The organism is Streptomyces sp. NPDC026062, assembly GCF_055568375.1.
The window spans coordinates 163,367-221,037 of the sequence record NZ_JBVHOQ010000004.1; the positions used below are offsets into that span (position 1 = coordinate 163,367).

Genomic DNA, 57,671 nt, shown 5'->3' on the forward strand with positions numbered 1-57,671 from the left:
GCCTGGGGTGGACACGCAGCCCTTCGGCCAGGGTGGCCGCTTCGTCGGCGGCTCCCCCAACGGCTCGCAGCGCCTCGCGCAGGGGCTGCCACTCGGCGTGCCACGCGCCGGGCGGGCGTTCGTCCTCGGCGGCGAGCGCACCGTAGAGGATCCCCGCAAGGGCGGGTACCTGGCGGGCGGCGGCTGCGATGAGGACGGCGCGGACCGGATTGGCCTTGTGCGGCATCGCGGACGACGGGCCGCCGGTGCCCTCGGAGACCTCGCCGATCTCGGTCCGGGAGAGGACGAGGACATCCGCGGCGAATTTACCGAGTGCCCCGGCGGTGAAGGCCAGCGCTCCGCCGAGGTCGGCGACCGGGGTGCGCAAGGTGTGCCAGGGCAGCGTGGGGGCGGCGAGTCCGGTAGCGGTGGCGTACGCCTCGACGAGACGCGCACCGGCATCCTGCGCGTCGCCCCCGGCGTGTCCCTCCCCGTCGCCGGCTCCGTCCGCGGCATGGCACGGAGCGCCGGGCTCAGCGAAGGCCGCGAACGCCGCCAACGTGCCCGCCGCACCTCCCAGTTGGACCGGGAGAGCCTGCCGGACCGTGGCGAGCCGGTCGCGGGCGTCGAGGACGAGGGCGCGCCAGCCCGCCACCTTGAGACCGAAGGTGGTCGGCACGGCGTGCTGGGTGAGGGTGCGGCCCGCCATCGGTGTGTCACGGTGTTCGGCGGCGGTGCGCGCCAGGGCGGTGGCGGCTCGGTCCAGGTCGGCGAGGGTCAGGCGCAGGGCCTCGGACGCCACCAGCATGGCGGCGGTGTCGAGGATGTCCTGACTCGTCGCGCCCCGGTGGACGTGAGCGGCGGCCTCCGGGGACTGTTCGGCGACGACGGCCGTCAGGTCGGCGACCAGCGGGATGACCGGGTTGCCGCCCGACCGGGCGCGCAGCGCCAGGCCGCGCGCGTCGAACCTGGCGGTGTCGGCCGCTGCCGACTCGACGGCCTCCGCCGCGCCGGCCGGAGCGTGGCCGAGCGATTCCTGGACCCGGACGAGCGCCGTCTCGGCGGCGAGCAGCGCACGTACGTATGCCGCGTCACCCGTCACGTTCTCGACCCCGGTTCCGGCGCGGACCGGTGCCAGCAGGCCGACGTCCGCCGCCGGGCAGGCGGAAGCCGCCGCGCGGCCCGAGTGGGCGGCCACGTCGGCCGAAGTGACCGCGTCAGCCGAAGTCAAGGAAGACCGTCTCCTCATGTACGCCGTCGTACTGCAGACGGATGTCGAATCGGTGGACGCCGGTGTGCTCCGGCGTGGTGAGGAGTGTGGCCCTCCGCTCCTCGGGAAGCCCGGCGAGCAGCCGGTCCCCGGCGAGACCTGCGGCGTCGTGCAGATAGGCGCGGGTGTGCAGGTGGTGGGTCAGCCCCCGGGCGAAGACGATGAGCGCGAGGTACGGGGCTCCGCCTGGTGGCAGCGTCGTGACGGTGTAATGACCGTCGGCGTCCGTCGCCACCCGGCCGAAACCGGTGAAGCCGACTCCGTGGCGGCCGATGACCGTACCGGTGACGGGGTCACGGCGCAGGGAACCGGGGGCCCCGTGCCGGGAGCCGTCGGGTGCGGGCTGCCACACCTCGATGAGGGCGTCGGGCACCGGTTCACCGGCTCCGTCGAAAACGTAGCCGTGCAGGACGACGGTGCCGGGGCGGCCGGCGGGTGCGATGTCGCCGCCGCCGGCGAAGGGCAGCGCGTAGCCGTAGAAGGGTCCGACGGTCTGGGACGGGGTGGGCAGCAGCCCCCCGGCCGCGGAGGCGGCGCCCGGAACGGGAGCGGGGTCGGCTGCCGAAGCGGGTCCGGTGGCGTGCGTGGCGGCGGACATCAGCGGCCCTCCTCGATCCAGGTGGCGGACGGTCCGTCCAGGACGATGTCCCAGCGGTAGCCGAGTGACCATTCGGGGGTGGACAGGTCGTGGTCGTACGCCGCGACGAGCCGGCCCCGCGCGCTGTCGTCGGTGACGGACTGGAGGATCGGGTCGTAGGCGAAGAGCGGGTCGCCCGGGAAGTACATCTGGGTGATCAGACGCTGGGTGAACGCGTCCCCGAACAACGAGAAGTGGATGTGTGCGGGACGCCAGGCGTTGGTGTGATTGCGCCAGGGGTAGGCGCCCGGCCTGACGGTGGTGAAGGAGTACCCGCCCTGATCGTCGGTCAGGCAGCGGCCGACGCCGGTGAAGTTCGGGTCGATGGGCGCGGGGTGCTGGTCGCGCAGGTGGGCGTAACGGCCCGACGCGTTGGCCTGCCAGATCTCGACGAGCTGGCCGCGCACGGGACGGCCCGACCGGTCGAGGACCCGGCCGGTGACCGTGATCCGCTCGCCCAGGGGTTCGCCGTGGTGCTGCCGGGTGAGGTCGTGGTCGAGTTCGGTGATGTCGGTGACGCCGAAGACGGGGCCCGACAGCTCGACGGCCTCCGGGTCGCCGCCCACCGGTATCAACGGCTGCTTGGGGTGCCGCAGGACGCTGCTGCGGTAGGGGGCGTAGTCCCGGGCGGGGTGCGGGCGCACGGGTGCACCACCGGCGAGTGACGTGGCGTAGTCCTCGCGCGCCGCGGTGATCTCGGCGCTGATGTCGGCCTGGCCGAGTGCGCGGGGGGCGGCCGGGGCGGGTGGAGTGGTCATGGTGTCGGTCCTTCCTGTGCGGTACGGGGGCGGCTGCTGCCGGCCGGACGCCGGTGCACGGTGCGGCCGTGCGCGGGACCTCTCACGGCGTGGTCCCGGCGGCGGGTCGTCTCACCGCACGGCTGCGGGCGCGGGGCGACCGGGGCTCACGGCCTGTGCGGCGCGCCGACGCGAACGGGGGCGGCGGTACGGGCGAGTACCTCGGCGGCGTCGACGCCCGGTGCGGTCTCCGCCAGGACGAGTCCGTCGGGCGTCACATCGAGCACGGCCAGATCGGTGATGATCCGGTGGACGCAGCCCCGGCCGGTGAGCGGCAGGGTGCACTCCTCGACGATCTTCGGGCTGCCGTCCTTGGCGGTATGGGTCATAGTCACGATGACCCGGCGGGCACCGTGCACGAGATCCATGGCGCCCCCGATCCCGGTCACGAGCTTGCCGGGGACGGCCCAGTTGGCGAGGTCGCCCCGGGCGGACACCTGCATGGCGCCGAGCACGGCCGTGTCGATGTGTCCGCCGCGGATCATGCCGAAGGAGAGCGCCGAGTCGAAGAACGAGGCCCCCGGCAGGACGGTGACCGTCTCCTTGCCCGCGTTGATCAGGTCGGGGTCGACGTCCTCGTCGTAGGGGAACGGGCCGGTGCCCAGGATGCCGTTCTCGGATTCGAGCACGACGTGCACGCCCTCGGGCAGGTGGTTGGGGATGAGCGTCGGCAGGCCGATGCCCAGGTTGACGTACTCGCCGTCGCGCAGCTCGGCGGCCGCGCGGGCCGCCATCTCCTGGCGGTTCCAGCTCATCGGTGACCGTCCTCGTCCGGGGTGATCCGTGGTGTCACGGTGCGCTGCTCGATCCTCTTGTCGGCGGCCTGCTCCGGGGTCAGCGCGACCACGCGCCGGACGAAGATGCCGGGCAGGTGGACGTGGTCGGGGTCGATCTCGCCGGGCTCGACCAGTTCCTCGACCTCGGCGATCGTGATGCGGCCGGCCATGGCGGCGAGCGGGTTGAAGTTGCGGGACGCCTTGTTGAAGACGAGGTTTCCGTGCCGGTCTCCCCGGGCCGCCCTGACGAGGGCGAAGTCCGTGCGGATGCCGTGCTCCAGGACGTGGGGGGTGCCGTCGAAGTCGCGTACCTCCTTGGCCGGGGAGCTGACGGCGACGCCACCGTTCCCGTCGTAGCGCCAGGGCATCCCGCCGTCGGCGACCAGGGTGCCGACCCCGGCGGGGGTGTAGAACGCGGGGATGCCCGAGCCGCCGGCGCGCAGGCGCTCGGCGAGGGTGCCCTGCGGGATGAGTTCGAGCTCCAGCTCGCCTGCCAGGTACTGGCGGCCGAACTCCTTGTTGCCGCCGATGTACGAGCCGGTGACCCGGCTGATCCGGCCCGCGGCCAACAGGACCGCGAGCCCGGAGTCCTGCGCGCCGCAGTTGTTGGAGACGACGCGCAGGCCGCCGGTCCCCCGTTCGTGGAGGGCGGCGATCAGCGCGTCGGGGACACCGCTGAGTCCGAATCCGCCCACCGCGACCGAGGCGCCGTCCGGCACGTCGGCCACCGCTTGCGCGGCGGAGGCGACCACCTTGTCCATGGGAACGTCCCTCTTTTGTTCGCAGAGTGAAGTTTCGTTCACTATTCTTGCCACGGAGTCTGCCGCCCGCCCGGATACCTGTCAACGGTCGGCGGCCGGCCTCTGCCGGTCGGACCGCCCCTCACCTGCCGCTATTCATTACTGTGTCCCCACGACGCACGACGGAGAGCCCATGCCACCGACCCACACGCTCCAGCAGACCGCGACGCCGGCGCCGGCCGAAGCCGTCGCCCCGCTCATGCGCGGCATCGCGGTCCTGCGCCGGCTCACCGACGAGGGCGGGACGATGAGCTTGAGCGCCATCGAGCGCGCCACCGGCCTGGCCCGGTCCACTGTCGACCGGATCACCGCGACCCTGGCCCGCATGGAGTACGTACGCGTGGACGGCCGTGATGTCATCCTCGCCCCCCGCCTGATGGAGCTGGGCAACGCCTGTCTCTCCGCGATCCGGCTCCCTTCGCTGCTCGGCGGGCGCGCCGACGCGCTGGCCGACGAGCTCGACGAGTCGGTGTCCCTCGCGGTCGGCGACGGAGACGGCATCCGCTTCATCCATCAGGCCACCCGTCGCCGCGCGATGTCGCTGAGTTTCCGGATCGGTGACCTGCTGCCCGCCGAACGCACGGCTCCCGGACCGCTGTTGGCCGCCGGCTGGGACGAGCGGGAATGGCAGCGCTGGCGTGAACACCGGGCCGCGGACCCGGAGGGCCTGGCCTTCCCCGCCGTTCCCCCGCGCTCGCCCTCGGACGAGGCGGAGTTCGCCGTACGTGCGCAGCGGGCGCACCACGACGGCTGGGCCCTGGACGACCAGTTGATCGAGCCGGGTCTCGTCGCCCTGGCCGTGCCGGTCCGCGCGCCCGGAGGTGAAGTGGCGTGCCTCGTCAGCGTCGTGAGCCACACCAGCCGGCACACCGCGGCCTCTCTGCGCGACACTCTGCTGCCCAGGGTGCTGACGGCCGCCGAGGCCATGGAGCGGGACCTCCGGCAGGCACCGCCCGCCGTCACCCCTGACTCCCCCATCGCGCTGGCCTCCTGGACCGGGGCGTCGAAACAGGAGCTGGGACGCGAGTTCATCGAGTCGCTGGCCCGGGGCCTGACGGTGCTCGCCGCCTTCGGCGCGGGCCAGGACGCACTGACACTGGCCGATGTCGCCCGCGCCACCGGGCTCGCCAGGGCCACGGCCCGGCGGGCCCTGATCACTCTGGAGTACCTCGGTTACATCACGGCACAGGGCCGGGCTCACCACATCACACCGCGCGTACTGGCCCTCGGCTACCCGCCGTTGTCCCTCACGACGCTGCCGCAGATCGCCCGGCCCCATCTTGCCGCGCTGACCGGGCAGGTCCGGGACTCGTCCTCGCTCGCCGTCCTCACCGGCGACGACATCCAGTACACGGGGCGCGTGGCGACCCGGCGCATCATGAACGTCAACATCACCGTCGGAACGCGGTTTCCCGCGCACGCGACCTCGATGGGCCGCGTCCTGCTGGCCGCACTGGCGCCGGCGGAGCGCGAAGACCGCCTCGCCCGGACGGAAGCGCACGCCCTGACCCCGTACACCGTCATCCGCCGGGACGAGCTCCGCGCCACTCTGGACCGCGTGCGGGCGGACGGCTACGCACTGGTCGACGAGGAACTGGAGGTCGGCCTGCGTTCGGTCGCCGTCCCCGTCCACGACCGTCGCGGCACGGTCGTGGCGGCGGTCAACGTGGCCATGCACAGCAGCAGCCGCACCCTGGCGGAGTGCGTCACGGACGTGCTGCCCCAGCTGCGCGCGGCTGCCGGCCGCATCGAGGCCGACCTGCACATCACCGAACGGTACGTACGGGTCCCGGCGATGTGACACGGCCGGGCGGAGGTCAGCAGCGCGCCGGCGGAGCGGAGGGTGAGTCCCGTACCTCCGCTGCCCGATCCCGCCCGCACAGAGGCGGACCCTCACGTTTGCTAAGATCGACAGGCCGATCAGTGTGTAACGAGGAGACCAGACATGGCAGGCGACGACGACATCTCCGGGTGATACCCGGAGCTGACCGGCCACCGCGGGCGCCCAGGGGCGCCGTCGCGCAGTGGCCATGTCGTTGTTCCCTTTCAGCCACTCCTTCGGGGCGGCAGTCTGTGCCGATCCCGGACTCACACGCGAGGTCTTCCACATGTCCGACGCTTCCATCGTCTGCTCCAGCCTCTCCTTCTCCTGGCCCGACGACACCCCCGTCTTCACCGACCTGTCCTTCACCGTGGGCACCGGCCGTACCGGCCTCGTCGCACCCAACGGATCCGGCAAGAGCACCCTGCTCAAGCTGATCGCCGGGGAACTGCGCCCCGCCGCCGGATCCGTCTCCGTGGGCGGCACACTCGGCTATCTCCCGCAGAGCCTCCCCCTGACCGGCAATCTGTCGGTGGCCGAGGTCCTGGGTGTCGACGCGGTGATCCGCGCGCTGGACGCCGTCGAGTCCGGCGACGTGGACGAGGATCACTTCGCGGTCATCGGCGACGACTGGGACATCGAGGAACGCACCCGCGCCCAACTGGACCGCCTCGGGCTGGCCGACATCCCCCTCGACCGCAGCACCGGCACGCTCAGCGGCGGTCAGGTCGTGTCGCTCGGTCTGGCCGCCCAGCTGCTGAAGCGGCCGGACGTTCTGCTGCTCGACGAACCGACCAACAACCTGGACCTCGACGCGCGCCGCACACTCCACGACACACTGGAGGCGTGGAACGGTACCCTGCTGCTCGTCAGCCACGACCGGGCGCTGCTCGACCGCATGGACCGCATCGCCGAGCTGAACCCGGGCGAACTCCGCCTGTACGGAGGCAATTTCACGGCGTACGAGGAGGCGGTCCGGGCCGAGCAGGAAGTCGCCGAGAAGAACGTCCGCAACGCCGAGCAGGAGCTGAAGCGGGAGAAGCGGGAGCTGCAACAGGCCCGTGAGCGTGCCGACCGCCGTGCGAGCAACGCGGCCCGCAACCTCAAGAACGCGGGCCTGCCGCGCATCTTCGCAGGAAACATGAAGCGCGGCGCCCAGGAGTCGGCGGGCCGGGCCGGTCAGACGCACGCCGCCCGGGTCGGTGAGGCCAAGGCCCGGCTGGACGAGGCGGGACGCGCCGTACGCGACGAACAGCGCATCACCCTGGACCTCCCGGACACCGACGTCCCCGCCGGGCGCACCGTCCTGCTCGGTGAACGGATGCGGGTCCGCCACGGCGACCGGGAGCAGTTCGCCGGCCAGGGCGTCGACCTGACGATCCGGGGCCCCGAGCGCATCGCGCTCACCGGGCCCAACGGCGCGGGCAAGAGCACCCTGCTGCGCCTGATCAACGGCGATCTCCCGCTGGACTGCGGGGAGATCAGGCGAGCGGACGGACGGATCGCCTACCTCTCGCAACGCCTGGATCTGCTCGACCTCGACCGCACCGTGGCCGAGAACTTCGCCGCGTTCGCCCCGCACCGGTCGGAGGCGGAGCGGATGAACCTGCTCGCGCGCTTCCTCTTCCGCGGCGACCGTGCCCACCTGCCCGTCGCGGTACTGTCCGGCGGCGAACGGCTGCGGGCCACCCTTGCCTGCGTCCTGTGCGCGGAGCCTGCCCCGCAACTGCTGCTTCTGGACGAGCCGACCAACAACCTCGACCTGGTCAGCGCCGGTCAGCTGGAGAGCGCGCTGGGCTCCTACCGGGGGGCGTTCGTGGTCGTCAGCCACGACGAGCGGTTCCTCGAACGGATCGGTGTGGACCGGTGGCTGCGGCTGGCGGACGGGAAGCTGGCGGAGACCGGACCCCCGCAGTCGTGACCCTCTGACGTGCCGTCCTGGCCCGCGCCCGAGGCCGAACGCCCGGCGGGCCGACCACCACCCACGTTGGAGGCAACGATGAGCAACCCCATGCCCCCGCCCGCCCTGCTCGCTCACGAACTCGTCCGCACCTTCGGTGCGCGGCGCGTCATCGACGGGGTGTCACTCACCGCGTCACCCGGCCACCGCATCGGCCTGATCGGGGAGAACGGCGTCGGCAAGTCGACCCTGCTGCGGCTCCTCGCCGGAGCGGACGAACCGGACTCCGGTCATGTGACCCGGCCCGCCGACGTGGGCTTCCTGCACCAGGAGATGGAGTTCGCCTCCGGGGCGACCATCGCCGACGTACTGGATGACGCCCTCCGCGAGGCCCGGGCGGATCTGGCGGAACTCGACCGGCTCTCCGGCCTGCTCGCCGCCACCCCGCAGAGCTCCCCGGACCACGCCGCGCTCCTGGAGGCGTACGGCACGCGGCTCGAACAGGCGGAGGAGCGCGAGACCTGGGACGCCGACCGTCGCGCCGCGATCCTGCTCACGGGCCTCGGCCTCGCGACGCTGCCGCACGGGCGGACGCTCGGATCGCTCTCGGGCGGGCAGCGCGGCCGCCTCGCACTCGCCGCGCTGCTGGTGCGGCGGCCCTCGGTCCTGCTGCTGGACGAGCCGACCAACCACCTCGACGACGAGGCCGCCGCCTTCGTGGAGGGGCAACTGCGCGGCATGCCGGGGCCGGTGGTGATCGCCAGCCACGACCGTGCCTTCCTCGACGCGGTCTGCACGGATCTGATCGACCTCGATCCGGCCGTCGACGGGCCCGTACGGTACGGCGGCGGCTACACCGCCTATCTGGACGGGAAACGGGCCGACCGGGCGCGCTGGGAACGGCGTCACGCCGAGGAGCAGCAGGAGTGGGAAGCGCTGCGGCGCTCGGCCGATGTGACCGCGCGCATGGTCGCACCGGACCGCGGGATGCGGGACAACGAGAAGATGGGGTACGGCGTGCGGGCCGGCCGCGTGCAGAGCCAGATCGCGCGACGGGTCCGCAACGCCACCCGACGGCTCGACGAACTGGAGCGCAACCGGATCGGCGAACCGCCGCCACCGTTGCGCTTCCGGTACACCTCACTGGCCGGGCCGTCGGCACAGGGCACCCTGGTGTCCGTGCGCGGGGTATGTGTCCCCGGGCGCCTGAGCCTCGACCGTCTCGATGTCACAGCCACCGAGCGCCTGCTGGTCACGGGAGGCAACGGGGCGGGGAAGTCGACGCTCCTCGCGGTGCTCGCCGGGGCTGTCGCCGCCGGGGGCGAGGTCACCAGACGGCCGGGTCTGACCGTCGGAATGCTCGCCCAGGACACGGAGTTCGCCCGGCCCGACCGTACCGTCCTTGACACGTACGAGCAGGCGCTGGGCTTCGAACGGGCCGAGGCGGTGCCGCTGGCCTCCCTCGGCCTGATGCATGAAAGAGACCTCGGCAAGCCGGTGGGCCAGGTGTCGGCCGGCCAGCGCCGCAGGCTCGCCCTGGCCGTGCTGACGGCGCGACCGCCGCAGCTCCTGCTGCTGGACGAGCCCACGAACCATCTGTCCCCGCGCCTGTGCGACGAACTGGAGGAGGCCCTGGGCACGGGTCCCGGGGCCATCGTCCTGGCCAGCCACGACCGCTGGCTGCGAAGGCGCTGGCAAGGGCGGGAGCTCCGGCTCCACCCGGTTCGGGAGGGCTGAGAGAGGTGTATGGCCGGTGAGGGAGAGGCGACGGGCCGGTTCACCGGTTCCGGTGCGGCAGTTGTGGCGGGTCAGTTCACCGGTTCCGGTGCCGCAGTTGTGGCGGGTCAGTTCACCGGTTCCGGTGCGGCGACCTCGATCAGCAGCGCCTGCCCCGGGTTGAGCGTCGGCATGGGCAGCCCCGCACCGGTCAGTACCGCGCCGGGCATCGGGACCCAGTCCGTGACCGCTGTCCGGTACCAGGCGGGGGCGACGACCTGGTGCATGGAGGGCAGCCCCGCCTCCGTGCGGACGCGGACCCGGTAGGGCCGGCCGGATACGAGGCCGGGGAGGCGGACGCGGCCCGACTGCCCGGGCACCGAGGTCGCCGTCCGCGCCCAGCAGTACAGCGCGGAGGCGGCGTCCGGTGCGACGACTCCGTGCAGATACGTCGTGTCGTCGCCGAGGTCCGCCCTGACGACCCGTCCGCCGTGCAGCAGCCCCCGTACCTCCTTGTACAGCGCCGCCCACCGGGTCAGCGCCTCGCGTTCCCCGGGCGTGCGGGCGGTCAGGTCGTCCTCGATTCCCGCGTGTCCGAACAGCGCGGTGATCAGGCGGAACGAGTCGTCGGCGACCCGCCCCGTCGTATGGCTGCGCGGGCCTCCGACGTGGGCGCCGACGAGTTCGGGCGGCAGCAGCTGCCCCGTCCAGCGCTGAATGGACTGGCGCTCGACCGGATCGTTGCAGTCCGAGGCCCACACCCGGTCGGTGCGGGCGAGGACGCCGAGGTCGACGCGACCGCCCCCGCTGGAACACGACTCGATCTCCAGGCCGGGGCGGCGGGACCTGAGGGTGTCCATCAGCCGGTACAGGGCCCGCGTCTGGGCGTGGACCCCGGGCCGGTCACCGCCGTTCGCACCGCGGTGGACCGCCTCGTGCAGTTCCCGGTTGTGGTCCCACTTCAGATAGTCGATGTGGTACTCGGCGACGAGGGCGTCCAGCGATTCCAGAAGGTACGCGAACGCCTCCTCATGGGCCACGTTCACCACATACTGACTGCGGGAGCTCGGCCCCAGGCCCGCCGACGGGCCGAGAAGCCACTCGGGATGCTCCCGTGCGAGATGCGAGGAGAGGTTCACCATCTCCGGTTCCACCCAGAGTCCGAACTGCATGCCGTGGCCGTGCACCCGGTCCGCGAGCGGGGCCAGCCCCTGCGGCCACATCTGCGGGTCGACCGTCCAGTCGCCGAGGCCGGCCGTGTCGTCGCGGCGGCCGAGGAACCAGCCGTCGTCCAGCACGAGCCGCTCCACCCCGACCTCGGCGGCGGCATCGGCCAGGGCGAGGAGGCGTCCGGGACGGTGGTCGAAGTAGACCGCCTCCCAGGTGTTCAAGGTCAGCGGACGCGGTGACGAGGGGTGTCCGGGCCGGGCACGGAGCATCGTGTGGAAGCGGCCCGCGAGCCCGTCCAGGCCTTCGGCGGACCAGGCGAAATAGCACTCGGGCGAGGTGTAGCTGTCGCCCGGGGCAAGCCGTATCTCGCCCGGCGCGAGCAGTTCACCACCGCCGAGCACGCCGCCGTGCACCCCGGCGCCCTCGGGCAGCCGCTCGGCCAGCCAGCGCTGGTTGCCGCTCCAGCCGACGTGCAGGGCCCAGACCTCCCCCGTACGGAATCCGAATCCGGGCACGCCGACCGTCAGCAGATAGGGCGCGTCCAGTCCGGGGCGTCCCCTGCGGACCTCGCGGACATGGCCGCCGAACGCGAGCGGACCGCGCTGCGGGGAGCGTTCGCGGCACCACTTGCCGGTGAAGTCGAGAACTTCCTGGGCGCGGTTGGGCAGCGGGAGCAGCGCGGTGGTCGCGGCGAGGTCGTACGGGGCGGGGCACGGGGCGTCGGCCGGGGAGGACATCCGGGTGCGCACGGCCAGGACACCGGACGGGTCGAGCCGGTAGGTGAGCGTGAGGTCGAGCCCTGCGTCGGTGTCCCGGAGCTCGATGACGAGTGCGTCCGGGCTCTCTTCGGCGCCGGTCATCGTGACGCGAGGGGTGGTGGCCGTCCCGGCGCGGTGGCCTTCGTGGGCGGGGGTGCCCGACCAGCCTTCGGCCTGGGAGGGCCAGACCGTGAACTGCCTCGGCTCGTCGAGCGCGCAGTGGAGCGAGGCGGCGTCCGCCGACAGCGCGAGGGCCGCGAGACCGTCATCGGTCAGTTCGCCCAGGTCCTCGCCCCAGTGCAGGACCCGGGGCAGCGGAGTCCGGAGCTCGACGACAAAACTCACCCCGGCTGCGCGCAGGTGCGCGATCCGGGTGGTGGAGCGGGTCATTCGGATTCCTCTCGTGTGCCGGCCGGGCGGCGCATCGTCTCACCGGCCCGTGCGTGACCGGTCAGGCGTAGGGGTCGAAGGGGATCCCGGCAGGCTTCGCCCTGTCGAGGTGGCCGGCGAAGCTGCCGTCCTTCAGGCCGAAGACCGCACTGCCGAAATCGGCCTCGACCAGCTTCTCCCGGATGCCGGCGGGGTAGCCGTTCCAGCCGACCAGATCGGGGAACTGCCACTGGTGGTAGTGGTTCTCCGGTGGCTCGTCGCCCGTGGTCGCGCGGCGGAAGCAGTGCGTCCCGATCCCGTCCTTGTGGTAGACGACCTTGGGGTGCGTCCCGTCCCACAGCATCCCGTCCCGGCCGTACACGTTGAAGTCGCCGTGGGCGGAGGTGGAGACGTACTGCGCCACATTGTCCCGCACCCACACCACGACGTGCTCCCAGTCGTGGCGGTGGCCGCCGAGACCGCTGCCGGCCACGGCCTGGTCCTTCTCGAAGTAGAGGCCGTACATGATGGCGCACCAGCCGTTGTTGCACAGGGAGCGTGCGTAGCCGTTGGTGTTGTCCAGGTCCCAGGAGTCATGGCAACTGCCGTTGACGGCACCCGTGGTCTTCAGCCCGGGAGCCAGGGTCCCGTCGGCGCCGATGGCGGGTGTCGGATAGCAGCCGTCGCCGTCGTAGTCGAAGGCGGGCTGGAATGTCTGCTCCAGCCCGTCCGCGGCCGCGGGCAGGGCGCCCGGCACGGCAGCGGATGCGCTGCCCGACGAGGCGATGACCAGCACCGCGGCGGCGGTCAGGGTGAGTGACGCCTTACGGAATCGTCCTGTGTTTCTCACTGCTTCCTCCTGGTTCACGCACACCTGACGGACATGACCATGCCATGGCATGCCCATGTCCGGGCTTGCGGAACCCCGCGATACCCGGCGCCGGTTCCCGCCCGGGTATCCCTCACGCGTAGTCGACGAAACAGTGGGCCCCTATGCGGCTGGGGGGATAGCCAAGCCCCACGTCCGTGAGCAGCCGGACGACCAACTCACCCGCACCACAATCGAATTGCTCCCAGGTGTCGAAGTCCGTGCGGACCAGTACGGGCCAGTCGTCCGGATCGGGTGCACCCGTTCGCCAGACGAAGTCGAGTTCCTGCTCCGACGTTCCCCAGCACAACAGGCCGCCGGGCGCCGGGTAGACGGGATGGGGCCGCCAGAGACCCGCCCTGTGGACCTGACCGGACAGGGCCCAGTCCACCAGGTCCAGGCCGCGAACACCGGGAACGAGCAGTTCGAGGTACATGTCGAAGCTGCCGAATCCGAACAGGTCCACGATCGACTTGTAGTCGCCCGGCAGGCGGGTGCCCAGGGCCTGCTCGACGGCCTGCCAGTCGAGGGGCGGCCGGGGCAGGGGTTCCCACCCGGTGAGCAGGCGCAGCTTCTCGGTCCACGAAGCACCCGCCGGGAATCCCTGGGCGGCCGGATCGTCGCGGTCGGCGACCACGACGACCGGCTGCTCGCGTCCGGCACGGACCACCCGGGCGCACCCGATCCAGTCGTTCCAGTACGGCCACGCGTACAGCTCCAGCGGATCCTCGCCGAAGGGCTCGACGAGCGGCTGCCCGGTGCGTGCGTCGACGGGCCCGGTCCTTCGGCCGCCGGCGATCAGCGTCCTGGGATTCCCGGCCCTGCCGGAGATCTCATCGACCAGTTCCCGGAAGTCCGTCCCGTCCGGCACGTCGAGGAGCACGGCCTGACGGGGCGAGGGTGCCGGCCCGAGCACCGGACGCAGCTGCTCCCAGACGATGTTGACGAATGAGGGTTCGACCATGCCCGGCAGTAAACCGCATCCCTCCGGAATTCACCGCGCCGCCGGCCGGAGCCCGGCCCCGGCATCATGATGAATGGGCGTCCGCGTCCCCGTCAGCGGAGCACCCGTGCCACCCCGCCGCTCCGCCACGATCTCCGCCGCGATGGACAGTGCCGTCTCCTCCGGCGTACGAGCGCCGAGGTCGAGGCCGATCGGAGAACGCAGGCGGGCCAGCTCCTCTTCGTCCAGACCTGCTTCGAGGAGCCGGCGGATACGGTCCTCATGGGTACGGCGCGAGCCCATCGCGCCGATGTAGGCGACCGGCAGCCGCAGGGCCGTCTCCAGCAGCGGGATGTCGAACCTGGCGTCATGGGTGAGGACGCACAGGACCGTGCGCTCGTCGGTCGCGGTGCTCCGGAGATACCGGTGCGGCCAGTCCACCACCACGTCGTCCGCCTCGGGGAAGCGTGCGCGGGTGGCGAAGACGGGCCGGGCGTCGCACACCGTCACATGGTGGCCGAGGAACTTCCCCGCCCGCACCAGCGCCGTGGCGAAGTCCACGGCGCCGAAGACGATCATCCGGGGCGGCTCCACGCTCGACTCCACGAACAGTGTCAGTCCCCCCGGACAGCTCGTCCCGTCCTCCGCCATCTCCACGGTGCCGGTGCGGCCCGCGTCCAGGAGCGCCCGTGCCTCCGCGGCCGCCCGGCGGTCCAGGGGAGGATGTCCGCCGAGGCTGCCCTCGTACGATCCGTCGCCCCGGACCAGCAGCGCCCGGCCGGCCTGCCTGTCCGGCCCGCGCAGCACCCGGGCGAGCGCCACCGGCCCGTCCCGGCCCGCGGCCGACAACGCCGCCCGCAGCACCGGCTCTTCGGCGCGCACCGGCGTGACGAGGACATCGATGGCGCCGCCGCAGGTGAGTCCCACGGCGAACGCGTCCTCCTCGCTGTAACCGAACCGCTCCCGCACCGTCCGGCCGTCCCGGAGGGCCTGGACACACAGCTCGTACACCGCCCCTTCCACGCAGCCGCCGGAGACCGAACCGACGACGGTGCCTTCGCTGTCGACGGCCAGGGCCGCGCCGGGTGCGCGTGGTGCGCTTCCTTCGACCGCCACCACGGTGGCGACGGCGAAGTCCCGGCCCTCTTCGGACCAGCGGTTCAGGGCCGCCGCGATGTCAAGCACCTCGGGTTTCCTTCGCGGCCCGCACTCGCGGCCCTTCCGCCGCCGCGAGTACGCGGTCGGGGCGGATCGGCAGACGGCGGTGGCGTACACCCGTCGCGTGCCACACCGCGTTGGCGACAGCGGCGGCCACGCCCACGATGCCGATCTCGCCGAGGCCCTTGATCCCGACCGGGTCCTCCGGGTCCTGGTCGTCCACCCAGTACGCCTCGATGTCCGGCACATCGGCGTGGGCCGCGACGTGATAGCCGGCCAGATCGGCGTTGACGTAGCCCCCTGATGCCGCGTCACGCACCGCCTCCTCGTGCAGGGCCATGGAGAGCCCCCAGGTCATGCCGCCGACGAGCTGGCTGCGTGCGGTCAGCGGGTTGACGATGGTGCCGGCCGCGAAGACTCCGAGCAGCCTGCGCACACGCACCTCGCCGGTGGCAACGTCGACGGCCGCCTCCGCGAACTGCGCACCATAGGAGTGCCGTTCCTTCCGCGCCAGGGCTCCGATGGCCGCGCCGGTGTCCGATCGAGCGGTGATGCCCTCCGGCGGAATGGTTCCGCCGAGCGCGAGCAGCTCCCGCAGTTCGTCTGCCGCCAGCCGCACCGCCCAGGCCCAGGAGCGTGTACCCATGGAGCCTCCGGCGATCCATGCGGGGCCCAGGTCGCTGTCGCCGACGCGTACCCGGATGCGGTCGGGGCCCACCCGCAGCGCGTCCGCGGCGACCGAGACCATCGCGGTCCTTGCCCCGGTCCCGATGTCCGCCGCGTTGACCCCCACGGTGAAGTGGCCGTCGGGCTCCGCGGTCACGGCGGCCGTGGACGGGCCGGCGCCCGCGGAGAAGGAGGCCGCCGCCATGCCGGTCCCCAGGAGCCAGCGCCCCTCGCGGCGGACTCCGGGACGGGGATCGCGGCCGGCCCAGCCGAACCTGCGGGAGCCCTCCTCGAAGCAGGCGAGCAGATTGCGGCGTGCGAAGGGCAGTCCCGATACGGGGCCTGCCGAGGGCTCGTTGCGCGCCCGGAGCTCGATCGGGTCCAGGCCGCATTTCTCGGCCAGTTCGTCGACCGCCGACTCGACGGCGAAGGATCCCGGCGCCTCGCCCGGTGCCCGCATCCAGGTCGGGGTGGGCACGTCGAGCCGCACCAGCCGGTGCGTGGTGCGGTGCGCGTCGGCGTCGTACATGACGCGTCCCACACCGGCGCTCGGCTCGACGAACTCGTGCACGGTCGAGGTGAGGTTCAGCGTCTCGTGGCTGAACGCGCGCAGACGGCCGTCGGCGTCGGCGCCGAGCGTGACCCGCTGCGCGGTGGGGCTGCGGAACCCGACCAGTGAGAACATCTGGCGGCGGGTCAGTACGACGCGGACAGGACGGTGAAGAAGTGTCGTCGCCATGACGGCTGCCACCTGATGGGGGGCCAGGCCCTTCGAGCCGAAGCCGCCACCGACATGCTCGGACCGCACCCGGACGGAGCCCGGGTCCAGGGAGAAGAGCGACGCGAGTTCGCTCGCCACCCAGGAGGTGCCCTGGTTGGAGTCGAGGACGTCCAGCCGTCCGCCGTCCCATCGGGCCGTCGCCGCGTGCGGCTCCATGGAGTTGTGGTGCTCCTCCGGCGTGGAGTACTCCTCGTCCACGACGAAGGCGGCCTCCCCGAGCCGGGCCCCAAGATCTCCCTTCGCGGTGTCGGCCTGGTCCATCACTCCCGCGTCGGGGGTGTACGCACCGGAGTGCCCGGCGTGGAACCCCACGTCGTGCGGCTCCGCTTCGTAGCTGACCACCAGCGCTTCGGCGGCCTCCCTGGCCTGCTCGGAGGTCTCGGCGACGACCAGCGCCACGGGCCAGCCCATGAACGGCACCCGGTCGTGCTGGAAGATCCCGACGACCGGGTTGGGCCGTCCCAGCATGCCGGTGTAATCGGTGGAGACGCGGGGCGCGTTCTTGTGGTGGAGCACCGCGAGCACTCCGGGCATGGCCCGGACGGGACCGTCCTCCACGGACCGGATCCGGCCCCGGGCCACCGTCGACAGCACCAGCCAGCCATGGGCGAGTCCGGCGAGGGAGAACTCCGCGGCGTAGCGGGCCGTCCCGGTGACCTTGTCCCGCCCCTCCACGCGTGTACGGGCGGAGCCGACGGCCCCGGGCACGGTGGCGTTCTCGGTCGTCGTGGTCATCGGGCGGCCTCCTCGGCGAGTTCGGTGAGCACGGCGACGACGAGGTTGCGGATCAGCGTCACCTTGTAGCCGTTGTCCGGCAGGGCCGCGGCGGCCGACAGCTCGGCGTCCGCCGCCTCGGCGAAGGCCTCCGCGGTCGCGGGGCCACCGGTCAGCGCCAGTTCGGCGGTACGGGCCCGCCACGGCCGGGAGGCCACCGCACCGAAGGCGAGGCGCACCTCACGTACTAAGCCGTCCCGCACGTCGAGGGCGGCAGCGACGGAGCCGATCGCGAACGCGAAGGAGGCACGCTCGCGCACCTTGCGGTAGCGGGAGCGCGCGGCGACGGTGGCCGACGGCACGGTCACACCGGTGATCAGCGCGCCGGGCGGAAGCGCCGTTTCGATGTGCGGGGTCTCCCCCACCGGCAGGTAGAAGTCGGCGATCGGCAACTGGCCGGGGCCGTCGGCCGTTTCGTACGTGATGACGGCGTCGAAGGCCGCGAGTGCGACCGCCATGTCGGAAGGATGCGTCGCCACACAGTGCTCGGAAGCCCCGAGGATCGCGTGGTTGCGGTGCTCGCCCGCAAGGGCGGGGCAGCCACTGCCGGGGGTGCGCTTGTTGCACGGCTTGGTGAGGTCGCCGAAGTAGCCGCAGCGGGTGCGCTGGAGCAGGTTCCCGCCGACCGTGGCCATGTTGCGCAGTTGTCCGGAGGCACCGGCGAGGAGTGCCTGCGTCAGGGCCGGGTAGTGGCGGCGCACCTCGGCATGGGCCGCGAGATCGCTGTTGGTGACGTTCGCACCGATGCGCAGCCCACCCTCGGGGGTCGACCTCACTCCGTCGAGCGGAAGCTGCTGGACATCGACGAGGAGCGTCGGACGTTCCACACCAGCCTTCATCAGGTCGACGAGATTGGTTCCGCCTCCCAGGAAGCGGGCGCCGGGGTCCCTGGCGAGCAGGGCCACGGCCCCGGAAACGTCGAGTGCGCGCTCGTATCCGAACTCCCTCATGCCGCCGCCTTCCCGCCCTCGGAAGCGGACACTTCGGCCGCCTGTGCCACGGCCCGCACAATCGATACGTACGCGCCACAGCGGCAGAGGTTGCCGCTCATGCGCTCACGGATCTCCTCCGCGGTGAGCGCAGGCACCCCTGCCTCCGGCCGGACATCGCCGGTCGCCGCACTCGGCCAGCCCGCCGCGTGTTCCTCGATCACCGCGATCGCCGAACAGATCTGGCCCGGGGTGCAGTAACCGCACTGGTAGCCGTCGAGGTCGAGAAAGGCCTGCTGCACCGGATGCAGCCGGTCGCCATCGGCGACGCCCTCGATGGTGGTGATCGCACGCCCCTCGGCGGCGACCGCGAGTTGCAGACAGGAGACGGTCCGTCGTCCGTCGAGCAGCACGGTGCAGGCACCGCACTGGCCCTGGTCGCACCCCTTCTTGGTGCCGGTCAGGTCGAGGCGCTCGCGCAGGGCGTCGAGCAGAGTGGTGCGGTGATCGACCGGCAGCGTGTACTTTTCGCCATTGATGTGCAGAGTGATGTCACTGGACGTCGATGGGGCCATGATCAGCCTTCTTTCGCATTGCTTATGCGCGTCGAACGAGACGATCCCGGCAGACGTGCCGGGAGGGAGAGGGCCGTGCGGGCAGAGGGACGGGAAACCGGGCGCACCGGTCGGCCACACTGACCGGAAATCCCGCTATGCTGCGGGCAAGCGGACATGTGTCCGCTTATCCGTCGAACCTAGCGGACAGTTGTCCGCTCAGCAAGGCCGACTCGGCCGTGTTTCCGGAAGGAGGAGGCGTGGACGAGGAGAAGTGCACGCCTCGGCGTCCGGACGCGCAGCGCAATCGCGAGCGCATCCTGGCCGTCGCGCTGACCGAACTGACCCGGTCAGCGGACGCCCCGGTGAGCGTGATCGCGAAGAAGGCGGGCGTCGGCCAGGGGACGTTCTACCGCAACTTCCCCAACCGCGAGGCGCTTGTCCTGGAGGTCTACCGCTACGAGATGCAGCAGGTCGCCGACACCGCGGCCCAGTTGCTCGGGACCCGCGCACCCGACCGGGCTCTGCGGGAGTGGATGGACAGGCTGGCGCAGTACGCCATGGCCAAGGCAGGGCTGGCCGTCGCGTTGCGCACCACCGCCGGCAGATGCGGCAGTCTCGCCCAGCTGGGCCACGGTCCGGTGACCCGGGGCATCACGCTCCTGCTGCGCGCGAACGAGGAGGCGGGCACGATCCGTCCGGGAGTGACCCCCGACGACTTCCTGCTCGCCATCGCCGGGCTCTGGCAGCTCGACCCGCACAGCGACTGGCAGCCGAGGGCCGCCCGCCTCCTCGACCTGGTGATGGCCGGGCTGCGGGCGGGGGCGCCGGGCGCGGACGACGGCACGTAGCGGCCGAGGCAGTGCGGCTCACCGCGCGGCGGCAGCGGCCCCGATGACCACCGTGCGCGCCCAGGCCGGCGGTGCGTCGGGAAGGTACTCGCGGTGCCCGCTTCGGAGTGGACGAGGCCGAGGGGCAGTTGCGCCGCGGCGACCTCGACGCGTTCGTGGCCACACCGGTGCTCTCCCCGCAGCAGATCGTGCGCATCCCGCTCTTCCGCGAGCGCTACGTCGGCATGGTCGCAGCCGATCACCCCCGCGTCCGGGGTGAATCCGTCGCACTCACCGCCCTCGCGGCGGAGCACCACGCGACGGCGTTCGGTCCCAGCGGACACATCACGCCGAGGGCGGTCCTGTCATCGCACGGACTGCTGGACCGGGTGGCCCTGGAGGTGACCCGGCTGTCCATGCTTCCGTACGTCCTTGGACAGACGGACCTGATCGCCATCGTGCCCGAGTACGTCGGTGAGGTGTTCACCGCTTCCCACCAAGTCCGGCTGGTGCGGCTGCCGTTCGAGACGGAGCCGATCGAGGTGGCTCTCTACGCCCGGCACGAGTCCTCACGCAGCCCCACACAGCGGTGGCTCGTCCGCTTCATGTCCGAGGTCCTGGGCGAGCAGGTCAGCCCGGCCCGGCTGCCGCCGTGGAACGGCGGCAGCCGCTGAGGGCGGTCACCCTCAGCGGCCGGCCTCACGTGCACCGCTCTCCGGATCAGTACGGACGCGGATGGAGGTGACCGGCGGGCCGGGGATGCCGCCGGCCCGCCGGTCACCGGTTCCGGGCGTGGAGGACGAGGGTGCCGGCCAGGAACGTCAGGACGCCGCCCGCCCTGCCCCGGCCTCGTCGGGATGGGCCAGGCCGAGATGGTGGCGCAGCGTCGTTCCCTCGTACTCCGTACGGAAGACGCCGCGCTCCTGGAGGAGCGGGACCACGGTGTCGGCGAAGACGTCCAGACCTCCGGGGGTGATGTGGGGGACGAGGATGAAGCCGTCGGCGGCGTCGGCCTGGACGAATGCGTCGATGGTCGCGGCGACGGTGGCCGGTGAGCCGACGAACGCCTGCCGGTTGCCGGTCTCGATGACCAGGTCGCGGATGGACCAGTTCTTCGCGGCCGCGAGCTCACGCCACTCCCGGGCGACGGCCAGCGGGTCGCGGTACATGCGCACCTGGGCGCGGCCCCGCGCGATGGTGTGCTCGCCGAGGTCCGGATCGATGTCGGGGAGCGGCCCTTCGGGATCGTACGAGGACAGGTCGCGGTTCCAGACGAATTCGAGGTGCTTGATCGCGGTGGCGCCGCTGACCTGCTGCCGGCGTACCTCGCGGGCGAGTTCCTGTGCCTCGCCGTCCGTGTCGCCGAGGACGAAGGTCGCGGCGGGCAGGATCAGGAGCTGGTCGTGGGTCCGGCCGTACCGGGCGAGGCGGTCCTTGACGTCCGTGTAGAAGGCCTGCCCCTCCTTGAGGGTGCTGTAGCGGCTGAAGATGGCGTCGGCGCCTTCCGCCGCGAACTCGCGTCCTTCGTCGGAGTCCCCGGCCTGGAAGATCACCGGGCGGCCCTGGGGGCTGCGTGGGACGTTGAACTGTCCCTCGATGTCGAAGTGCTGCCCCTTGTGCACGAAGGATCCGGCCTGTGCGTCCCGCAGGAACGTGCCGGTTCGCGCGTCGGCGAGGATCTCGTCACCGCGCCAGGAGTCGAACAGTTCGTTGGCCGTGGCGAGGAACTCCCTGGCCCGGGAGTACCGCTCCTCCTGCGGAAGGAATCCGCCGCGTCGGAAGTTCTCGCCGGTGAAGGCGTCCCACGAGGTGACGACGTTCCATGCCGCGCGCCCGCCCGAGAGGTGGTCGAGGCTGGCGAACTGGCGGGCCACCTCATAGGGCTCGTTGAACGTGGAGTTGATCGTGCCCGTGAGGCCGAGGTGTTCGGTGACGGCGGCGAGGGCGGACAGGACGGTGAAGGTGTCGGGGCGCCCCACCACATCCAAGTCATATATCTTGCCGCCCTGTTCGCGCAGCCGCAGCCCCTCGGCGAGGAACAGGAAGTCGAACTTGGCGCGTTCGGCGGTGCGGGCGAAGTGCGCGAACGAGCTGAACTCGACGTGGCTTCCGGCCTTGGGGTCGCTCCACACGGTGGTGTTGTTGACGCCCGGGAAGTGGGCGGCGAGGTGGATCTGCTTGAGCGGCTTGCCGGTGCTGGTGCCGGCGCCGTTGCTGGTGCTCATGTCGGTGTTCCCTCCGGCTCAGACAGTGGCGTAGCGGTTGGCGGGGCGGGCGAGCCCGAGCAGCCCGCGCAGGGTGTCGGCCTCGTAGGCGCTTCGGAAGGCACCGCGGCGCTGCAGTTCGGGCACGAGTCCGCGGGTGATCGCCGGGAGGTCGTGGCCGGTCACCGCGGGGCGCAGCCGGAAGCCGGAGAGCCCTGCCTCCTGCCAGTCCTGGAGCAGGTCCGCCAGTTGGGCGGGCGTGCCGGTGAACACCTTCGCGTCGCTGGTGTACGGAGTACCGGCGAGGCCGTCGAGACGGTCCCGGCGGGCTGCCGCGGCCGAGGGATCGCCGTCGAGGAACACGACGAGGTCCCCGAAGATGTGCAGGGGGTCCGCCGCCCGGCCCGCCGCGGCCTGTTCGGTGCGGATCTCGTCGATGACGGTGCGGGCCTGTCCGGCGTCGTGCGGGGTGATGAAGCCGATGTCCGTCGAGCCTGCCACCAGTTGGAAGGGCACGCGGTGGTGTGCCAGGGCGCTGACGACCGGCTGCCCCTGCGGGGGCCGCGGGGTGATCGAGGGACCCTTGACGCTGAAGTGCCGTCCTTCGAAGTCGATGTAGTGCAGCTTGTCGCGGTCGATGAAGCGCCCTGTGGCGATGTCGCGGATTTCCGCGCTGTCGTCCCAGCTGTCCCAGAGGCGGCGCACCGCCTCGATGTAGTCGGCGGCCTCCTCGAAGAGTTCGGCGGTCAGGTCGCCTACGGCCGGGGTGCCCAGGTCCTCGGCGTCGAAGCGCGGAAACGTCCGGCGGCCGAAGTGGGCCGCTTCGTACTGCCGGGCCGACACCTGGACGCGCAGACCGGCGCGGCCGGTGCTCACGTAGTCGAGGGTGGCGATCGCCTTGGAGATGTGGAACGGCTCGGTGTGCGTGGCGACCACGGTGGGGACGAGCCCGATGTGCGTGGTGAGCGGGGCCACGCGGGCGGCGACGAGTACCGCGTCCAGTCGCCCGCGCTCCTGGTCGGTACGTCCGTCGGGCTCCGTGAACCGCGAGGACTGGAGCCCGAGCGCGTCCTCGATCGTCACGAAGTCGATCAGGCCGCGTTCGGCCTCCTGGACGGTGTCGGTCCAGTACTCGGCGGTGAGCAGTTCTCCGGGCCGGGCCTCCGGCTCGCGCCATGCGGCGGGATGCCAGCCCGCGCCGTTGAGGGCGACGGCGAGGTGGAGCGGGGAGGAGGACAGGGGAGGGTGCGGCAATGACGATGCGGACACGAAAGGGTGCCTTCCTGATCGGCCGTGGGTGATCGCCGGGCCTCGTCGGGAGGTTCGGCGTCGCGGGTACGGGTCAGGAACAACAGAGCGCGCCGGCCACGCGCTGGAGGTCGATGTGCGGCCGGGAGTACAGGTGGACGCGGCGGCGCGGGGCGAGCACCCTGACGAACGTGCGGGACACCGGTGGCATGACCGTCGCCTCCGCTCTTCCGGCTCGGCGGGCCCGGGGGCCTCGCGCTTGCGGAACCCGGACGGGCCCCGCCTGGTCGTCACCCGGAGCACCCCGCCGCGTGGGAGGGTTGCCGGTCAGCGAGCCGGGGCTTGTCGCTGACACTCATGACCTGCACGGAACGCTACGCGCGCCGGCAGCGCCACGCAATGCCCCGCAGATCACGGCCATGCTCACATTGCTCCATGCGCGCACTGCCGTAGGCGTAACAACGCGACGGGCACGCTCTGTTCCCCGGGCGGAACGACGCCGACGGGAACGTCCGCGTACCGACCACGCGCACCCCGCGGGGTGCCTGCTCGTCGGGGCCGGGCGGCTCAGTCCGTCAAGCCGGCGGCAAGGGTCGCACCCAGCTCCCAGCACGCCTCGATGTCGGCCTTGACGGGTTCTCCTGTGACCCTCACGGCGTCGGCCGCACGGCGCCACCCCAGACCTGTCGTGACCGACTCGATGGCCCTGACCGCCCCGGTGACGTCGTTGCCGCCGTGCACGTAGTAGCCGAAGGGGCGGCCCCGCGTCGCGTCGAGGCAGGGGTAGTAGACCTGGTCGAAGAAGTGCTTGAGGGCACCGGACATGTAGCCGAGGTTCGCCGGGGTTCCGAGCAGAACACCGTCGGCGGCGAGCACGTCGGACGCCGTCGCGGCGAGCGCCGCGCGGCGCTCGACCCGGACGCCCTCGATCTCGTCGGTCGTCGCGCCGGAGACAACGGCTTCGAACATCGCCTGGCAGTTCGGCGAGGGCGTGTGATGCACGATCAGCAAAGTGGCCACACCCCCAGACCCTGCCGCGACCGCCGCGCGTCCGCAAGCGAAGCGCCGCGAAGCCGCGGCCCCGTGCCCCGTTCCCGTCGGTATGGCGGTTCGGGAACGATTCGGCGGCGGACATCGCACGCGATGCCGGAGCCGACCTGCCGGCCAGCCCTGCTGTCGAGCTGTCGACTTGTCAACCCGCCAACCCGCCGGGGGATGCGTGCGAATCGGTTGTCCGGCGTCCCGTCTTCACCGAGCATGGGTTCCCTCACGTACGAGCTGAACGACGACAGGGCGGGGCATGACATCCGGCAAGGAAACCCGGCAGGGCATCGGCATCCTGGCGGACGACCTCACCAGCGCCGGTGACGGAGCGGCACCCTTCCGCCGGACCGGACACGAGGCACGGATCCTGCTGTCCACCCCGGCGACCGCACCCCCGCAGGGCCCGGCCGTGACCGCTGTCGACCTGGGAAGCCGTCTGCTCGACGAGGCGTCCGCCGCATCGCGTACGAGGCAGGCCGCCCGGCTGTTCGCCGGCTCCGCGCTCCTGCTCAAGACGGTGGACTCGACACTGCGCGGACATGTCGCGGCGGAGGTACGGGCCGCGTGGGCGGGATCAAGGCGGCAGGCCGTCCTCATCGCTCCCGCCTTCCCGGCGGAGGGCAGGGTGACAAGGGGAGCCGTGCAGTACGTGCGGGGCGTACCGGTCCACCGGAGTGACTTCGCCCGCGATCCCGTGCACCCCGTGCTCCACTCGGACCTGCGGACGGTGTTCCCGGGCGCCCTGACGGCCGGTCCGGACCGGGCGGCCCAGCTGCCCGAACTGATCGCCCGGGGTGGCCTGATCGTCTGTTCCGCAGCGTCGGACAGCGATCTCGACCGCCTGGTGGCGGCGGTCCCGCGTCCGGAGGACGTGCTGTGGGTCGGTTCCCCCGGGCTGGCGACGGCCCTGGCCCGACGGTGCGCGCGCACAGACGGCCCCACTGATACCGCACCCGCGCCGGCGCGCCGGCCGCTCGTCGTCGTCGGCAGCGCAAACCCGGCGACCCGGCGGCAACTGGCCGCGCTGCGCACCCGTACGGATGTCCGGGCCGTCACTGTCGGCAGCGACCCTGCCGCGGCAGTGGAACGACTGCGTGCCCTGACGGCTCCCGTGCTCGCTCTGCGGACACCTGATGAAAGGTGCACGCCACAGGCCGCCCGTGTTCTCGCCCGGTCCTTGGCCGCAGCCGTCCGGGCACTGGCAGATGAGCGCCTGACCGACGCGCTCGTGGTCACCGGCGGGGAAACGGCCGCGACCGTGTTCCAGGCCCTCGGGGTGAGCGGCATCGACCTGCTGGACGAGCCCGAGCCAGGCATCGCACGGGGCACTCTGCGCGGGCGGTTCGCCCTCCCCGTGCTGATCAAGGCGGGCGGCTTCGGGGACGACGAGCTGCTGCTGCGCCTGTGCGACCTCGTCCGGCGTCCTGGCGGCCCTGCGTTCCCCGGTCCGAGGAGCCGTCCCATGACGGCCGCCGCGCTCGCGTCCGGGGCGCGGTACGGCCAGGACGCGACGGCCCGCGACTGATCCCGAAACCGCATCCCCGGGGAACACAGCAGGTCCCCCCGTACGGATGCGCGCACGGTCCCGGACGGCGAGGCGTCTCAGGAGCGATGGCCGAAGAACTCGACCTCGGCGACCGCCACCCTGCGGCCCTTGCCGGTGCCGTACGCCGATTCGACCGTGAGCCGCACCCCGACCGTGTCCGATCCCCGTACGTCGAAGGTCTGCTGACCGGCCTCGTCCGCCGTCCGGATCGTCTTCCTGGTCTCCTTGCCGTCCTCCGAAGTGAGGATCACGGCGATCCTCGCCGGCCTGGCCTGCGTGAGGAATTCGTCCCTCCGCGCCGAGGTGCCGGAGAACACCACCATCTTCAACAGCCGGACCGGCTGTGTGAACGAGCACTCCAGATACTCGCCCGTGCCGTCGCCGCTCTCCCCCGGCGCCCAGTACCGGTTGTTGAAGCCGTCGAAGGCCGCGGCCGCCGGATGGCCCGGAGCCGCGCTGGAGCTCCGGCACGCGGACGGCACAACCGATTCCGGAGCCCCCGTCTCCTCCTTGGCGAAGCCGAGCAGGCCGGACAGGTGCGGCAGTGCGAACCAGATCCCGACCGCGAGCAGAAGCAGCGTGACCGGAAGGGCCGCCCTCGGTCTGCGCCGCCCGCGCTTCGGCCGTGCGCCGGCGGCGTGGGTCTTCCCCGGGCCCCGGCGCAGGATCCGGCGCCACCACGGCGGGCGGAGACCCGGGGGCGGCCCGGGGTCGAGGAGCAGCGCGCACCGCACGCAGAGGGTGCGCTGAGGCTCGTTCTCCGTACGGCAGTTGGGGCACACCACGAGAGGGGCTGTCACCGGTCCCGGTGCGGCGTCGGGTTCCGGGCCGGGCGCCCAGGCATCGGGCCCGGGAGCGGGGCCGTCCGGGGCGTCTCCGGGACGCCGGGGGGCTGCCGCCGACGACGGCTGTGGAGGGGCGGCGGGTGCGGTGGACGGTGGCGGTGGCGGAGCGGCCGGTGCCGTGGACAGCGAGGTGGGTACTCCCGCCGGACCGGGTGCGGTTGTCGGGGGCGGAGCGGCGGGCCGCACCGGCACCCGGTCGGGGACCTGCGCCGGGGGCCCCGGCCGACCGGCCGACTGCGGCCCCTGCCGACCGGCGGCCGGCTGCTCCCGGTCCGGCTCGCCCGGCCCCTCCGGCTCCCATGCCAGAAACGCCTCGCAGGAAGCGCAGAACTCCCGCCCCGGCACATTCCGGTGGCCACACGTCTCGCAGATCACCGCGCCCCGCCCTCCATCTCCCCGGCCGGCGGCAGGATCTCCAGCGTGTACGCCACATGGGCGGGGACCTCGGTATCGATGAGTTCCTCCAGCCGCCCCCGGTCGATCGCGTGCCCCGGTCGTTCCCTGACCCGGATCGTCACCGAGGGGTGGGGCCTGCCCGGCAGCACGGTGTGCGAAGCGGTCGACCAGGCCGTGCCGCCGCTCTCGGTGATCTCGGGCTCCGTGCCCGTCTCCAGGCGCACCGCGTCGGCCAGCCCGCCTGCGGTGCCGCGACGGGCATGCCGGGCAACCGCCCCTCGTACCGTCTCCCGGCGCCGCTCCACCGATCGTTCCTCGTGCTGCTCCACCGCGACCCACTGGGCCAGCCAGTCCAGAAAGTCCTCCGGGGCGCTGCGCGGGTCGAGGTGGGCGGGCAGGTTGTCGATGGTGAGCAGCACAGGGGCGAGCACGTCGTCGAGCGCGGCGAGGAAGCGCCGGAGGAAGTCCTGCTCCAGGTAGACGGCCGGAAGCTGCTCGATCAGCGGATGCGGGGTCGGGAGGCCGGTGACGCCGGTACGCATCGTGCTAGGCCCCCCTCACCCGGAGCTGGTGCTCGTAGCTGAAGACCAGCGCATGCCGGTCCAGCGGGATCTTGGCCGTGGCGTCGGTGCGTTCACCGGTGACCGGATCAGCGCGGTAGAGCCGTACGTCCTCCACGAGGTCCACCCCCGGCACGCGCTGGAGGACGGCGAAGGCCTCTCCCGACTGGACCGGCCGCCCGAAGGGCCAGCCCTGCCTGGCCGGCCCGCCGGACAGCGCGTTGAAGTACCCGTACAGCGCGGCCAGTGCCGCCTCCCGTACCCGCTCCACCACGGCGCCGCGCTCGGCCTGCACCGAGGCGACGACGGTGACGCCCTGGTAGAAGGGCGGCTCGACGACGAGCCGGGCCCCGATCGGGCGGCGGGCCTCCAGGTGCCCGGCGATGAGGCGGAGGGTCTGCGCGGGAGGGATGAGTTCGTCGAACTCGATCCTGCCCTGTTCGTCGCTGCGGCCGGCCGGGACGACGAGCAGGCGCACTCCGTGGGCGGATCCGTCGTCGCCCTCGTCCCCGGGCTCACCGGCCCGGATGCAGTGCACGCGTGCGGCGTCCGGAGCGATGTCGCGGGCGAGGAGTTCGTAGTCGTGGGGGACGACGGCACGGTGCAGGGTGCGCAGGGTCATCGGTCCGCGCACCCGGGCGCTGTCGACGCTCTCGCCGTCGACACCGCCGAGCGCCGGCCGGCGGTTCTCCACCCGGGCCACGTAGGGCAGCGCGCTGCGCAGCACCTTCAGTGTCGACCTGGCGACATTTCCGCGCAGCCCGCCGCCGGTGCGATAGGACCGCACCCGGACGGTGGCTCCCTTCGCGGGGACAGCGCCGTAGTGGCGGACGGAGCCGTCCCGTTCCCGTACGGCCGGGCCGAACTCGACCCGGCCGGAGTTCGGGTCGAGGGTGATGTGGCGGTCCTCGGGGCCGGAGTGCGCGAAGTCGTCGACCTTGGTCCACCGGGTGTACTCCGGTTCCGGTCCGCTCGCCGGATCGGCCACCTCGACCACGAAGTCGCCGGGTACCACGGGCGGACGGGCCAGTTCGAACGCCTGGCCGGGCACTCCCTCCGCCGCGCCGAGCACCTCGTCGGCGATGGTCTCGGCGTGCTCGGCGGCCACGGTCGCGCCGATGGTGAAGGCCGTGATCCGGCGGACGACGGGCGGCGCCAGGTAGGTCGGCCGGCCGTCCTCCGCGTCGATCAGACGGCAGCGCAGCCAGCCTCCGGTACGCCGCACGACGGCCACCGGGGTGTGCGTCCTCGGCAGATGGAGGATCAGCTCTCCGGAGCGGTTGAAGCCTCCGGTGTCGTCCTTCTCGACCTCACAGACCGTCCACGCGGTGCCGTCCCAGGCTTCCCAGACCAGCGGCGGCCGCAGCGGGTCGACGCCGACGCCCTCGACCTTGCAGTCGAGTCGCAGCACGACGACTCCGGCGGGCACCGCGACCGACAGACCGACGTAGAGGCAGTCACCGGGTGCCGGGACCGCTCCGAAGCACGTCACGTCGCGGCCGATCGCCAGCTCCTCCGTACGGTCGGCCGCCTCTCCCGACACCGGCCAGGTGGCGAGATGGGCGAAGGCGCAGGGAACGATGGTCAGTTGCTCGGCGGTCGTGAAGACGACGGCTTCCTCCGTCTCCGTACGTACGGTGGCGACCTCCGTCCCGGCCCGCACGACGACCGGGTCGGGACGGGGTGCGGAGAGCCGGAACGTCACCTCGGTGCGCGCTGCCGTGGGCGGGTGCAGCTGGACCCCGATCATGTCGAGGAAGGCCAGATAGCTCTTCTCCGGCACCCGGTTCACGCGGTAGACGAGCTGGTCGACCATGGTCGCGAACGCCTCGATCAGCGTGACGCCGGGGTCCGACACATTGTGGTCGGTCCACTCCGGGCAGCGCTGCTGGACCAGGCGTTTGGCCTCGTCCACCAGGCCCTGGAAGCGGCGGTCGTCCAGATGGGGACTGGGCAGCGTCACGCGCCTGCCTCCTCGTCGTCGTGGCTCGTCTCCTGGGCGTGCTGCGGGATCACGTAGAACGGGAAGACAAGGTTGCGGGGGTCGTTGGAGCCGCGCACCGAGTAGCCGATGTCGATGTAGAGGACCCCGTCGTCCGCCTCGTCGAACCGCACGGTGACCTCGTCGACCTCGATTCGCGGCTCCCAGCGCTCCAGCGCCAGCCGCACCTCGTACGCGAGCTGCCCCGCCGTCCCCGCGTCGGCGGGCGCGAACACGTAGTCGTTGACTGCGCAGCCGAACTCCGGGCGCATCGGCCGTTCGCCGGGGGATGTCGCCAGGATCAGCCGGATCGACTCCTCCAGCTCCCGTTCGCCGCGCACCAGCGCGATGGAACCAGTGGCATCCGTACGGGGCGGAAACGCCCAGCCGGCACCGATGAACTGCTGTCCCATAGCGGCTCAGCTCCCGATCAGCACAGTGACGCAACCCGAGACGACCGGGGATCCGCAGCCGCTCAGATCTCCGACCCGGGCGGCCGGACTCCCGCCGATCAGCACAGTGGTGCTGCCCGGCGGTGCGATCACGGACGGCGGATGGACGAGGGGGGACGCGCACTGGTGGGCGGTGCCGACGGTGGCGGCAGGCTTCCCGCCGATCAGCACCGACACCACTCCGGGCGGCCCGATCACGCCGGGGTGACCGGTGGGGTCGGTGACCCGTGCGGCTGCGGCTGACGGCATGCGGTGTATTCCTCTTTCCCTGTTGCGGTACGCCGGCTGACCCTGGTGCCGGAGGCCGGTCGGCGTCGGCCCCGATGCGGTAGGTCGGTTGAGCTTGATGCGGTAGGTCAGTTGAGCTTGATCAGCGGTGCGTTGACGGAGACCGAACCGCCGCTGGTGACGTCCGTGCGCCGGCTGCCGTCGACCGTGACCTGACCGCCCCGGACCTCCACCGCGCCGCCGGTGGAGAGCGCGACCCTGCCGTTTCCGCCGTCGAGTGCGACCCCGTTGCGGGACGTCACCGTGACGCTGTCGCCGGTGAGTTCCAGCGCGCCGCCGCCGGCGTCCAGCGAGACTCCTCCGGCCGCCTTGACGGAGACCTGTTCCTTGGCCTCGATCGTCACGCTGCCGTCGCTGTTGATGACGACGGCCGTGCCCCGCCGGTCCAGGTCGATCGAGAGCTTCCCGTCGCCGGTACGGAGCCTGACCCCCTGTGGGCCGTTCGCCGCGTCCAGCAGTTCGAGCTGGTTCCCGCTCTTCGACGCGAAGGCACGCCGGTTCACCGCGCCGGTGGTGGGATCGACGAGATCGCCGCCTTCACCGGGACCTGGGGTTCCGGCGGGGGCCTGGGCTCCGGGAGCTCCCGCAGGGCCCCCCGCGCCTCCCCCGGGCCGGTCCTTCCCGTTGTACAGCCCGGCCAGCACGTACGGCCGGTCGAGATGCCCGTGCTCGAAGCCGACCAGCACCTCGTCCCCGACCTCCGGGATGAATGCCTCGCCGCCGCCCGTGCCGCCGGACTGGGCCGTGCGTGCCCAGTCGCTCGCGTACTCGTCCGACAGCCAGGGGAAGCGGACCTTCACCCGGCCCGACCCCTCGGGGTCCTGGGTGTCCGTCACCGTGCCGCTGACCAGTCCGGCGCATCGGCCGGAGGGCCCCTGCGGCCCCTGGCCGCCGCCCCCGGTGAGCCCGAACAGTGAGCGTTCCTGCTGTCCTGACACGGTGATCCAGGTCTCGTACCCGCGTACGGCGTCGAAGACGTGCCGCGAGGACGTGACGGTGTACCGGCCCTCGAACGGCGCGCCCACCGCGTTCAGAGCGACCGCGCTGCCCGCTCTGACCTCCGGATTTCCCCGGATCACCGCTTCCAGTTCCGCGAACGACCCGGCGATCCGCTCCGCCAGGGCCTTCGCCGCCCGGTCCACCTGCGCCTGTGCCCCGTACACCGCGTCGGTGACCACGAACCGTGCCTCGCCGAACGGGGCGGACACCTCGGCCGCCGTCACCCCGAGTTCCAGCGTCGACGACGTGCCGGCCGGGGCCTTGCCCACCACCGGCTGCTTCGCCCCGACGTCCCAGCCGCGCACCTCGACCTCGGACACCTGCTCGGCGGCCGACACCCCTGCCCGGCAGCGCAGCAGGTTGTCGCCGAGTTCGAGGACGAGGGGGTCGCGGCCGGCGCGCGCGGACCCGTCCGGCGCCCCGCTCGCCTCGGCGGGGCGGGTGATGTGCAGCTGCCCGTCGCGTACGTACGCCTGCGCACCGGCCTCCTCCGCGAGTTCCCGCACGAACTCCCAGTCGGTGACGTTGGGCTGGGCGATGTGCTCGATCACCGGTCCCGCCACATCCACCGTTCCCGGCTTCAGTCCGGCACGCTGGGCGACCTGGCCGCAGATGTCGGCGAGCGTCATGTTCTGGTAGCTGGCGACCCGCCTCCCCCGCAGCAGCCGGTGGGACTCGTCGAGGCCTCGTACGACGGTGAAGGTGCCGGTCTCGTCGAGTTCGACCTCCAGCGCCGTGACAACGCCTTCGAGCAGCGGCTTCGGAGCCGTGTCACCGCCCGCGCGGGCCAGCAGCCGGGCCTCGCTGCCGATCTTCAGTCCCGTCTGTTCCAGCAGGACACGGTCGGGGTCGCGGAACCGGAGCAGGAACAGGTCGGGGAGCGTACGGCTGTCGTCGACGTACCCCTCGACCAGGGTGTTCACGAACTTCGCGGGGAGCGGAGTACCGCCGAACTCCACCACCAGCGCGGTGGCGACGCCCTGTTGAGTCATCGGCCCTGCCCCCGGTCCGTGCCGTTGCCGAGCCTGCTCAGCTCGTCGAGTGCGGGCAGCAGCAGCTGTGTGCCCGGCGCGATCCGCAGCGGGTCGTCGATACGGTTCGCCTCGGCGATCACGCGCCAGGCACCGGCGTCCCCGTACTCCCGGTGGGCCAGCGACGGCAGCGAGTCCCCGGAGGCCACCCGATGCACGCGCCGGGCCGCCAGGGCGCCCGATGTCGGGTTCTGGCCGGGCGTATCCCCGCTGATCTCTTCCATCGTGACCTGGCAGACGGCCCGGATCGGCACCCCCGATGTCGTGAACAGGGTGTACTTCGCCGCGACTTGACTGACATACCCGGGGAATCCGGTGAGCCCGCCCCAGTGGAACACCACCCATGGCGGTGACGACCGCTGCTGCTGCCGGGTCTCGCTCGTCGGCACACAGCAGGCGAACAGCTGCTCCACGGAGGTCACCACCCGGGTGTCCTGGGTGTCACTGGCGTCGAAGAACATCTCCACGGTGAGCTTGCTGGGCTGCGACCCCTGGTACTCGGGCGGTCCTGAACTCTTCGCGCCCTTGGCCGGGGTCCGCTTCCAGGAGGCGGCCTTGGTCAGGCTCAGCTCCTTGGGGTTGAACTGGAAGTCGATCCGTCCGCACGGTCCGCCGGGCGTGAGCCCGCCCCCGGTGGGCGGTGTCCGCAGCTCCAGGTAGGCGTGCTCCAGCTTGGGCCTGGCCGAGCCGCCCTTGGCGGCGGATGCCACACCGGACGTACCGGCGGCACTGAATGCGATGGGTCCCGCGCCGCTCACGCCGCTCAGCCCTCCATCACGTAGCCGTGGTGGGCGATCTCGATCGTCTCCATCGCGACCTTGGGGGATTCGGGTGTGAACGACGGCCCGGTCCAGCGCACGGGAACGACCTCCAGCAGCCCCCACTGGGCCACCTTCCGCCCGTCCCCGGTCCGCGCCTCGATGTGCGCCGTCTTGCGGCTGAACCCGGTCGTCATGGTGGCGAACCAGCGGGCCACCTTCTCCGTCTCCCGGGTGAGCGGGCGGGACAGCTTGACGTTGGAGTACTTCAGCCGGGTCGGCAGCTGCCACAGATGGCCGTTGTTGCCGCCCTCCTCCCTGGTCTCCAGGACCACTTCGCAGCCCAGCCCGTCACAGGTGTTGAACGACCCGAGTTCGATGTCGTCGATCGTCACGACGAAACAGACGCTGACTGCGGGGTCGTCGTCCGGGGAGGTGGCCATGGCACGTGCCTCTCGATCGGTGCTGGGTGACTCGCGTGGATCAGTGGCTGGGTGACGCGGTGACTTGATGCCTTGGTGCCTTGGTGCTTTGGTGCCTTGGTGCCTTGGCGAATCAGTGAATCGGTGAATCGGTGAATCGGTGAAGGGTGCTGATCGTCAGTGACGGGTGTTGATCAGGAATCCGGCGCGTTCGCGTTCGAGCCGGAGATCGGCTTTGAGCAGTCGGCTGAGCGGCCCGTAAAGCGCCCGGACCAGCTCGTCCGTCACAGGAGCCGCCCCCTGTCCCGGCGGTGACCCGGCACGGGTCTGCGCGTCGGGGGCTCCGGGCACGGATTCCGGCCCCGCTGCCGCCTCCGGGTCAGGTTCCGGCTCCGGATCCGGTTCCGTTACGGGGGACGGCTCGGGTTCCGGGAGCGGAGGCGGCTCCTCGGCGATCTCCGCGTCCCGTTGGACGACCGGCCGGGACGTGCCGTGCAGGGGCGCGGCCCCGAACACGACGCTCCCGTCGGCCATGCGCTGGGCCACCCCGGCCGCCACGGCGACGGATCCGGCTGTGGGGAGAGCGGCCCGTTCGGCGGTACGGGCGACGGAGCGGGGTACGGGCGGCGCTCCGCCGGTCTGCCGCTGTACGGGAGGCACCGCGCGCTGGAGCGGTGCGGCGGGCGGGAGGCTCCGGGCCCTTGCCGGGTCAGGGGTGATCCACCGTACGGGGGCTGCGTCGGGCTGAGCTGTGGAAGGGCCGTCAGGGGGCTGCGTCCGCGGTGACCCGCCGCCCCCGTCTCCCGACCGCTGGACGACCGCCCCGGCCGCAGGATCCGGCCCGGCCGGACCGGCGGCATTACGGAGGGACAGTGGTCGCTCCCCGAGGAGGGGCGCGGTGGGGCCTGCGGCCGGTGGTGGGACGGGCGTGGGCCCCGGGGCGTACAGCGAGCGCTGAACGGGGTCGCTCGACTCCTGATCCGCGGAGACCCGTGACTCCCCGGCCGCGCCCCGCTCTCCCGCGCCGGTCAACGGGGCATCGCCGAGCAGCGGGGCGACGGACTCGGGCCCTCGGACCTCTTCGGCCCCTCCGGCCCCTTCGTCCACGGCAGATGTCTCCGGAGGCGGAGGCTCCGAAGCCTCCGGAGTCCCGGGTACAACGGGTGCCCCGCCATCCCGCTGAACAGACGGATGGCTCAGAGGGGCCACGGATGAGCTCTCCCTCTGCACCAGCGGCGGCCGGGGCACGGGTGGCTGCGAGGCAGACGACCGGTCGGCCCGCCGCTGGGCGGTCGGCGGCAGACCGGGCAGTGGAGCCCCGAGTCCGGGCGCGCGCCGGGGCGGCTGCGACGAAGGTGCCGTCCCCGTGCGCTGGACCGTGTCCGGCACCCCCTCCGCAGCCGCGCTCTCGGCCGTACCGCCGTCCAGCCCCTCCCCCGGCTCCACCCGCTGGAGGAGGGGCTGCTCACCGACCAGTTGACGTACGGGCAACGCGGCCTCGGCCGACGAACCCCCTGCGGACGTCAGAGCCGGTGCGCTGTCCCCGTACGCACGCTGAACAGCCACGGGTTCGAATCCGCCCCTCGGGCGCGGCGGCATCTCGACGGTCCGCTGTACCGCCGGCGCCGGGCTCCCCGGCGCCGCGGGGGCGACGTCGTGCACCAGCCCGGACGGCGCGTCCGGGCTGACCAGATGTCCCAGCGGCGTACCGAGTGCCGTCTGCTGCCGCGTGGTCAGCGCCGCTTGGAAGCCGCCGGGGTCGATCACGAGGTCCTGCCCGGTCACCGACCGCTGCACCGGTGCCAGACGGCTCACATCGACACGGTCCCCCCGGTCCGGCCGCGCCGCGTGCGCGGTGGCCGGGGAGGGTTCATCACCGGTGGAACGACCGCCGCGCAGCCAGGACATCAGCCCCATGACTCTCCCGTCCTCCCTGCGCTCCTCGCTACTGCCCGTTGAGGCGAGCGATCTGTGCGACGAACTTCAGTCGTTCCGGATGTTCCAGGTCCAGCAGGTCGTCCAGCGGCCAGTGGAAGTGGTAGGCGAGGTACGCGACCTCCTCGTAGAGCAGGTCGGCCGCGTACGTCACGATTCCCCCAGGCGACCGCCGGCGAGATCCACCGCGAACTCCTCCTTGCAGGACGGACACGAGACGGCGGCACGGGTGTGCCCCTCCGCGTTGATCCGCCGGTAGAAGTCCTGGAGGAAGGCCAGGTCGGACGCGAACAGGTCCTCGATGACACCCGGGTGGATGTCCTCGACCGTCCCGATCCGGGTCACCACCCGGGAGATCAGGACGACCGACAGATACGCGGAGTTCTCCCGCACCCGGTCGTCGCGCAGCGGCACGAGTTCGTCGCGGGCGGTCGCGAGCCGCATCACGCCGGAGCGGTGCACGGTGCCGGATTCGTCCACGTACCCGCGCGGGAGGTCGAACGCGAACTCCGTACGCAACGGCTCGGGCCGCCCGGCGCCCTCCCGCTCCCCCGGCTCCTGGGGCGGCGCCTGGAACTGGACCGTACGCCGCATCAGTCGAGCTCCATGCTCTCGTAGGTGATCGACAGCTTCTCCGTGAGCACCGAGGTGTCACCGGCCTTGAGGGTGCCGATCTCCAGGGACTTCGGCCAGGCGTTGATCAGCTTGTACCGCTTGATGGGCAGGCCCTCGTAGTCGTAGACGATGACGGCTCCGTTGCGGCGGGCGCTCATCATGCGGCCGAAGCGGGAGTCCTTGATCCAGCGTTCGAAGCTGTTGTCCTCGGTGAGTCCGCGCGTGACGGTGACCTCGCCGGCCTTGGGCCGTCCGGGCAGCTTCTTGATGGCGTACTTGCCGTCGGCGGTGTTCTGCTTCAGCTCGATGACGTCCTGCTCCATCTTCAGACCACTGACCTCGGTGATCTGCTTGATGATGACGCTGTCGAACTCCAGGCCGAAGGAATGCCCGACGGAACTGTCAAGATCGGGAAGCGGCACAACAGGCTCCTTACGCCAGGTTCGAGGTCGGGCGGGTCACTGATCCGGTTGCCGGCTCTGTCTGTGCCCCGGTCACTCGTCGACACCTCCGGTGCCGCCGGTCAGCTGGGAGAGCCGGAACACGACGAACTCGGCCGGCTTGACGGGCGCGACGCCGATCTCGCAGATGACCTGGCCCGCGTCGACGCTCTCGGGCGGGTTGGTCTCGCGGTCGCACTTCACGTAGAACGCCTCGTCCGGGGTGAGCCCGAACAAGGAACCCTTGCGCCACTCGTTCACCAGGAACGCCGAGACCGTGCGCCGGATACGTGCCCACAGCGCGTCGTCGTTCGGCTCGAAGACGACCCACTGGGTCCCCGCGAGGATCGACTCCTCCAGGTAGTTGAAGAGCCGCCGGACGTTGAGGTAGCGCCAGGACTGGTCGGAGGCCAGCGTCCGCGCGCCCCAGACCCGGATGCCGCGCCCGGGGAAGGAGCGGATGCAGTTCAGCCCGATCGGGTTCAGCAGATCGTGCTCCCCCTTGGTCAGCTGCGTCTGGAGCGCCACGGCGCCGCGCACGACCTCGTTGGCCGGCGCCTTGTGCACCCCGCGCGTGTCGTCGTTGCGGGCCCAGATTCCCGCGATGTGCCCGCTCGGCGGTACGAGGGTGGCGCGGCCGGAAGCCGGGTCGGCGACGCTGATCCAGGGGTAGTAGAGCGTGGCGTACTTGGAGTCGAAGTTGGCCCGGTCCGTGCGCCAGCCCCGGACCTGCTGCGGCGAGAGTCCTGGCGGCGGGTCGAGAATGGCGACGCGGTCCCCCATCAACTCGCAATGGCTGATGAGTGCTTGCTGCACGGCGATGACCGAATCAAGGTCGAGCAGCCCGCGTTCGTACGCGCCCACCAGGTCGGGCACGGCGACCATCGTGACCTCGTCCACGGCTTCGAGCCCGCCGAGCCCCGTGCGGCGGTCGGCGTCACCGACGTACACCTCGGGAGCGAGCGAACCGGCGCCGCCCGCCACGGGGGCGGCCGGAGCGAGCGCGACCGACTGGACCCCGGGCCTGGCGGGGGCGGCGCCACGCCCGGTCTCCCGTATCTCGATGAGTTCGGACTTGGCGTTGACTCGGGTGGCCACGTTCTCCTTGCTGCGTTTGGTGGTCACGGAGGGGTACGTCTCCGCGACCTGGCCGTCCCTCTTGACGATCAGCTGGAAGACGTCGGAGGGCGGGTCGTCGCCCTCGGCCTCCGCGACCTCGACGCTGATCTCTCCTACCACGCCCGGCCGGGGCTTGACCGCATACGGACCGACCTGGACCTCGGACCCGGCGGCCAGCTCTCCGGCACCGGTGTCCGCGCCCTCGGCCCCCTCGGCTCCTTCGGCGATGCGTACGACGTAGCAGATGCCGCCCCCGTTGGCGAAGAAGCCGTAGACGGCGGAGGCGAGGTACGTACCGTCGACGAAATCACCGAAGGTGCCGACGAACTGGCTCCAGTTCGTGATGAGCGTCGGCTCGTCGAACGGGCCCCGCTGGGCGAAGCCGACGAAGGCGGCGACCGAGGTGCCCACCCCTTCGATCGGCCGGGATCCGGACTCGACCTCTTCGACATAGACGCCCGGGGACAGGTACGACGGCATATGAGCCTCTCCTTGACGCGCTCCTCGACGTGTTCCTCGCCCCCCGTTCCAGGACCGGGGAACGCCGGCAATTCTCGCCAGTCACGCGATCACCGGGAACGGATACTCGGCCGCCCCGCCGTGCACGGGCGGCTGCCCGATGAGGCAGACCGGAGGCGTCTCACGCGCCAAGGGGACGTGCCCGGGTGGCGGTACGCGCGTGCTTCATCCCTCCCGTACGGGCGAGGCAGCCTGGCACACCACGTCCGGGCGGATCTGTTGCTGGCGGGAGGGACGGATGAAGGCGGTTCCGGAGAAGACCCCCACCGCACCGGACCGCCCCGACGCCGCTCCCCGCACGGACCGGCCTCCCGCATCTCCTTCGCCGCCCCCGGACCGCCGGAGCATCCAGCGCCTGCAACGTGCGGCCGGCAACGCGGCGGTCTCCCGCCTGGTGGCCCAGCGCTACATCGCCCCGGTCAAGCCCGCTCCCGCCCAGGCTCCCGGATTCCGCAGCATGAAGGCGGCCGTAGCGGCGAAGAAGACGAAGATCGCCGTCCACGCGCCAGCGGCTGCGGAGTCCAAGGCATCCCAGGATGCGGCAGTCGCGCCCCCTGACGACAAGGAAGCGCAGGGCAAGGCGGCCAACGCCGAGAAGATGAACGCGGCGAAGCCCGGCGAGTTCGACAAGAAGGCGTTCGTCGACGCGGTGAACAAGGCGATCGACGCGCAGGCTCCGAAGAACCTCGACGAGGCCGACAAGTTCTCCGAGTCCGGCAAGGCGGACAAGGTCAAGGATGAGGTCGACGGGAAGGTCACGGACGGCAAGGAGTCCTCGGCCAAGGACATCGACACGGCGACGAAGGCCCCGCCGGACACCTCGGCCGCCAAGGACAAGCCGGTCACCCCTCTCACCCCGGACCAGCCCCCCGGCAACCCGGGCGCCCCCTCCGCAGCGGACGCGATCCCGGCGAAACAACCGGCGGCCGTCACCGACTTCTCCGAAGGCCCGGCCGCCAACGACAAGGAGATGGCGGACGCCGAGGTCACCGAGGACCAGCTGGCCAAGGGCAACGAACCCGAGTTCAACGAAGCCCTGTCGGCGAAGAAGACAGCAGAGACGGACTCCGAAAAGGCCCCGGCGAAGGGCAAGTCCGCCGAGAACCAGCAGCTCAACACCGCCAAGGCAGGCGCGGCAGCCTCCGGCACCGCCGCGATGGCAGCTCTCACCGCGACACGCGGCAAGGCCGGCCAGCAGGTGGACGGTGGCAAGGGCGAGACGAAGTCGAAGGACGAGAAGAAGCGCGCCGAGGTAACGGCAAAGCTCCAGAAGGTCTACGACGGCACGAAGAAGGACGTCGAGACCACGCTGTCCGACCTGGACAAGAAGGTCGACACGGCGTTCACGGCGGGCGAGAAGGCGGCTCGGGACGCGTTCACGGCGGACCACAAACGCCGGATGAAGAAGTACAAGGACAAGCGCTACTCGGGCTGGACCGGCAAGGCCCGCTGGGTGAAGGACAAGTTCGCCGGCCTCCCCAAGGCAGCGAACGACCTCTACCAGGAGGCCCGCAAGCTCTACGTGGCCCAGATGCAGACGGTGATCTCCTCGGTCGCCGACATCATCGGCACGGAACTGGGCAAGGCGAAGGCCCGCATCGCCAAGGGCCGCACCGAACTCAAGGCCGAGGTCGACAAACTCCCCGCCGACCTGAAGCAGTTCGGCGACGAGGCCGCGAAGGACTTCGCGGGAAAGTTCGACGACCTGGAAGCCACGGTCAACGAGAAGTCGGAACAACTGGTCCAGGACCTGGCGTCGAAGTACACGGCGGCTCTCAACAAGATCGACGAAGAGATCAAGAAGCTCCAGGAGGCCAACAAGGGCCTGATCGACAAGGCGAAAGACGCGATCGTCGGCGCCATCAAGACGATCAACGAGCTGAAGAACCTCCTCCTCGGCATCCTCGCCAAGGCAGCCGGCGCCATCATGAAAATCATCAAGGACCCCATCGGCTTCCTGGGCAACCTGGTCAAGGCAGTCGGCGCGGGCCTCAACCTCTTCGTCACGAACATCGCCGAACACCTCAAGACGGGCGTCGTCTCCTGGCTGCTCGGCACCGCGGTCAAGGCGGGCCTCGAACTCCCGCAGAAGTTCGACATGAAGGGCATCATCCAGCTCATCGGCTCACTGTTGGGTCTGACCTGGGACAACATCAAGGCCCGCGTCACCCGCAAGGGCGTCCCCGACGAGGCGATGGCAGCGGTCGAGACATCGGTCCCGGTAGCGAAGAGCATCGCGACCGAGGGCCCGGCGGGCGCGGCCAAGGAAATCCAGGCAGAGGCCGGCGACCTCAAGGCCACGATCCTGGAAAAGCTGACGAGCTACCTGATCCCGACGGTCATCATCGCCGGCATCACGTGGATCCTCTCCCTGCTCAACCCGGCCTCCGCGTTCATCCGCGCGGTCAAGGGAATCATCGACATCGTCACGTTCATCGTGAACCAGGGATCCCAGATCGTCGAATTCGTTAATTCGGTTCTGGACGCGGTGGTGGCGATAGCCAACGGCGGCTCGGCGGGCGTCCCGAAGATGGTCGAGGCGGCGCTGGCGGCGAGCGTGCCGCTGCTCATCGGGTTCCTTGCTTCATTGCTGGGCATCGGAAGCCTCGCCAACAAGGTCAAGAGCGTTTTCCATGCGGTGGCGCGGCCGGTGAACCGGGCGATCGATAAAATAGTTAACTTTATAGCGAAGAAGGGAAAATCAATTTGGTCGAAATTCAAGGACAAGAGAGATGGAAAAAATGAAAAAAATGACCCCAAACCCCGGGACGTTCCACCCAAGAATAAGGAGGTCAAGTGGTGGCTCATTCAACGCCCCCTCCAGGCAGAGTCCGGCGAATCACACACTCTAATGTTCCAGGGATCCCACAGCAACGCACATCTCGTAATTCACAGCAACGAGGAGGTCTATCGACAATATCTAGGAAAATTCGACGATGCCGATCTGAATGACGCCCAGAAGGAGGCAAAGGAATCAGCGACCAAGGAGACGGAGAAACTTGAGAAGACGCAACGGTCTAATCTATCACCTGAACGAAAGAGGGCCAGAATCGAAGCATCACTGACCCGCCTGGCCAGGTTCACAATCATTCTGATCGGAAAGGGGCAGGAGCTTCCCGCATCTTCTCCGCCCATTTACGGCGCACTCTCACCAGCAGGTTTCGCCACACGCATGACGATCAACATCCTCACAAATATTCCACCGCCAGCAGGCCCCGGGGGCGGGGTCCCAAATGAGGACAGACTCGCTGTAGGACCCCAGTGGGAGTACCTGAAGCAACGCAAGGAGAAGGCGACAAGCAAATACAGATTCTACAGACTCGGCCACTTGTTAAACCATCTCGTACATGGCCCAGGCACCATGTGGGAAAATCTCGCACCTCAGTCAACAAGTGGCAATAGTAAATTTCATGCGGACTCGGAAAAGAGGGTCAAGGAACTCGTGACAGGGCGCACAGGGAAAGCCGTTAAATACGACGTGGAACCCATTTATGGTTCTCGCTCGGTCGATAAGGATGCAATCGTAAAGGAATGGAAGCGTGAAAACGCATCGAACATCGCCATAAAAAAGGCAATCCTCGACGCAGAAGACCACGTCCCCACGGCCTACAAATGGGAGTACAAGGTAATTTTCGAAAATGGAAAGTTCATAGATTCTGGAGAGGGAGACAACGGCGAATCCCCGAACCTTATTCGACAGGACGCGGACAAATACCACTTGTAGGAGTGTGTCATGGAATACCGGGAAGAACTAGAACGCCTGGCGCATCGAATTGACCAGCACCCTCTGACCGAACTCACAGAATTCGAATTGGGCGCACCCATCGAGCAAGAACTGATGGATGCGGCCGAGCAGAATATGGGGATGAAGCTGCCCAACTCCTTGCGCAACCTCTACCGTTCATTCAACGGGGCCACACTTCGTTGGCGCATCAGGGAAAACCTCACAGGGACCTCGCAGCGCCAAGTGAGCGAGGAAATTAAAACGATGGCTGATCGGTACGCCATCCATCAGACAGCAGGCGTCATCGAGATCCTCCCACTACACATGATGCTGTTCGATGACGAGTTCAAACTTGAGCAATTCTATTCGGATGAAAGCCGATTCAATTTCGATGGCAAAAATTACACCAGCAATGAATTCGTGGGGGCATTAAAAATATTCGACGCGATCGAAGAATTCACAGCAATGGCCTTTGTCGCACGCGACGACCAACCCGAATGGAAGATGCTGCACTTATCAAGTAATTGGAACGAATTCGATAACTCTCGAACAATATATCTGGCAGACTATCTGGCATTCACGATAGCAACATGGGGCCTACTCAGCGCACGGGAAGAAATATTCTCCGAGCATCGCGGGTATCTTCGCGAACCATTGACCTACGACAATGATCTCGCCATTTCAAAGATCCCAGAAATCCTCAGGAATCCATAAAATTCGACTCGCCGTGGCACCACCGAAGTGAAGGAAACGCGGCACTCGAAGCCGGTGCCACTCCTGTTCCGCAGGGCCTCAGGGCAGTTTCAAAGTCCCGGTGGCGCATAATTCAGCTCGTCACGGCGGGGTGAGATGTCCGGGTCGGCCCGTCACGCCCGCAACCAAGCTCCGGTTGAACGGGGTGACTTTCCCAAGTCGCCCTGGTCCAAAAGAGCTTCGATGTGCCGTCAGTCTGCCACCGTCTGCCTGATCAAGCAGCCTGCTCTCGACGGCGTTGCGAGGTTGCCGCTGGTGAAACGACTGAGGCTGCTACCCGATCCACGTCGATGCCGAGGTGTTCGTCACCCGTTCGTGGCTGTGCTGCTGGTCTCCGCCTCGGCGGTGATCGCGGATGCCCGTTCGTAGGCTGCCGTCGGCCAGTGGTCCGCGAACGCTCTACAGCACACCCTCACCCGCCTGAGCGCCCGGGTCGTGGGTTCCCTGGGCGTGCGCGTCGCACCGAGCGCCGCCACGATCCGCCGGGTCATCCTTCAAGTCTGCCCCGGCGGCCCGGCCGACCTGGCCAGCACCGATCCGGCCGGCTCGGACTCGGTGGTCGTGGACGGCAAGCCTCGGTGCCGCGATCGCGGGGGAACTCGGCCGGGAAGCCGATGATCTCACCTGCTCCGCGCTCGCACGGTTCCTGGAGGTTCCGGCCCGGCCCGATCCCCACCTCCGTAAAGACGGTGTTCGATCTCCTCATCCGCAGTTGGCAGGCGTCACAGCGCGTCCCCGCACGCGAGGCCACGGGTGCGGCCACGCGGTAGCGCCTGCACGCGTCCTTGCCCGCCGGTGTCAGAGGCCGCTGTCGTCACGCATCGGCCACCCGCACCGGCAGCGAATTCAGCCCATTGATGAAGTTCGACACCAGCCGACGCGGCAGGCCCGCGGGCAGGAGTGGGCCAGGCGGGAGTACGCGGCACACCTCCTCGTACAACACCCGCAACTGCAAGCGCGCGAAGTGCGCGCCCAGGCAGACATGCGGGCCGTCGCCGAACGAGAGATGTGGGTTCGGCGAACGCGCAAGATCCAGGGTGAACGGGTCGGGGAAGACGCGCTCGTCGTGGTTGGCCGAGGCGTGGAAGACCACCACCTTGTCGCCGGCCCGGATGCGCGTGCCCGCCAGGTCGGTGTCGTGCGCCGCCGTGCGGCGGAAGGTCAGGACCGGTGGGTGACGGCGGAGCAGTTCGTCCACGGCGGTAGTGAAACCCACCTCGCCGGTGCGCAGGCGTCGGTACGCCTCAGGGTGCTCCGCCAGGAGAAGCAGGCCGCCGGGGGCCGCGCTGCGTACCGTGTCGTTGCCCGCCACCACCAGCAGGAAGAAGAACATCTCCAGCTCAGGCTCGGTCAGTTCGGGGTCCGTGGCGAGGGCCGTGAGCACGTCGTCGGCGGGGTGTGTGCGCTTGTGGGCCGCCAGAGCGTGCGCGTACTCGAACATGTCGCGCAGCGCCGCCGGGGAGCGCGGGTTGACCGGCTTGCCGTCCGGGCCAGCTATCGGCGTTCCCGCCTCGTCCGGGTCCTGGTAGCCGATGACGCGCCTCGTCCAGTGGAGGAGGAGCGCTCGGTCGGTGTCCGGCACTCCCAGCAGGTCGGCCAGGTTGAGCAGCGCGTAGTCGTCGGTGACCTGGGTGACCAGGTCGCAGGTTCCGTCACCGGCCCGTGCCTCGGTGACCGCGCGGGTGAGCAGGGTGTGGGCCCGTTCCCGTACGACCGACTCGAAGCGCTCCATACGCCTGGGGGTGAAGGCGCGGCTGACGAGCGTACGCAGTCGCCGGTGGTGCGGTGGGTCCTGGTTGAGCATCATCCGGCGGATGAACGGCAGGTCTGCCGGGTCCGGGTCGCGGATCTGGGTGGCGCCCAGGTACGAGGAGTACGTGGACGAGTCCTTCAGGACCCGGGACACGTCCTCGTGCCGCGTGACCGCCCAGAAGCCCGGGCCTGCCGGCCAGCCCAGCACCTCCGGCTCCTCCTGCCACGCCACGGGCTGGTGGTCGCGCAGATGGCGGTAGCGGTCGTGCGGGATGCCGCGTCCGTACTGCCTCGGGTCGAAGACGTCCGGTGCGCTCACGCGCTCGCCCCGCCGCCCTCCGAGTCCGCCCGCAGGAAGTCCTCCATCACCCGGATCAGATCGAGCGGAGCCTCGTCCATCGCGTAATGGCCGCACGACGGAAGCTCCACGAGCTCGGCGCTCGGGAACCAGCGCATCCACGTGGCACGTTGCAGATCCGCCGAGAGGGCCGGGTCCAGTGCCCCCACCACCGCCAGGGCCGGCACCGGCGAACCGTCGATGCGGTCGTGGAAGCCTTCACCCGCCCACGAGTCCAGCCAGGCGCGGAACGCCGCCGCGTCGCTGCACTCGACCGAGCGGCGCACCATACGGTCCAGCCAGGCCGCCGGGCGTCGTCCTCCCGTCGTGGTGTCGAGGATGGTCCGGCGGTTCTCCGGGTTCTGCGCCGCCCCGGCGAAAAGTTCCCACTGCTCGGGCGGCAGTGGCAGGCCGGACGCGGGTACCGGTGACACCCCGACGATTCTGCGCACCCGTTGTGGCGCGGCGGCCAGCGTGCGCTGGATGACGGAGCCGCCCATCGAGTGGCCGATCAGCGAGAAGCGGCCCCAGCCGAGGCGGTCGGCCAGCGCGAGTACGTCGGCGGCGCCCTCGGCCGTGGTGTACGTACCGTCCGCGTCCCTCGCCTCGCCGTATCCCCGCAGGTCCACCACCGCGTACTGGAACGCACCGCCGTCGAGGTCGGGCACCACAGGGTCGTACGCGGAACGGTCGGCGAGCCAGCCGTGCACGGCGATCACCTTGTGCGGGCCGTTGCCGTGCAGGGCATGAGGCAGAACTGACAATGCGGTCACGTCGGCTCCCGTCGCAGTACCGCGGTGGTCTGCCGGTCAGGTCGACAGCAGGTCCGCCCGCCCACGGTGGCGGCAACCGTCGGGCCGCGCAAGGGCACACGCGGGGAGCCCGGCGTTTCTCCCTATCGCGCACCCGGTCGTAAGTAGCCCAGCTGGGCGGCGTGGACGCCTGCCTGGAAGCGGCTCCGGGCGTCCAGGTGACCGAGGAGGCCGGTGGCGATCCGGCGGGCGGTACGGGGAGAGACCCCGAGACGCTTGGCTATGGCCTCGTCCGTGTAGCCGCGTGCCAGCAGCCGCAGGGTCTCGTGCTGCTGGCGGGTGAGCGGGCCGTCCCCCGGCTTCTCGGGGCGGCCGAGCGGTTCGGCGCGGTCCCAGACGCTCTCGAACAGGGCCTCCAGCGCCGCGATGAGCCCGGGACCCGTCACCACGAGTGCCCCGAGCGAGGAGTCCTGGTCGTCGAGAGCGACCAGCGCCAGCCGCCGGTCGGCGATGATCATGCGCGTGCTGAGGGAGGGAGCGGTGCGGACCTCGACACCGATCGAGGCCAGCCAGGTCACGTGGCTGACGGTCGGCCGGTGGTTGCGGATGCTGTCCAGATAGACCGTGCGCATCCGCACGCCACGCGACAACAGCTGTTCGTCGAGCGGCCCCGAGTTGCGCATGTTCTCCTCGGTCTGCGCACCGCCCGTCGAGAAGGTCAGGATCTCCTCCGCGACATCCTCATGGATCCGGGCCAGGTAGTCCCGTACGTTGTCCACACCGTCCAGACGCATCACCAAGGACTCCCCGGCGGCCTGATGCACGGAGGGAAGCCCGCAGAGAAGCTCGGCGATCGCCGCTTGGCTCTCCTCCAGCTTCTGTTGCCTGGAGGCGATTTCAGCACGCTGTCTGGCGAGCAGCATCTCCAGGCCCAGCCGGGGGCTGACCGCGTGCAACCGCCCGCCGTCGCTCCCCGCGGCCGGACGGACCAGGGTCAGGGCGGCCAGTTTCTTCAGTGCCGCCTCGAACTGGTCCTCCGTCAGAGCCGCGTGCAGACGCTGCTCCGTCGGCGTCGCGTGAGGGCGATCGAGCAGGGCCCGGTAGGCAGCCTCCGCCGTGGCGTCCAGACCCAAGGGACCGAGCATCGCCACTCCTCATCAACTGCCTTGAATGGTCTCGGAGTTGTCGCTGTCGCCAAGGGCAGGGATGCCCGTTCGTACCGGCTCTTCGATGAAGCTATGGCAAAGATCATGTCATGAGCGCGCCGGATCGGGCAGGGCGCCGCCCCAAAAGCGGCTTCCGGGCGTCCGCATGCTGGACGGAAGAGGCCATGGCCTCATCGGTCCACCGGTCCGACCTTCACCGTCGCCTCGCTCCCGTACAAAACTCACCGTGATGGCGCAAGATCCCCACCGGTGGTCGGAAGGGCTCCCCACGTGACGCATCGCCTCCGCTTCTCCCGCACAGTCCGCACAGCTCCCTCGTCGCCGGACGGCACGGTTCTCGTCGGCCCGGTCGGCTTCGGACGGCAGTAGGACCAAGGCCGAGGCAGGACCACGGCCGACAGCCGGCAAGCGCGACCGCGCGGTGACGTAAGCACCTGGGGAAGGCGGACGATGTGCGATTCCAACTGCTCGGGCCCCTGAGCATCACCGACGGGCGGGACGTCGTCGTTCTCCCGCCGTCCAAGCCGACCGCGCTGCTGGCCGCGCTGCTCATCCGCCCCGGATCCGTCGTCTCCACCGAGCGGCTGCGCGAGGCCGTCTGGGGTGTGGAGCAGCCGGCCACGGCCAAGGCCGCGCTGCAGAGCTGCGTCCTCAGACTGCGCAGGATCTTCGCCAAGTACGGCATCGAGGACCAGGCCGTCGTCGCGGTGGCAGGCGGCTACCGCGTCCACGCCGACGCCGAGACCCTCGACCTGCTCCACTTCCGTCAGCTCGTCGACCGGGCGGCTTCCGGCAGGGAGGAGCCGGAGCTCTACACCCTGCGGGCCGCTCTTTCTCTCTGGCAGGGCCCCCTGCTCGCCAACGTCCCCTCGGAGCTGCTGCACCGTGACGAGGTACCGCGGCTGGCGGAGGAGCGGCTACGGGTCCTGGAGCGGGTCTGTGACATCGAACTGGGGCGCGGCCGGCACCGCGACATCCTCGTCGACCTTTGGGAGGTTACGCGCGTATACCCCGCTCACGAGCGGTTCTCCGAGCTGCTGGTGCTCGCCCTGTACCGCACCGGTCGGCAGACCGAGGCGCTGGCGGAGTACCGCAGGATCAAAGGGCACCTGCGTGAGGAACTCGGTGTCGACCCCCGGGCCGAACTCCAGCGCCTGGAACTGGCCATCCTGCGCGGCGACGACCCCGCGACGCTGGGCACGGGCCTCGGCACCGCCGCATCCGTGCGGTTCGCGGACGCCGAGGCGCCGCCCTGCGATGCCGGTCCCGAGAGCCTGCCGGACGCACCCCCGGCCCCCTTGCCCGTCCCGTTGCCCGCCGTGCCCAGCTTCACCGGCAGACGGCGCGAAGTCGAGGCTCTGACAGCACTGCTGACACCGGCGCCGGTCTCCGCCGGACCCGCCCGGACCAGACTCGCCGTGCTCGCCGGGGCACCCGGCATCGGCAAGACGGCCCTCGCCCTGCACGTCGCCCACCTCATGGCCGCCCACTACCCGGGCGGCTGTCTGCTGCTGCCGCTCACTCGCGCCGACGGCACCGCCCGCCCGGCGCAGGAGGCGGCCGAGGAACTCCGCAATGCGCTGCCCGCCGCGTCGGGCACCCTGCTGGTCCTGGACGATGTCGTCCACCCCGACCAGGTGCGCCCGCTGCTGACCGCGCGCACGGGCGGCGCCACGATCGTCACCAGCCGGATGGGACTGGCCGCGCTCGTCGCCACCCACGGCGGCACGGTGCACCGCCTCGGGGCCCTGGAGCCCGCCGAGTCACAGGCCCTGCTCACCGCCGTGCTCGGCACGGAGCGGGTCGCCTCGGAGCCGTCGGCGGCACTCCGGCTGGCCGCCGTCTGCGGGCACCATCCGCTCGCCCTGCGCATCGCCACCGCCCAGCTGCTCACCCGGCCCCGGCTGCGGCTCACCGACTGCGCCGACCGGCTCCGGCACGATCCGCTCGCCAGACTCCGCCTGGCCGACGACCCCCGGATGTCCGTCCAGCTGACGCTGGACAAGGCCCTGGACCGGCTGCCCCCGGCCCTGGCTGCCGCCCACCTCCGGCTCGGCGCGGCAGCACACGTCCCGCTCACCACCGGGCGGGCCGCCGAAGTGCTGGGGGTCGGGGAGGAGATGGCCGAGGAGGTACTGGAACGGCTGCTGGACGCGGGCCTGTTGGAGGAGGAGCAGCCGGGCTCCTTCCGGATGCACGACCTTCTGCGGGAGCACGCCCGGCGCGCGGGCGCCCCCGCCGCCGGGCACCCCCAGGCGCTGCTCCGCCCGCCCCGGCCGGCCGCCCTGAGGTGACGCTCAGCCAGCCCCTCCGGTCTGCCTCCGCGCCCGCCCGGCTCCGCCCCCGCCCCGTCCCAGATCGAGAGGTGTGACACACGCATGGCAACAACGCCGTACGCAGAGACCGCCGGAACCCGGCCGCGGGTCCGTCGCGATGTCCTGTTCACCGAGACACCCAACGGTGTGATCTTCCACAACGCGGACGGAGGCTTCCAGCTCACCGCCCGGTCCGGTTACCGCTTCGCCACGCTCCTCGTCCCGCATCTGGACGGCACCAGATCCGTCGAAGAGATCTGCGAGGGCTTCGGCGGCCGGCAGAAGGCCATGGTGGGCGAACTCGTGAAGGCGCTCTACGCGCGTGGCTTCGCCCGCCCCGTGCCCGCCCCGGACACATCGGGCAGCCTTCCGGCCACCACCCCGGCCGTCGCCGCCCGCTTCGCCCAGCAGATCGCCTACATCGACCACTACACGGACGAGGCGGACACCCTCTTCGCCCGCTACCGCGCCACCAGGGTCGCCGTGCTCGGGGACGGTCCGGTCGCCCGCTGGTGCGTGCTGTCCCTGATCCGGAACGGCTGCGCCACCATCGGCGTCGACACCGCCCTCGTGGACGGCACCGGCGGGACCACGCCCGAGGAGTTCGCGACCGTCCATCAGGAAGCCGCCGAACTCGCCGGGCAGGACTGTCCCGTGTCCCTGTCGGTGCTTCCCGGGCGGGCCACCGCACCCGGCGTGGAGGCGGGTTGGGCCACATTCGAGGGGTACGACGTCGTTGTGGCCGCCGCCGGTCCCGAAGTCCCCGCCACCGTACTGCCGTTGCTGCGCGAAGGGGTGCCCGAGGGCCGTACGCTCCTGCCGGCCTGGACCTTCGGACGCAGCGTCGTGGTCGGCCCGGCCATGACTCCGGAGGCCACGGCCTGCTGGTCCTGTGCCGCACTGCGGATGGGTGCCGCCGGCACCGCGGCCGGTGCGGCCGCCGCGGGCCTCTGGAGCGGGCTGGCCCTGGGCACCGGCACCCCCGGCGACCGGCCCACCGGCCCGCTCGCCGCCATGCTGGGCAACCTCCTCGGTTACGAGGTGTTCCGCCTGGCCACCGGGGTTCTGCCGGCCGAGACCCGCGACACACTGCTCATCCAGGACATGGCCTCCCTGGACGTCGCGTCCGAGCCGCTTCTCCCCCACCCCCGCTGCCCGTTCTGCGCGGGCGCGACGGGCAGCCCCGAACCGGTCGACCTGGCCTCGGCCCCGATGCGTCCCGCGTTCCTCCCGACGGTGGCCACGGCGCCCGACGACGACGCGGCCCAGGGCCCGCTGGCCGAGCTCGAACGCCGCTCGGCCCTGGTCCGCCCGTACGCCGGTGTCTTCACCGCGTACGCCGACGAACCACTGACCCAGACCCCGCTGAAGGTGGGCTCCGTCGTGCTGGGCGATTCGGGTGGCGAAAGCTCCCGGACGATCACCGCGTTCGATGTCCACCACACTGCCGGGGCCCGGCTGCGGGCGCTGAACGCCGCCGCCACCGTGTACGCGGAACACGTCGTGCCGACGCCGCCCGTCGAGGGCGAGACGGACGAACTGCCCGCCGTGGAAGCCGAGACGCTGACCGTCGCCTCCGGCACCGGTGGCTCCGGTACGGCCACCGCCTGGACGGCCGCCACCTCCCTCGTCACCAAGGAACGCGTCAGGGTGCCCGCAGGCGCGGTCCGCCCCTTCGGTACCCACAACGCCGACCGCCGCTTCGAACCGACCAGGGCGGGTGCCGGAGCCGGAGCGGACCTGCCGGAGGCGGCAGCCGCCGGTCTGCTCTCGGCCCTCGGCCACGACGCCCTGCGGCGGGCGGTCCGGGGGGCGGGCGAGACGGCGGTGATGGCGCCCACGGTGCTCGGCGACGACCCTGAACTGACGTTCCTGCTGAGGTCCGCCGGCCACCTCGGGCTCGGCGTAGAACTCCTCGACCTCGGCGAGCGGTCCCGTTCCGGCGCGTCCGTCGTCCTGGCGAGGACCGCACCGGACAACACCCCCGCTCACTGGGCGGTCGGCGCCGCACCCGGCCTCACGGACGCGGCGGTGGATGCCGTACGGGACCTGCTCGGCGCGTTCCAACTGGCCGCAGACAGCGCGCTTTCCAGCGCCTTCGACCCGGGCGACCCGCTGCTGCGGGACCTGGACGCGGCGCTTGTGCCCGTCACCTCCCCGGGACCGGCCGCCGCCCCCGGGGAGCCTGTCGCATGGACGAGGATCCTGGAACGCCTCGCCGCCGACGGCCGGGACGCGCTGGTCGTACCCACGCACGCAGCCGACCTGCCCACCGCCGGCATCCACACCGTCCGCGTCCTGCTCACCCGGGCGGCAGCCGATGCGGGCTGAATCCCCCGCCCGGCCCGAGTCGGCCGCGCGGGCAGCGTCCGCCCGCCGCTTCGCCGAGGCCCTGCGCGACGCGCTCGGCGAACTCGGCATCCTTCCCCGGCATTCCGTTCCGGAGGTCACCCCGCTCGGGGTCCGGGACGCGTACACCGCCGAGCCGACGCCCGGGACCGGCATACCCGTACACCTCTACGGCCGCCAGATAATGGTCGGGCCGTGGCCCGCCGGGGACAGGCCCGCCGGATGCGGCACATGCCTGGCCCGCCGCTGGCAGGGGGTACGCTCCGTGCCGCTGCGGGAGGGTCTCGAACTCGGCTCCGCCACGCGGTCGGCGGGCCCCTGGCCCTACGACACCCCGTTCGCGGCCACCGCGGTGGCCGCGCTCCTGACGGGCCTCGCCGACAAGGATCCCGGGCCGCAGGACGGCCCCTTCCCCCGGGTGCACCTGGTGGACCTCGACACCATGACGGTGCACAGCCATCCCCTCGTGCCCGACCCGGAATGTCCCGGCTGCGGCGGGGCGGCACCGGACACCGCGGAGTCGGCGGCGCTCACCCTGGAACCGGCGCCCGTATACCGGCCGGGCGCCTTCCGGGTACGCCGCGTCGAGGACCACCAACTGCCGCTGGACGCCTTCGCCAACCCGCACTGGGGCGCCCTCGGCGCATCCGTCATCTGCGACGTCGCCTCCACCACCACCTCCGCCACCGTCGGCTGCTTCTCCACCCGGTCCGGCGAGTATCTGCGCGAGACGTTCTGGGGCGGCCACGCCGGCACCTACACCCACAGCCGGCACATCGGGATCCTGGAAGGGCTGGAACGGTACGCCGGGATGCGCGCCCGCGCCAGGACCACAGGGCTCATCGCCTCACTCGACGAACTGGGCCCCGCCGCCCTCGACCCACGCGAAACCGGCCTGTACACGGAAGAGTTCCACGCCGCGAACCCGCACGTGCGCCCCTTCACCCCCGACCGGGAGATCCCCTGGGTCTGGGGCTGGTCACTGCGCGACGCCCGGCCCCGGCCCGTCCCCGAAATCCTCGCCTACTACCACGCACCCGGCCTGGAGAACCGGTTCGTGCAGGAGAGCTCCAACGGCTGCGCCTCCGGCGGCAGCCGGGAGGAAGCCATCTACCACGGCCTGATGGAGGTCATCGAGCGGGACGCCTTCCTGCTCGCCTGGTACGGGCAGGTGCCGCTCCTGGAGATCGACCCCTCGACCAGTTCCCGCCCCGGCACGCGCCACATGGTGGAACGGCTCGCCATGTACGGCTACCGGGCCCGCTTCTTCGACACCCGGATCAGCTTCCCCGTACCCGTGGTCACCGCCTGCGCCGAACGCTTCGACCGAGGCATCGGACGGATGTGCTTCGGGGCGGGGGCCGGGCTCGACCCCGAGTCCGCCCTGGACTCCGCCCTGTGCGAGATCGCCACCGACTCCGTCAACCTGGTCGGCCGCACGCTGCGCGACCAGCCACGGCTGCGGGCCATGGAAGCCGACTTCGACCAGGTCACCACCCTCCACGACCACCCGCTGTCCTACGGGATCCCCGAAATGGGAAGGCACGCCGACTTCCTGCTGCGCGGGCCCGGTCCGAGGCCGTCGCTCGCCGTGTCCGACCTGGCGTGGCCCGGCGCCCACGGGGCGGGCGCCGCCCCCGATCTCCGGGAGGACCTGCTGCGCGCCGTCGATGCCGTCACGGCCGCCGGATTCGATGTGATCGTCGTCGACCAGACCCTGCCCGAGCAGCGCGCCCTCGGCCTGCACACCGTCAAGGTCCTGGTGCCCGGTCTCGTCCCGATCGACTTCGGCTGGTCCCGCCAGCGCGCCCGCCACATGCCGAGAATGCAGACCACACTCGGCGCCGCAGGCCTCAACCCGGCACCACACCCGTTTCCGTGACGGTACGTCAGCACCATTCTCCGACCCGAGAGGGGAGCAACCCCATGGGGTTCGCCCATGAGTACGCCGACGCCGTCCTGCACCGCGGCCGCATCCCGATGGAACCCGTCGACTTCGTCCCCGACTGGCCCGACGGGCCGCGCAAGGGGAAGTTCTACCCGGGAGCGGTTTCCTACGCCCTGCCCGACGGCGACCCCGCTCCCGAGGCCCGGGCCGCCCGCGGGCTGCTCCCGGCACAGCACGGCGGCACGCCCGACGACCCGGACGGCTTCACGCTGCCCCTGCTGTCCGCGATGCTCAAGGACTCCTACGGACTGACCGGCCGCCGCCTCGGTGTCCAGGCCAACAGCGATCTGTCCGGCCTGCCGTTCTACACCCACGCCAACTGGTCGAGAGGCACCGCGGGCGGCGGCGGCCTCTACCCGGTCAGCATCTACTGGGCGTCCGGCCCGTCCGGCCCGCTGACCCCCGGCATCCACCACTACGACATCCACCGGCACTCCGTGCAGCGCGTGCTGACCGGCGATGTCTCCGCCCGGGTCCGCGAAGCGCTCGGCCCCGACGCGCCGCCCGAGGCACGGGAGACCGATCAGTATCTGATCCTCGGCGTCAAGTACTGGCAGAACTCGTTCAAGTACAACAGCTTCTCCTACCACGTGGTCTCCACGGACGTCGGCACCCTCGTGCAGACCTGGCGGATCTGGGCCGGTGCCCGGGGCCTTCGCACCACCCCGGTGCTGTGGTTCGACGAGCCCCGGCTGAACGGTCTGCTGGGCACGGCGGGAGAGGAGGAGGGCGTCTTCGCCGTCGTCCCGCTCCGCTGGAACACGCCTGCCGGTCCCCCTGCCGTGCCCCCGTCCGGCAGCCCCGACCCTGCCGTACGGCACCGGGACAGCGAACGCTCCCGCACCGTGCTGGAGTTCCCCACCGTTCTCGCGATGCACGCCGCGACCACTGCGGACGCCGCCGCCCGGCCCGCCCCCGGCGCCCTGATCCCGGCAGCCGCACGGCCCGCCCCCGCGGGCGGCACCCGGACCGCCCTGCCGGATCCCGGCTTCCCCGGCATGCCCGTACGCCAGGCCCTGCGGACCCGCCGCAGCAGCTTCGGCCGCTTCGACGCCGCCCGCCCCGTTACCCCCGCCCAGCTGTCCGCCGTCCTCGCGGCCTGCGCCGGGTCCTCGCTGCCCAGCGACGCGGACCCGGACGGCGCCGTGCGGCAGACCCGCCTCTACGCCTTCGTCAACCATGTCGAGTCCGTCGAACCGGGGGCCTACGCCTACGATCCGGAAACGGGCGAGCTGTGCCTCATCGAGGCCGGCCCCCAGGGAGCCTTCCTCCAGGACACGTACTTCCTGGCCAACTACAACCTGGAGCAGGCGGGCGCCGTCCTCGTCCCGACCGTCCGCACCAACGCCGTGCTGGACGCGGTCGGCGACCGGGGCTACCGGCTGGCCCTCGGAACGGCCGGTGCCGTGGCCCAGACCTTCTATGTGGCCGCGGCCACGCTCGGACTCGGAGCGGGCGTCGCCCTGGGCTTCGACAACATCGCGTACGTCGAGAAGCTCGGCCTGGGCGACGGCGGCGAGGCACCTCTGCTGATCATGCCGCTCGGCAACGAACGCCCCCGCCCCGCCGACTTCCGCCACGAGATCGCCTGACGGGAACCCTGTGATGACCTCCATGACCTCCCGCACGACCCCACCGCGTCCCGCCGTGTGGGAGCCCGGCCGGCGCTTCCTGCTCCGCGCGGCCGGCCTGCCCCTGCGGACCGTCCACGGCCTGCGCTGTGCCCGCACCAGTGCGTGGGCCGATGAACTCCTGGACCGGGAGGAGCACCTGGCCGAGGACGGCAGCGCCCTCAGCGACCGGCTGCACGCTCTGCTCGGCCGGGCCGACGCGGAAGGCAGCGACGCCCGCCGGGCGCTGCTCGCCCTGCGCCGCCAGATCTTCAACAACCGTCTGCCCGCCGCTCGCGAACCGGCCGTCCGCCTGGTGACCGGACTCGACGCGGAGACCGGCCGCCAGGTCGCCGCCTGGCTGGACGACCGTGCCCGTTACGAGAACCTGCTGTCCCGGGGGGCCGGGCTGCTCTGCGGCGAGCTGCGCACGGCACGGGGTGAGCTGCGCGAGGCCCTGTCACGGGAGCGGCTCCGGCTGGGACTGCTGCTGGCCTCCCCCACCCTGGACAGCAGGCTCGACGGCTATCTCGACGACACGAGCGCCGAACCCGGCAAGAGGATGCGGAAGATCGAACGGTCCGCGCTGACCTACCTCTACCGCACGGCGTGCAAGACGAGCCCCTTCAGCACCCTCACCGCCGTCGCCACCGGCGTCTTCGACGACCCTGATCCGGCCCCCGGACCCGGCCCGCTGCGCGTCGGGGAGAGCTGGACCAGCCATGTGCGGCTCAACGTCGTCGCTCTCGGACGGCTGGCCGACCTGATCCTCGCCGACCCCGTACGCCGCCAGGACCTCCCCGTCGTGCTCTCCCCCGGCTGGGACCGCGACGAGGACCGGATTCGCTACGTCCGCCAGTGGGTGACCACCGGCGACGACAGTGCGGCGGTCACCTTCGACGCGGTACGCGACCGGCTGTTCTACCTCCGGGGCACCGACACCCTGGACCGTCTGCTGGCCTTCTTCTCCGCCCACGACGGTCTGCGCCACCGCGATCTCGTGGACATGCTGCGCAGCGGACAGGACGCCGGACAGGAGGCATGCGAACGGTACGCGGCAGCCCTGGTCCAGCTCGGCATGGTCCAGGTGCCCGGTCTGCGCACCGATGTGCACAGCCCCGACCCGCTGGGCTCCTTCCAGCGGGCGCTGCGCGGCCTCGGCGCCCCCTGGGCGGACACCGTCGCCGCCGCGCTGGACGGCCCCGCCGCCTGTCTGGCCGCCTACCCGGCCGCCCCCCTCGGCGAGCGCCGCGCGCTGCTGCGCACCCTGCGCGCCCAGCTCCTGGACATCCAGCGGGACCTGGGAGCCGAGAACCCCGCACTCCCGCAGACCCTGGTGTACGAGGACGTCAGCGCCGGCGAGGACCTTCCCGGCGGAGCCGGACCGCTGGCGGGCACCACCGGGCAGGACCTGCGCCGGGTCGAGGGCATCCTCCCGATGTTCGACATCACCCTGCCCCAGCGCATCACCCTGCACGGCTTCTTCCTGGCCCGCTACGGCCGCGGCGGGCGCTGCGACGATCTGCTCGGCCTGGTGCACGACTTCCACGAGGACTTCTTCGACCAGTACATCTCCTTCACGGCCGACCGGAAGGCCTTCGACGCCGACGGTGAGTACGTCCCCGAGGAGAACTGGCTCGGCCAGCCCGCACTGCGTGCCCTGGACAGCGCACGCCGCCGCTTCGTCGGCGGAATGCGTGAGCAGTGGGAGAAACACGGATCGTCCGACGAGATCGACCTCCCGGCCGGACTGCTCGCCGATGTCACGGGGGAACTCGACGCGCTGGCGGCGGACTTCACTCCGCAGAGCCATCACATCCAGGTCGGCCTGCCCACCACGGAAAGCAGGACCGACAGGCCCCGGGTGGTCCTCAACCGCTCGTACGGCGGACTCGCCTTCCCCTTCAGCCGTTTCACCCATGTCTACGACCAGAGCCCAACGACCGGCCTCTCGGCGCGGCTGCGCTCGGAACTGCGCTCCCTCCCGCCCAGGGGCGCCGTCCTCGCAGAGCTGACGGGTGGCCCCGTCACCAGCAATCTCAATCTGCACGGCAAGCTGACGGACCACCAGATCGTCTGCCCCGGGGAGACCTCGACCGTCCCCGAGAGCGACCGGATCGACCTGGACGACCTGTACCTCCAGCACGACGACGCCACCGACCGGCTCGCCCTGCGCTCCCGCCGCCTGGACCGCGAGGTCGTCCCCGTCTACCTCGGCTACCTCGTACCGGTCGCCCTCCCCGAGATCCCCCGCACCCTTCTCCTCCTCTCGCCGAGCACCATGACGCCCACCGACCTCTGGGGCGGCGTCCCCGAAAGCCCTGCCCGGGACGGCGTCACCAGCAGGCCGCGGGTCGTCCACGGAGACGTCGTCCTCAGCCGCCGCAGCTGGACCGCCGACACCTCCGTGCTCCCCGCACGGCGCCCCGGTACCGACGAGGCACGGTGGTACCTCGACTGGCAGCGCTGGCGCCGCGCCCACCGGCTGCCCCGCCAGGTCTTCGCGACCTTGCTCCGGAGTGGCAGCGGCCGGGCTCCGGGCGCCAAGCCGCTGTACGTGGACTTCGACAGCCCGCTGTCACTGACCGCCTTCGACGCCCTCGTGGAACGCGAACCGGGCACCCGCGTCGTCCTGCGCGAGATGCTCCCCGCCGAGGACTCCCTGCACCTGACATCCGAAGAGGGGAGCCACGTAGCCGAGTTGGCCGTGGAGACCTTCACCTACCGCCAGCGTACCGAGGACGGCCCCACATGCCGGAACTGAACACGTCCCGCCCCACCGCCACCGAACCCGGCGAGTGGATCGCCCTGCATGTCTTCTACGCCGCCGGTCCCCGGCCGATGCTGGTCAACTGCGTCCGCCCGCTGGTCGCCGAACTCACGCAGGAGGGCCTGCTCGCCGGTCACTTCTTCATCAACTACTGGCTGGAGGGCCCACACGTACGGCTGCGGCTGCGCCCCTCGAGCCCCGGGGCGGCCCCCGAGGTCCGGCGTCGCGCCGAGGAGGCGCTGACCGCCTTCCTCCGTACCCGTCCCGCCCTGTACGAGGTCGACTCCGGCTTCCTG

Annotated in this window: 45 protein-coding genes, 1 pseudogene and 1 riboswitch (2 of these 47 running past the window's edge); of the genes and pseudogenes, 14 read left to right on the forward strand and 32 right to left on the reverse strand. The window is 71.1% G+C overall.

What is annotated here, in order from left to right; translation table 11 throughout:
- The 5 genes from pcaB to ACZ4LX_RS05395 form a co-directional block, all read right to left on the reverse strand.
- Nucleotides 1–1,177, reverse strand: partial view of a 3-carboxy-cis,cis-muconate cycloisomerase gene (gene pcaB, locus ACZ4LX_RS05375; protein ID WP_467639907.1) — the 5' portion only. 299 nt of this gene lie to the left of the window's left edge; the window shows 1,177 of its 1,476 coding nt (coding positions 1–1,177); it begins with the start codon at nucleotides 1,175–1,177; its stop codon lies off the left edge, out of view.
- 19 nt (nucleotides 1,178–1,196) lie between these two features.
- Nucleotides 1,197–1,847 carry a protocatechuate 3,4-dioxygenase subunit alpha gene (pcaG, locus tag ACZ4LX_RS05380; protein ID WP_467639514.1) on the reverse strand — a complete coding sequence of 217 codons (651 nt, stop codon included), beginning with the start codon at nucleotides 1,845–1,847 and terminating at the stop codon, nucleotides 1,197–1,199.
- On the reverse strand, nucleotides 1,847–2,644 hold the full coding sequence (pcaH, locus tag ACZ4LX_RS05385; RefSeq protein WP_467639510.1) for a protocatechuate 3,4-dioxygenase subunit beta: 798 nt from the start codon (nucleotides 2,642–2,644) through the stop codon (nucleotides 1,847–1,849). Before pcaH ends, pcaG begins: the two co-directional genes overlap by 1 nt.
- Before the next feature lie 146 nt (nucleotides 2,645–2,790).
- Entirely contained in the window at nucleotides 2,791–3,438 is a 648-nt protein-coding gene (locus ACZ4LX_RS05390) for a CoA transferase subunit B (protein ID WP_467639506.1), read from the reverse strand.
- Complete coding sequence (locus ACZ4LX_RS05395) at nucleotides 3,435–4,220, reverse strand: CoA transferase subunit A (RefSeq protein ID WP_467639503.1); 786 nt, start codon at nucleotides 4,218–4,220, stop codon at nucleotides 3,435–3,437. Before ACZ4LX_RS05395 ends, ACZ4LX_RS05390 begins: the two co-directional genes overlap by 4 nt.
- A gap of 172 nt (nucleotides 4,221–4,392) precedes the next feature.
- Here ACZ4LX_RS05395 and ACZ4LX_RS05400 point away from each other — a divergent pair, with 172 nt between their 5' ends.
- The 3 genes from ACZ4LX_RS05400 (at nucleotide 4,393) to ACZ4LX_RS05410 (ending at nucleotide 9,718) form a co-directional block, all read left to right on the forward strand.
- Nucleotides 4,393–6,060: an IclR family transcriptional regulator domain-containing protein gene (locus ACZ4LX_RS05400; RefSeq protein WP_467639500.1), complete on the forward strand. Its 1,668-nt coding sequence runs from the start codon at nucleotides 4,393–4,395 to the stop codon at nucleotides 6,058–6,060.
- A 307-nt stretch (nucleotides 6,061–6,367) separates the two neighbouring features.
- Nucleotides 6,368–8,002 carry a ribosomal protection-like ABC-F family protein gene (gene abc-f / locus ACZ4LX_RS05405; protein ID WP_467639498.1) on the forward strand — a complete coding sequence of 545 codons (1,635 nt, stop codon included), beginning with the start codon at nucleotides 6,368–6,370 and terminating at the stop codon, nucleotides 8,000–8,002.
- A gap of 90 nt (nucleotides 8,003–8,092) precedes the next feature.
- Nucleotides 8,093–9,718: an ABC-F family ATP-binding cassette domain-containing protein gene (locus tag ACZ4LX_RS05410; RefSeq protein ID WP_467639904.1), complete on the forward strand. Its 1,626-nt coding sequence runs from the start codon at nucleotides 8,093–8,095 to the stop codon at nucleotides 9,716–9,718.
- A gap of 107 nt (nucleotides 9,719–9,825) precedes the next feature.
- Here the strand turns inward: ACZ4LX_RS05410 and ACZ4LX_RS05415 are convergent, their stop codons facing one another.
- The 7 genes from ACZ4LX_RS05415 to ACZ4LX_RS05445 all read right to left on the reverse strand — a co-directional run bounded on the left by ACZ4LX_RS05415 (nucleotide 9,826) and on the right by ACZ4LX_RS05445 (nucleotide 18,688).
- Entirely contained in the window at nucleotides 9,826–12,015 is a 2,190-nt protein-coding gene (locus tag ACZ4LX_RS05415) for an alpha-galactosidase (protein WP_467639495.1), read from the reverse strand.
- A 61-nt stretch (nucleotides 12,016–12,076) separates the two neighbouring features.
- The gene (locus ACZ4LX_RS05420) at nucleotides 12,077–12,844 is read right to left on the reverse strand and encodes an NPP1 family protein (protein ID WP_467639492.1); all 768 of its coding nucleotides are present in this window, start codon (nucleotides 12,842–12,844) and stop codon (nucleotides 12,077–12,079) included.
- 112 nt (nucleotides 12,845–12,956) lie between these two features.
- A complete protein-coding gene (locus ACZ4LX_RS05425) occupies nucleotides 12,957–13,826 on the reverse strand; it encodes an SMI1/KNR4 family protein (RefSeq protein ID WP_467639489.1) in 870 nt (289 codons plus the stop codon).
- A 30-nt stretch (nucleotides 13,827–13,856) separates the two neighbouring features.
- Complete coding sequence (locus ACZ4LX_RS05430; protein ID WP_467639486.1) at nucleotides 13,857–14,990, reverse strand: XdhC family protein; 1,134 nt, start codon at nucleotides 14,988–14,990, stop codon at nucleotides 13,857–13,859.
- Nucleotides 14,983–17,145: a xanthine dehydrogenase family protein molybdopterin-binding subunit gene (locus tag ACZ4LX_RS05435; RefSeq protein WP_467639483.1), complete on the reverse strand. Its 2,163-nt coding sequence runs from the start codon at nucleotides 17,143–17,145 to the stop codon at nucleotides 14,983–14,985. Before ACZ4LX_RS05435 ends, ACZ4LX_RS05430 begins: the two co-directional genes overlap by 8 nt.
- On the reverse strand, nucleotides 17,142–18,134 hold the full coding sequence (locus ACZ4LX_RS05440; protein ID WP_467639480.1) for an FAD binding domain-containing protein: 993 nt from the start codon (nucleotides 18,132–18,134) through the stop codon (nucleotides 17,142–17,144). The genes ACZ4LX_RS05435 and ACZ4LX_RS05440 overlap by 4 nt, the downstream gene beginning before the upstream one ends.
- The gene (locus ACZ4LX_RS05445; RefSeq protein WP_467639477.1) at nucleotides 18,131–18,688 is read right to left on the reverse strand and encodes a (2Fe-2S)-binding protein; all 558 of its coding nucleotides are present in this window, start codon (nucleotides 18,686–18,688) and stop codon (nucleotides 18,131–18,133) included. Before ACZ4LX_RS05445 ends, ACZ4LX_RS05440 begins: the two co-directional genes overlap by 4 nt.
- A 239-nt stretch (nucleotides 18,689–18,927) precedes the next feature.
- On the opposite strand from ACZ4LX_RS05445, the gene ACZ4LX_RS05450 reads away from it, so the two are divergent.
- Together ACZ4LX_RS05450 and ACZ4LX_RS05455 are read left to right on the forward strand one after the other, a co-directional pair.
- Nucleotides 18,928–19,518, forward strand: a complete 591-nt coding sequence (locus ACZ4LX_RS05450) for a TetR/AcrR family transcriptional regulator (protein WP_467639474.1) — start codon at nucleotides 18,928–18,930, stop codon at nucleotides 19,516–19,518.
- Nucleotides 19,519–19,625: 107 nt separating this feature from the next.
- A pseudogene (locus ACZ4LX_RS05455) lies at nucleotides 19,626–20,171 on the forward strand (LysR substrate-binding domain-containing protein); the annotation flags it as partial.
- Between the two features lie 147 nt (nucleotides 20,172–20,318).
- On the opposite strand, the gene ACZ4LX_RS05460 reads toward ACZ4LX_RS05455, so the two are convergent.
- The 4 genes from ACZ4LX_RS05460 to ACZ4LX_RS05475 form a co-directional block, all read right to left on the reverse strand.
- A complete protein-coding gene (locus ACZ4LX_RS05460) occupies nucleotides 20,319–21,722 on the reverse strand; it encodes an NtaA/DmoA family FMN-dependent monooxygenase (RefSeq protein ID WP_467639471.1) in 1,404 nt (467 codons plus the stop codon).
- 18 nt (nucleotides 21,723–21,740) lie between these two features.
- Nucleotides 21,741–22,970, reverse strand: a complete 1,230-nt coding sequence (locus ACZ4LX_RS05465; protein WP_467639468.1) for an LLM class flavin-dependent oxidoreductase — start codon at nucleotides 22,968–22,970, stop codon at nucleotides 21,741–21,743.
- A 73-nt stretch (nucleotides 22,971–23,043) separates the two neighbouring features.
- Entirely contained in the window at nucleotides 23,044–23,160 is a 117-nt protein-coding gene (locus ACZ4LX_RS05470; RefSeq protein ID WP_467639465.1) for a putative leader peptide, read from the reverse strand.
- 39 nt (nucleotides 23,161–23,199) lie between these two features.
- Nucleotides 23,200–23,312: riboswitch (SAM riboswitch) on the reverse strand.
- A gap of 204 nt (nucleotides 23,313–23,516) precedes the next feature.
- Nucleotides 23,517–23,969, reverse strand: coding sequence for a flavodoxin family protein (locus ACZ4LX_RS05475; RefSeq protein WP_467639462.1), 453 nt, complete (start codon nucleotides 23,967–23,969; stop codon nucleotides 23,517–23,519).
- A 280-nt stretch (nucleotides 23,970–24,249) separates the two neighbouring features.
- On the opposite strand from ACZ4LX_RS05475, the gene ACZ4LX_RS05480 reads away from it, so the two are divergent.
- Nucleotides 24,250–25,518, forward strand: a complete 1,269-nt coding sequence (locus ACZ4LX_RS05480) for a four-carbon acid sugar kinase family protein (RefSeq protein WP_467639459.1) — start codon at nucleotides 24,250–24,252, stop codon at nucleotides 25,516–25,518.
- 77 nt (nucleotides 25,519–25,595) lie between these two features.
- On the opposite strand, the gene ACZ4LX_RS05485 is transcribed toward ACZ4LX_RS05480, so the two are convergent.
- The 13 genes from ACZ4LX_RS05485 to ACZ4LX_RS05545 all read right to left on the reverse strand — a co-directional run bounded on the left by ACZ4LX_RS05485 (nucleotide 25,596) and on the right by ACZ4LX_RS05545 (nucleotide 37,860).
- Nucleotides 25,596–26,339, reverse strand: a complete 744-nt coding sequence (locus tag ACZ4LX_RS05485) for an NADase-type glycan-binding domain-containing protein (RefSeq protein ID WP_467639456.1) — start codon at nucleotides 26,337–26,339, stop codon at nucleotides 25,596–25,598.
- Nucleotides 26,340–26,755: 416 nt separating this feature from the next.
- On the reverse strand, nucleotides 26,756–27,322 hold the full coding sequence (locus tag ACZ4LX_RS05490; RefSeq protein WP_467639454.1) for a phage tail protein: 567 nt from the start codon (nucleotides 27,320–27,322) through the stop codon (nucleotides 26,756–26,758).
- A gap of 4 nt (nucleotides 27,323–27,326) precedes the next feature.
- Nucleotides 27,327–29,303 (reverse strand): putative baseplate assembly protein, encoded by a 1,977-nt coding sequence (locus ACZ4LX_RS05495; protein WP_467639452.1) that lies wholly within the window; start codon nucleotides 29,301–29,303, stop codon nucleotides 27,327–27,329.
- Nucleotides 29,300–29,734, reverse strand: a complete 435-nt coding sequence (locus ACZ4LX_RS05500; protein WP_467639449.1) for a GPW/gp25 family protein — start codon at nucleotides 29,732–29,734, stop codon at nucleotides 29,300–29,302. Before ACZ4LX_RS05500 ends, ACZ4LX_RS05495 begins: the two co-directional genes overlap by 4 nt.
- 6 nt (nucleotides 29,735–29,740) lie before the next feature.
- Nucleotides 29,741–30,022 (reverse strand): PAAR domain-containing protein, encoded by a 282-nt coding sequence (locus tag ACZ4LX_RS05505; RefSeq protein ID WP_467639446.1) that lies wholly within the window; start codon nucleotides 30,020–30,022, stop codon nucleotides 29,741–29,743.
- A 107-nt stretch (nucleotides 30,023–30,129) separates the two neighbouring features.
- Entirely contained in the window at nucleotides 30,130–32,052 is a 1,923-nt protein-coding gene (locus ACZ4LX_RS05510; protein ID WP_467639443.1) for a VgrG-related protein, read from the reverse strand.
- Nucleotides 32,049–32,849, reverse strand: a complete 801-nt coding sequence (locus ACZ4LX_RS05515; RefSeq protein WP_467639440.1) for a CIS tube protein — start codon at nucleotides 32,847–32,849, stop codon at nucleotides 32,049–32,051. The genes ACZ4LX_RS05510 and ACZ4LX_RS05515 overlap by 4 nt, the downstream gene beginning before the upstream one ends.
- A 5-nt stretch (nucleotides 32,850–32,854) precedes the next feature.
- Entirely contained in the window at nucleotides 32,855–33,292 is a 438-nt protein-coding gene (locus ACZ4LX_RS05520; RefSeq protein WP_148016756.1) for a phage tail protein, read from the reverse strand.
- Nucleotides 33,293–33,448: 156 nt separating this feature from the next.
- Nucleotides 33,449–35,188 (reverse strand): hypothetical protein, encoded by a 1,740-nt coding sequence (locus tag ACZ4LX_RS05525; RefSeq protein ID WP_467639437.1) that lies wholly within the window; start codon nucleotides 35,186–35,188, stop codon nucleotides 33,449–33,451.
- Nucleotides 35,189–35,216: 28 nt separating this feature from the next.
- Nucleotides 35,217–35,360 carry a DUF6760 family protein gene (locus tag ACZ4LX_RS05530; RefSeq protein WP_187284983.1) on the reverse strand — a complete coding sequence of 48 codons (144 nt, stop codon included), beginning with the start codon at nucleotides 35,358–35,360 and terminating at the stop codon, nucleotides 35,217–35,219.
- Nucleotides 35,357–35,800 carry a hypothetical protein gene (locus tag ACZ4LX_RS05535; RefSeq protein WP_467639434.1) on the reverse strand — a complete coding sequence of 148 codons (444 nt, stop codon included), beginning with the start codon at nucleotides 35,798–35,800 and terminating at the stop codon, nucleotides 35,357–35,359. Before ACZ4LX_RS05535 ends, ACZ4LX_RS05530 begins: the two co-directional genes overlap by 4 nt.
- A complete protein-coding gene (locus ACZ4LX_RS05540; RefSeq protein ID WP_148016754.1) occupies nucleotides 35,800–36,243 on the reverse strand; it encodes a phage tail protein in 444 nt (147 codons plus the stop codon). Before ACZ4LX_RS05540 ends, ACZ4LX_RS05535 begins: the two co-directional genes overlap by 1 nt.
- A gap of 72 nt (nucleotides 36,244–36,315) precedes the next feature.
- A complete protein-coding gene (locus ACZ4LX_RS05545) occupies nucleotides 36,316–37,860 on the reverse strand; it encodes a phage tail sheath family protein (protein ID WP_467639431.1) in 1,545 nt (514 codons plus the stop codon).
- 277 nt (nucleotides 37,861–38,137) lie between these two features.
- On the opposite strand from ACZ4LX_RS05545, the gene ACZ4LX_RS05550 reads away from it, so the two are divergent.
- Both ACZ4LX_RS05550 and ACZ4LX_RS05555 read left to right on the forward strand, forming a co-directional pair.
- Nucleotides 38,138–41,623 carry a phage tail protein gene (locus ACZ4LX_RS05550; RefSeq protein ID WP_467639428.1) on the forward strand — a complete coding sequence of 1,162 codons (3,486 nt, stop codon included), beginning with the start codon at nucleotides 38,138–38,140 and terminating at the stop codon, nucleotides 41,621–41,623.
- 9 nt (nucleotides 41,624–41,632) lie between these two features.
- Nucleotides 41,633–42,337, forward strand: coding sequence for an SMI1/KNR4 family protein (locus ACZ4LX_RS05555; protein ID WP_467639425.1), 705 nt, complete (start codon nucleotides 41,633–41,635; stop codon nucleotides 42,335–42,337).
- Nucleotides 42,338–43,190: 853 nt separating this feature from the next.
- Here the strand turns inward: ACZ4LX_RS05555 and ACZ4LX_RS05560 are convergent.
- The 3 genes from ACZ4LX_RS05560 to ACZ4LX_RS05570 all read right to left on the reverse strand — a co-directional run bounded on the left by ACZ4LX_RS05560 (nucleotide 43,191) and on the right by ACZ4LX_RS05570 (nucleotide 46,362).
- The gene (locus ACZ4LX_RS05560; RefSeq protein WP_467639422.1) at nucleotides 43,191–44,447 is read right to left on the reverse strand and encodes a cytochrome P450; all 1,257 of its coding nucleotides are present in this window, start codon (nucleotides 44,445–44,447) and stop codon (nucleotides 43,191–43,193) included.
- Nucleotides 44,444–45,238, reverse strand: coding sequence for an alpha/beta fold hydrolase (locus ACZ4LX_RS05565; protein ID WP_467639419.1), 795 nt, complete (start codon nucleotides 45,236–45,238; stop codon nucleotides 44,444–44,446). Before ACZ4LX_RS05565 ends, ACZ4LX_RS05560 begins: the two co-directional genes overlap by 4 nt.
- Before the next feature lie 122 nt (nucleotides 45,239–45,360).
- Complete coding sequence (locus ACZ4LX_RS05570; protein ID WP_467639416.1) at nucleotides 45,361–46,362, reverse strand: helix-turn-helix domain-containing protein; 1,002 nt, start codon at nucleotides 46,360–46,362, stop codon at nucleotides 45,361–45,363.
- 473 nt (nucleotides 46,363–46,835) lie between these two features.
- Between ACZ4LX_RS05570 and ACZ4LX_RS05575 the strand changes: the two genes are divergently transcribed.
- The 6 genes from ACZ4LX_RS05575 to ACZ4LX_RS05600 form a co-directional block, all read left to right on the forward strand.
- Nucleotides 46,836–48,677, forward strand: a complete 1,842-nt coding sequence (locus ACZ4LX_RS05575) for an AfsR/SARP family transcriptional regulator (protein WP_467639414.1) — start codon at nucleotides 46,836–46,838, stop codon at nucleotides 48,675–48,677.
- An 84-nt stretch (nucleotides 48,678–48,761) separates the two neighbouring features.
- The gene (locus ACZ4LX_RS05580; RefSeq protein ID WP_467639411.1) at nucleotides 48,762–51,029 is read left to right on the forward strand and encodes a TOMM precursor leader peptide-binding protein; all 2,268 of its coding nucleotides are present in this window, start codon (nucleotides 48,762–48,764) and stop codon (nucleotides 51,027–51,029) included.
- A complete protein-coding gene (locus ACZ4LX_RS05585) occupies nucleotides 51,019–52,929 on the forward strand; it encodes a TOMM precursor leader peptide-binding protein (RefSeq protein WP_467639409.1) in 1,911 nt (636 codons plus the stop codon). Before ACZ4LX_RS05580 ends, ACZ4LX_RS05585 begins: the two co-directional genes overlap by 11 nt.
- A 44-nt stretch (nucleotides 52,930–52,973) precedes the next feature.
- On the forward strand, nucleotides 52,974–54,587 hold the full coding sequence (locus ACZ4LX_RS05590) for a nitroreductase family protein (RefSeq protein ID WP_467639405.1): 1,614 nt from the start codon (nucleotides 52,974–52,976) through the stop codon (nucleotides 54,585–54,587).
- Nucleotides 54,588–54,600: 13 nt separating this feature from the next.
- Nucleotides 54,601–57,369, forward strand: coding sequence for a lantibiotic dehydratase (locus ACZ4LX_RS05595; protein ID WP_467639402.1), 2,769 nt, complete (start codon nucleotides 54,601–54,603; stop codon nucleotides 57,367–57,369).
- On the forward strand, nucleotides 57,357–57,671 hold the start of the coding sequence (locus ACZ4LX_RS05600) for a lantibiotic dehydratase C-terminal domain-containing protein (RefSeq protein ID WP_467639399.1). Its footprint extends 804 nt past the window's final position; the window shows 315 of its 1,119 coding nt (coding positions 1–315); its start codon is at nucleotides 57,357–57,359; its stop codon lies off the right edge, out of view. The genes ACZ4LX_RS05595 and ACZ4LX_RS05600 overlap by 13 nt, the downstream gene beginning before the upstream one ends.

Excerpts from the sequence above, each read along its gene's own strand:
- ACZ4LX_RS05500 (WP_467639449.1), bottom strand. The coding sequence starts at position 29,734 with ATGGGACAGCAGTTCATCGGTGCCGGCTGGGCGTTTCCGCCCCGTACG.
- pcaH (WP_467639510.1), bottom strand. The coding sequence starts at position 2,644 with ATGACCACTCCACCCGCCCCGGCCGCCCCCCGCGCACTCGGCCAGGCC.
- ACZ4LX_RS05395 (WP_467639503.1), bottom strand. The coding sequence starts at position 4,220 with ATGGACAAGGTGGTCGCCTCCGCCGCGCAAGCGGTGGCCGACGTGCCG.
- ACZ4LX_RS05460 (WP_467639471.1), bottom strand. The coding sequence starts at position 21,722 with ATGAGCACCAGCAACGGCGCCGGCACCAGCACCGGCAAGCCGCTCAAG.
- ACZ4LX_RS05590 (WP_467639405.1), top strand. The coding sequence starts at position 52,974 with ATGGGGTTCGCCCATGAGTACGCCGACGCCGTCCTGCACCGCGGCCGC.
- ACZ4LX_RS05555 (WP_467639425.1), top strand. The coding sequence starts at position 41,633 with ATGGAATACCGGGAAGAACTAGAACGCCTGGCGCATCGAATTGACCAG.
- ACZ4LX_RS05585 (WP_467639409.1), top strand. The coding sequence starts at position 51,019 with ATGCGGGCTGAATCCCCCGCCCGGCCCGAGTCGGCCGCGCGGGCAGCG.
- ACZ4LX_RS05415 (WP_467639495.1), bottom strand. The coding sequence starts at position 12,015 with ATGACCCGCTCCACCACCCGGATCGCGCACCTGCGCGCAGCCGGGGTG.
- ACZ4LX_RS05535 (WP_467639434.1), bottom strand. The coding sequence starts at position 35,800 with ATGCGGCGTACGGTCCAGTTCCAGGCGCCGCCCCAGGAGCCGGGGGAG.
- ACZ4LX_RS05400 (WP_467639500.1), top strand. The coding sequence starts at position 4,393 with ATGCCACCGACCCACACGCTCCAGCAGACCGCGACGCCGGCGCCGGCC.
- ACZ4LX_RS05525 (WP_467639437.1), bottom strand. The coding sequence starts at position 35,188 with ATGGGGCTGATGTCCTGGCTGCGCGGCGGTCGTTCCACCGGTGATGAA.
- ACZ4LX_RS05510 (WP_467639443.1), bottom strand. The coding sequence starts at position 32,052 with ATGACTCAACAGGGCGTCGCCACCGCGCTGGTGGTGGAGTTCGGCGGT.
- ACZ4LX_RS05580 (WP_467639411.1), top strand. The coding sequence starts at position 48,762 with ATGGCAACAACGCCGTACGCAGAGACCGCCGGAACCCGGCCGCGGGTC.
- ACZ4LX_RS05410 (WP_467639904.1), top strand. The coding sequence starts at position 8,093 with ATGCCCCCGCCCGCCCTGCTCGCTCACGAACTCGTCCGCACCTTCGGT.
- ACZ4LX_RS05480 (WP_467639459.1), top strand. The coding sequence starts at position 24,250 with ATGACATCCGGCAAGGAAACCCGGCAGGGCATCGGCATCCTGGCGGAC.
- ACZ4LX_RS05545 (WP_467639431.1), bottom strand. The coding sequence starts at position 37,860 with ATGCCGTCGTACCTGTCCCCGGGCGTCTATGTCGAAGAGGTCGAGTCC.
- ACZ4LX_RS05390 (WP_467639506.1), bottom strand. The coding sequence starts at position 3,438 with ATGAGCTGGAACCGCCAGGAGATGGCGGCCCGCGCGGCCGCCGAGCTG.
- ACZ4LX_RS05550 (WP_467639428.1), top strand. The coding sequence starts at position 38,138 with ATGAAGGCGGTTCCGGAGAAGACCCCCACCGCACCGGACCGCCCCGAC.
- ACZ4LX_RS05505 (WP_467639446.1), bottom strand. The coding sequence starts at position 30,022 with ATGCCGTCAGCCGCAGCCGCACGGGTCACCGACCCCACCGGTCACCCC.
- ACZ4LX_RS05435 (WP_467639483.1), bottom strand. The coding sequence starts at position 17,145 with ATGACCACGACGACCGAGAACGCCACCGTGCCCGGGGCCGTCGGCTCC.
- ACZ4LX_RS05595 (WP_467639402.1), top strand. The coding sequence starts at position 54,601 with ATGACCTCCATGACCTCCCGCACGACCCCACCGCGTCCCGCCGTGTGG.
- ACZ4LX_RS05440 (WP_467639480.1), bottom strand. The coding sequence starts at position 18,134 with ATGAGGGAGTTCGGATACGAGCGCGCACTCGACGTTTCCGGGGCCGTG.
- ACZ4LX_RS05520 (WP_148016756.1), bottom strand. The coding sequence starts at position 33,292 with ATGGCCACCTCCCCGGACGACGACCCCGCAGTCAGCGTCTGTTTCGTC.
- pcaG (WP_467639514.1), bottom strand. The coding sequence starts at position 1,847 with ATGTCCGCCGCCACGCACGCCACCGGACCCGCTTCGGCAGCCGACCCC.
- ACZ4LX_RS05570 (WP_467639416.1), bottom strand. The coding sequence starts at position 46,362 with ATGCTCGGTCCCTTGGGTCTGGACGCCACGGCGGAGGCTGCCTACCGG.
- ACZ4LX_RS05470 (WP_467639465.1), bottom strand. The coding sequence starts at position 23,160 with ATGCCACCGGTGTCCCGCACGTTCGTCAGGGTGCTCGCCCCGCGCCGC.
- ACZ4LX_RS05445 (WP_467639477.1), bottom strand. The coding sequence starts at position 18,688 with ATGGCCCCATCGACGTCCAGTGACATCACTCTGCACATCAATGGCGAA.
- abc-f (WP_467639498.1), top strand. The coding sequence starts at position 6,368 with ATGTCCGACGCTTCCATCGTCTGCTCCAGCCTCTCCTTCTCCTGGCCC.
- ACZ4LX_RS05425 (WP_467639489.1), bottom strand. The coding sequence starts at position 13,826 with ATGGTCGAACCCTCATTCGTCAACATCGTCTGGGAGCAGCTGCGTCCG.
- ACZ4LX_RS05490 (WP_467639454.1), bottom strand. The coding sequence starts at position 27,322 with ATGCGTACCGGCGTCACCGGCCTCCCGACCCCGCATCCGCTGATCGAG.